We start from the raw sequence: 57,465 nt of genomic DNA, 5'->3' as shown, positions 1-57,465 counted from the left end.
ACCATCGTTAAACTTTTCAACTAAGCATGAAGGATTTCCCTTACTCAGACTCTAAAGATACGCGCTCCGGCTTCGGGGCTGGCCTACTGGAACTTGGCCGCACCAACCCCAACGTAGTGGCGCTGTGCGCAGATTTGATTGGCTCTTTAAAGATGGGCGATTTCCAGAAGGAGTTTCCGGAGCGTTTCTTCCAGGTGGGCATCGCTGAGGCCAACATGATTGGCCTGGCGGCGGGCATGACCATTGGCGGAAAGATTCCGTTTACGGGCACGTTCGCCAACTTCTCCACGGGCCGTGTGTATGACCAAATACGGCAATCAGTGGCGTATTCTGGTAAGAACGTGAAAATCTGTGCCTCGCACGCCGGTTTGACCTTGGGCGAAGACGGGGCCACGCACCAGATTCTGGAAGATGTGGGCATGATGAAAATGCTTCCGCACATGACCGTTATCAACCCCTGCGACTACAACCAGACCAAAGCCGCCACCATCGCCATTGCCGCGCATGAAGGCCCAGTGTATCTGCGCTTCGGTCGGCCGGTAGTGCCTAACTTCACCCCTGCTGATCAGGAATTTGTCATCGGCAAAGCCGTCATGCTAAACGAAGGAAAAGACGTAACTATTCTGGCCACCGGTCACCTGGTTTGGAAAGCCATTCTGGCCGGTAAACTCTTAGCCGAACAAGGCATTGACGCCGAAATCATCAACATTCACACCATAAAGCCGCTAGACACCGAAGCCATCTTAGCCTCAGTTCGCAAGACCGGTTGCGTAGTGACTGCAGAAGAACATCAATTGAACGGTGGCCTTGGCGAATCTGTGGCACGTTTGCTAGCGCAGGAACTACCTTCGCCGCTGGAATTAGTGGGCGTAGATGATTCCTTCGGGGAAAGCGGCACACCGGAGCAGTTAATGGAGAAATACGGCCTCAACGAGCAAAGCATTGTGGAAGCTACGAAGAAAGTTATTGGGCGGAAGAATAAGTAGTTGCTGGTCATTAGTTGTTAGTTATCAGTTACAGGAAATAAACAGCAATTAGATATCGCTTACCAAATTGAATAGGCCCTGGCTTCAGCCAGGGTTTCCAAGATAAATTTAATCGGCTTTAGCCAAATTCATTTTTTGGCTAAAGCCGATTTGTTATTCCCGTCCTACCCCTGGCTAAAGCCAGGGTCTATTGATATATTGGGTGGGTTTCTTTAAATTCAATATCTTAGACAAGTATGAGATTATTTCCTGCTCGCGTGTATTCTGTTGAATTAGAGAATGATTGCGCTAGTGCTTTGGAAGATTTAAGAATTCATACCAAAATTTCTTCTTCCTTGGTTTCAGTACCAACAGATAAAGCATTTATAGGAATGGTGGACGAGACTACGTTTAAGGTAATAATGCCTAAAATCGGTTCAGGTGGTTTCTGCGTCCTTACAGGTGAGTTTCAAGGCAAAGAAGGTATTATACAGATTAAGATTCATACTGTATTCAAAATACTTACTTCAATCCTAATGATACTACCCTTTATATCTGTTGGATTAACTCTTTTAAGAAAAGACTTAGAAAATTCAATTGGGCTTATTCCACCAATACTTATGAGCTTACTATTCATAAGATTTGTGTTTTTAGGTTTAAGTTTCCAAATCAGTGCAAAAAAAAGCCTAAACCTGTTATCTCAAATACTAAGAGTAAATTCACTTCACAGAATTTCATAATAATATTTCTGTTTTCGGGCTCGTTTCTGGAAATGAGCCCGAAAACGGAAACCTTCACCAACTTCCCCGCTACCAACTAATCACGAATAACCAAACACTAACAACTACATTTCCCGGCGTTGGAAGACAAAGAGATTCTAGAGAAATTCCAGAACCCGCAGTCCCGGAACCTGGCCTTTAACCAGCTGGTGCGCAAGTATCAGCAGAAGGTGTACTGGCACGTCCGGAAAATGGTCATCAGCCATGATGACGCCGACGACCTCACGCAGGAAGTGTTCGTGAAAGTGTGGTCCAACCTGGAGAACTTCCGGAAAGACGCCCAACTCTACACTTGGATTTACCGCATCGCCACCAACGAGTGCCTCAACTTCCTGAGCGCCAAGAAAAAACGCTTCTTTTTGCCCATTCATGACGTGGCCGCTGAGCTGTCAGAAAAGCTGGAAACGTCAGACGGTTTCTCCGGCGACGAGATTCAGTTGAAACTGCAGAAGGCTTTGTTGCGTCTGCCAGACAAGCAGCGCCTAGTCTTCAACATGAAATATTTTGACGAGATGAAGTACGAGGAGATGTCTGAGATTCTGGGCACCAGCGTGGGCGCATTAAAGGCCAGTTACCACATTGCCGCCAAAAAAATTGAAGAGTTTTTGAAAAGCCATTAAACCCTGCGGCCCCATTTGCATCTAACCAGCTGAGTAGTATGGAAAACAACGAGTACAATATCAATAGCTTACCAAAGGAAACCGGTTTCCAAGTGCCGGAGCGTTACTTTGAGGCCCTGCCCAGCCGCGTGATGCAACGCACGGCACAAAGTGGTCCCATTGGCGCCACGGCTCCCTTTGCCTGGTTGGGCCGGTTTAAAATGCTGGCAGCCGGCGTGAGCATGGCGCTGGTGTTCGTGATCTCGTTTTTTACGGTGCAAACCCTGGATCGCACTGGCCATGGGCAGTCGGCCTCGTTGGGTCAGATACCGCAAGATGAGATTGCGCAGTACCTCCTGACCCGCGTGGAGCTGGAAACCGCCGATGTGGCCGAGGTAACCGCCAGCCGCGCCCCGCAAGCGTTGGAGTTTCTGCAGGTGTCACATGAAGACGTGAATGTAGAGGCGGCCCTAGAGATTTTACAGGATGAATCACACTCAATTGATTATAATGAAGACTAAGAACTGCCTTATTTTGATGATGATGCTCCTGTGGGGCATGGTGGCGCAGGCGCAGAGTAAGAAAGAAACCCCTGAGGAGAAGAAAGCCCGCATGGAGCGGATTGAGAACGCCAAAATCGCCTTCATCACAGAGAAACTGAGCATGAACCAAGACCAGGCACAGCGCTTCTGGCCGGTGTACAATGAGCATGAGGCCAAGCGCCAGGAATTACGCCAGCGCATGCGCCCCTACAAAGAAGAGAACATTTCTGCCCTTTCTGAGGAAAAAGTACTGGCTGGACTTGAGGCCCGCATGGCCATCAGGCAGAGAGAGCTGGACCTGGAGAAAGAGTACATGGACCGTTACCTGCGCGTGATCTCAGCCAAACAGCTGGCTTTGCTTTACCGCTCAGAGCGTGAATTCACCAAGCTGCTGCTGGAACGCCTGCAGACAGCTAAAAAGTAACATTTGGTTTGTTAATTTGAATGGAAGGGAGGCACTAGCCTCCCTTTCGTTTTTGGCTCCGTTTCCAAAAATGAGCCCGAAAACGGAAAACGCACCTCCCTTTCCCCTGAGAAACCACCGCGGGCATTCCGGGCTTTGTGCGTATCTTCACGGCAGCTAATTCTTGTCTCGCCATGCTTTCAGCCCGTCAGTTATTTCTGCAACACCAGGCCCAAACCACAGATTTCCCGCTTTTGCTGGAGATTGAACGCGCCGAGGGCGTGTACATGTACGGCCCCAACGGTGAGAAATACCTGGACATGATCTCGGGGATTGGCGTGAGCAACGTGGGCCATCGGCACCCCAAAGTCTTAAAGGCCATCACAGACCAGCTTGACAAATACCTGCATTTAATGGTGTACGGCGAACTGGTGCAAGCCCCGCCCGCCCAACTGGCCCATGCCCTGGCGCAAACCTTACCGGCCGGTCTGGACAATGTGTATTTTGTATCGTCGGGGAGTGAGGCCGTTGAGGGCGCGTGCAAGCTGGCCAAGCGGTTCACGGGCCGTACAGAGTTGGTGGCGTTTGACAAGGCATACCATGGCTCCACACAGGGCGCGTTGTCGTTAAATGGTTCTGAGTCGTTTAAGCAGTCGTTCAGGCCATTGTTGCCAGACGTGCGGCACATACGGCACAACCATGAGCAGGAGTTAGCTCAGATCACCACCAGAACCGCCGCCGTCATTCTGGAAACCGTGCAGGGCGAAGCCGGCGTGCGCGTTCCTAGCAAAACCTATCTTCAGAAGCTGCGCGCGCGCTGCACTGAAGTGGGTGCTTTGCTGGTGCTGGACGAAATTCAATGCGGCTTCGGGCGGACGGGCACGTTCTGGGCGTTTGAGCAGTTTGGCGTGGTGCCCGACATTCTCACCTGTGCCAAAGGCATGGGCGGCGGTATGCCTATTGGGGCGTTCATCTCGCGGCAGGAGATCATGCATTCGTTTAAAAACGATCCCATGCTGGGCCACATCACTACCTTTGGCGGGCACCCGGTTTCCTGTGCGGCATCTTTGGCTACCTTGCAGATTCTCCAGGAAGAAAATTTAATAGAACAGGTGGCGGCCAAGGCGGCGCGGTTCAAAGAAAAACTAGTGCACCCGGCCATAAAAGAAATAAGGAACTGCGGGCTGATGATGGCCGTGGAGTTTGACTCTTTTGCGGTGCTGAAGGCCGTGATTGACACTGCCATCTTGAAAGGCGTGCTCACTGACTGGTTCCTGTTCTGTGACCAGTCCATGCGCATTGCCCCGCCCCTCACCATCACAGAGGCTGAGATTGACCATGCCTGCGCCGTTGTGCTGGAGGCCATTGAGGAGAATATCCGTTTTTAGGCTCATTTCTGAAAATGAGCCCGAAAACGGCCGGCCAAACATCAACCTTTTACACCTGCTGCCAGTAAAACACACATTGCATTTTCTAGTAGCCTGCGTACCTTGCCGGCCTTGTATTCTAACAATAGAGAACCCCTGACCTAACGTTGCGCACCCCTTATGGAGATTGCCCTTGTCCTGTTTTTACTGCTGGCCGCCATTGCGCTGTTTGCTTCTGAGAAAATATCAGTAGACGTCATCACGCTTATTCTGCTGATCATTCTCACCGGCTTCAAAATCATCTCCCCAGAAGAGGCCTTTGCCGGGTTCAGCAGTGATTTCATTATCATTCTGGCCTCCATCTTCGTGCTCAGCGCCGCCCTGGAAGACACCGGCGTGCTGGACTTTCTGGTCAACTGGCTCATGCGAAGGAGTACGCCCAAACCCATGACCTTCCTGCTTTTTGTGATGGTGGTGCCGGGCCTGGTCTCCGCGTTTATGAACAACACCACCGTGACGGCCTTGTTTGTGACTCCCGTGGTGGGCATTGCCAAAAAAATGCAGAGCAGCAGTTCCAAATTCCTGATGCCGCTGGCCTATGCCTCCATTCTGGGCGGCACATGCACGCTCATTGGCACTTCCACCAACGTGGCGGTGAGCGGCTACATGACAAAGGCGGGGTTTGAGCCCTTCGGGTTCTTTGAGTTCACCGGTATTGGCTTGGTGATTTTTGGGGTGGGTGTGATGTACATGATGACCATTGGCCACAAAATGCTTCCAGAAGGAACCAGCCAGGGCCTGACCACTAAATACAACATCAAAACCTACCTCACCGAAATCATTGTGCTGGAAGATTCGCCCTTGATTGGCCAGATTGCGTTTGCCTCAGACCTTTCCAAAATGAGCTTCCGCATTCTCAACATCATTAGGGCCAAAGATAATTTTTTGCCAGATTACCGCACCCGCATACGCGCGCATGACGTGCTTTTGGTGGAAGGCGAAATGGATGACCTGATACGGGTGAAAGAAACCAAAGGCATTCAAATCATGGCTGACGTGATTGTGGAAGATGACCTGGTGGGCGGTGATATACGCCTGGCCGAGATTCTGATCACCGGGAAATCTGATTTGCTCAAGCGCAGCATTAGAGAGATTGAGTTTCTGCGCCGCTTTGGTTTGGTGGTGTTGGCTATTTCCCGCCAGGGCGAAACCATCAGGACCAAAATTGGCGACGTGCAGCTCCAGTTGGGTGATTTGCTTCTGGTGCAGGGTTCCGCAGAACGTCTGGAATACCTCAAAATGAACCAGCATCTGGCCGTGTTAGATGAGTTCAAGCCCATCTTGTTCAAGGAACGCAAAGGCCTGCTTACCCTGGGGTTTTTCATTGTGAGCATTATTGTGGGCAGCACTGGGCTCCTACCCTTGTCGGTGTCTTTTCTGTGTGCGGCGGTGCTGAGCGTGCTGTTTAAATGCATTTCCACGGACCGGGCCTACCAGGTGATTGACTGGCGTTTACTGATTCTTATTGGCGGGATGACGGCCTTTGGCATGGCCATGCAGAACACGGGCGCCGACAAGTTCCTGGCCGGCTGGATTGTGCAACTGCTGGAGCCGTTCGGGTTGACGGTGATTCTGGCGGGCTTTATTCTACTCACGGTCTTTCTCACCCAGCCTATGTCTAATGCCGCGGCTGCGCTGGTGGTCTTGCCCGTGGCGCTGCAGACCGCGGCCCAACTAGACGCCAACCCGCGCACGTTTGCCATCGCCATCATGCTCTCCGCGTCGGTTTCCTTGGTAACGCCGTTTGAGCCTAGCTGTATTCTGGTGTATGGCCCGGGCAAGTACAAGTTTATGGACTTCCTCAAAATTGGGTCTGGCCTCACGTTGGTCCTAATCACCATTATTCTGTTTGTGGTGCCCTTGTTTTGGCCCATGGATGTCTGATTTCGGGCTCATTTCCAGAAATGAGCCCGAAAACGGAATATCTATCAACCTCGGTTTGGCAAGGCCTTAATTATCTGTAAACAGTGTTTTGTATGAAAAACTGGAGTTGGGTACTGCTTTGTCTAGTAATGGGTTGCGGCGCGAAAGAAACGCAGGAAATGCAGAAAGATGGCGCGTCCTACAATGACAGTGCGGTTCTGGAACAAACCGTTGACTCAGTTTCTTCTACCAGAATTGACGGTACAGAAACTTCGCCAAAATTGCCAGCAGATACCACTTCACAAATTCTGGAAACGAACTAAGTCTACTTTAGACTGATTGGGGGTTTCCTCTGGTTCCTGGTGACCAATAGGGCAGAATTTCAGAAGGATCGAAAAGTGCCTTTATTATAACATAAGTGCCCATTTCAAGAAACCTGGGGAAAGTATTTCAGTGGGCATGGAGCATGACACGGCCACCTTTGTGTGGGGCAAAAATCGGCTTCAAAAAATACGAAATGGGTAATGGCGATTACTGAATTTCTAAGAAGCTCAACGCCTCTGTTTTTATTTCTTCGCGGCTGAGGCCGTCTTTTACGCCGGTGGTTATTTTCTTCACTAACACGCCCACTACTGCTTTTCTGAAACCCATCTTGGTGGCAATGTCCAGGCAGAAATCCATCTCGCTGTCGTCCACAATGCCATCGGCTAGCATCATCTCCACCAGGTCATAGACTTGGTCAAAGCGGTCCAAGTCATTGCTGGGCATGGTCAGTTTTATGTTCTGGCAGTCGGCTAAAAGAGAGCGGATGTCCTGGGGGCGCATGCCTTTCCGTTCGCCAATGGAAATGATATGGTCCATCTCCGCGGAGTCCAGGTGGCCGTCAATCTTGGCCAGGGCGCCCAGGTTGATGATGTGGCTTTTGAGCCGTTTTGTTTCTTCGCTCTCAAATAAGGAAAACATGTGCGTTGGGTTAGGGTGGAGGATTGAGCGGATAAAGACTGCGCAATTTTTGCACAGCCTCCTTCCTTTATCGCTTGCTTCTGTAATTTACGATTTTTGCAAAATATTGCTTCGTTTTAAATACCATTCTGCCATTTTTATCACACATTTTCTTCTCAATGCATTTTTAAAAATCAGAGAAGTGGTTCTGGCGGTTGGCAGGGCCAATTGCCGACGCGCCCATTGGCTCGCTTTAATTAAAAAGCTTGAACTTTCTTACGTAAAACCTTACTTTGGGGCTACGTTTTTGTAGAGTATGAAAAAGATAGGTGTATTTACGTCTGGGGGCGATGCCCCGGGCATGAACGCGTGCATTAGGGCAGTGGTCCGCACGGCGGTTTACCATAAATTAGAAGTATACGGCATTGGCCGCGGGTTCAACGGCATGATTCAGGGGGAGATTTACCGTCTTTTCTCGCATTCGGTGAGCAATATCATTCAAAAAGGCGGCACCATCCTGAAATCGGCCAGGTCTCCTGAGTTCATGACCGCCGAGGGCCGCAAGAAGGCCTTTGACCAGATCTCCAAGTTCGGGATTGAGGGCATTGTGGCCATTGGCGGTAACGGTACGTTTACCGGCGCCAAGTTATTTTACGAGGAATACGGCATTCCTATTATTGGCGCGCCCGGCACCATAGACAATGACCTGTACGGCACAGACTACACCATTGGCTACGACTCTGCCGTGAACACCGCCCTTGACGCCATTGACAAGATACGCGACACCGCCGACAGCCATGAGCGCGTGTTTTTTGTGGAAGTGATGGGCCGTGACTCGGGCTACATTGCCATGCCCTGCGCCATTGGCGGCGGTGCCGAGATGGTTTTGATCCCAGAGACCATTACCTCTATGCCCGAGGTGATTGAAACCCTGCAGCAAGGCTGGCGCCGCTCCAAAACCTCTTTCATCATTATTGTGGCCGAAGGCGACGATGAAGGTGGCGCCACCGAGATTGCCGCTAAAGTGAAAGAAGCACTGCCTCAGATGGACGCCAAAGTAACCATTATTGGCCACGTGCAGCGCGGCGGTTCACCCACTGCGGCAGACCGTTTGTTGAGCAGCCAAATGGGCATGGCCGCCGTGGAAGGCTTAATTGACGGCCGCAAAAATGAAATGGTGGGCGTGATCAACGGTGAAATTGTGTACACTCCTTTCCATGACACTATCACCAAAAAGAAACCCATTAGTGAGAGCTTCCTGAAACTGGTGGAAGTCTTGAGCGTGTAAATCTTATTTCCGTTTTTGGGTTCATTTCTGGAAATGAGCCCAAAAACGGAAATTTTCAGATCCTTTTATGTCTGCAGCCAGTAATTAGTTTAAGGTTCTAAACTTGCCTTAAATTCTTGTTTAGGATTTTTGAAGTTCGATGTAAATTTCCATCATCAGCACTAAATGGATTTTCCGTTTTGGGGCTCATTTCCGAAAATGAGCCCCAAAACGGAAAATTTACGTTATTGACCTGACGGTTCGGCTTTCATCTTGGTCTTCAGGAATTCCATAATTTCCTGGGCCTGGTCTGGGTGAAACCATGTAATCTCAGGGTCTCTGTTAAACCAGGTCAGTTGTCTTTTGGCGTAGCGCCGGCTGTTGCGCTTGAGTAACCGAACGGCCTCCTCCCAATCATACATTCTTTCCAAAAAGTTGAATAATTCTGTATAGCCCACAGTCTGCAAGGCCTGGTGCGCACGGTAAGGATACACCAGTTTCACTTCGTCCAGCAAACCTTGCTCCAGCATAAGGTCCATGCGGCGGTTGATGCGGTCATAAAGGTCCGCTCGGTCGCGGTTCAAACCGATTTTGATAATAATAAAATCACGTTGTCTGGCGTTTTCCTGTTTTCTGAAGGAAGAATACGGTTTTCCGGCACTTAGCCAAACTTCCAAAGCCCTTATGACGCGTTGCGGGTTCTGCAGATCTACCTGGTCGGCATAAACTGGGTCTGCTTCCTGCAATTGCGCTGCCAGGGCAGGCAAACCTTCCTGGTCCAACTGCTGCGTTAATTCTTCGCGTATACCGGGCAAGATGTCAGGCATTTCATCCAAGCCTTCGCAGAGCGCCCGCACATAAAGCCCCGAACCTCCGGTGGCTACCACCACTTCTTTTTCCTGGAACAAAGTATTCAGCACCGCAAGCGCATCCTGCTCAAAGGCGCCGGCATTGTACTCTTCCAGAATGGAGTGGGAATCAATGAAATGGTGGCGCACGCCGGCCTGTTCTGCCAGGCTTGGTTTGGCAGTGCCAATGCTCAATTCTTTATAAAACTGCCGGGAATCCATGGAAATCACCTCGGTTTCAAAGCGTTTGGCCAGCTGCACGCAGAAATCGGTTTTGCCTACGGCCGTGGGGCCCACCACCACTATCAGGAATCTGGGTTTGTTCATGGTATTTATTGATACAGCATCACCAAATGCGTACCCTCCTGTTCCCAATTCCATTCCTGGGCCGCCAACAGGCAATTCTGCTGCAGCCGTTGGTAGGTTTCATGGTCATGGAGCAAGGTGAGCATGGCTTGACGAACTTCCATTACGTTGGTGGAAGCCAACAAAGCCACTTCATGCTGGGTGTTCAGTAATTGGTACTCCGGAAACGGCACGCACACCTGCGGAATGCCTGCCTGCACATAGTCAAAGAATTTATTGGCCAAAGAATAGTAATAACTAAGGCCCCGGTTTTCAAGCAGCATAATACCCGCCCAGGCATTTTTGGTCAGTTCAGCCAATTGTGGCGGCGGAACGTTTCCTTTGAATACTACCTTCTCCCCCACTCCAAGCTTGGTGGCTAACTCCTGCAATTTAGGTTTCAAAGGACCCTCGCCGCAAATCACAAGGGTGGCAGGTATATTTTGCATGGCCTCCAACGTACATTCCAGGCCCCGGCCTTCGTTGAGCGCGCCCTGGTAAATAAAATACGGCACTGGTTTGGTTGGAATAATCTGTTCTTGCCTGAAGGGCACATTCCGGATCAGGTGCACCGGCACCTGGTAGGTTTCCTGGAAATACTGGACCAAAGAGGCACTAACGGTGTACCTCAAACTAGCCCGCTTGAAGGCCCATTTCTCCAGCGCGGCCCATACTTTCCTTACTAATGGCCGGTGCACCACTTCTGGCATTTCTGGGAACAACTCGTGGGCGTCATAGACCATCGGGATTTTCTGCCACCAGGAAGCTACAATGCCCGCTATGGCGGTGTCAGCGTCTATGGTTCCCAGAATATCATGCCTGTGCCCTAAAAGCCAGAACAACAGCCTTATAGTATATTCAAGGTAGAAAAGTGGTCCTTTGTGGAAGTGGCAGGTGATTCTGTGTTGTTGGAAATCTTGTTTTGTCAGCGGGGTAGAATTAGGTAAGCTTCGCCCCACCAACGTCACCTTAAAACCAGCCTTGGCCAGGGTGCCCGCAATGCGCTGCATGCGTTGGTCCTGGGTTAAGTCTGTGGTGACGGTGAAAACAATGGATTTACCCATAAACAGGCAAGGCGCCGGTACCCTGGCCAGGGGCGATTTCTATTAAAGAGGAACTTCCAGAAAATAACCAGTTTCAGGCTATTTTTGCTAAATTAGGCTTTTTCTGGGCAAGTACCACCAATCCGGCAAAAAGGCACTTTTCTATAAGGATATAGCTACACAATGACAGCACAAACGGCCATAGAGAACCAAGCGCAGATAGCGGCGGCAGAGCAGTTGATAAACCTGGCAGAACACGTAAGCGGGAGCCGAAAATTGATGTTTGTTTGCACCCTCTCCGGCCTGCTGCTGTCGGTGAACCGGCAGGCGCGCGACTTCTTTTTTAGAGGGCAGCCATTTCCTGAAAATTTGAACATCAAAGACCTGCTGGATAACCGGTACCTGTCCAAATTTGATAGACATATACGGCTGCTGCGCCACAGGAAAAACATAAGCGGGTTCATTCAGCCCAAAGACAACATCCTAGACACTAATCTGTTGTATTTCAAGTCTAGCCTGGTGCAACAGGGTGGCCATGAGTTGCTTTACATTGCGGTGCGGTCTGCGTCTGCTGAGGTGATGCCCGTGGGCGACATGTATGCCTCTGAGTCAAGTTACCGAAGCCTGTTTGAAGACAGCAATGAGCCTTTGTTCATCTTAGACAAAAAAGGCGGCTTCATAGACATCAACCGCGAAGCCCTGGCCCTGGTGCAGTTTGAGAAGCAGGACCTGATGGGCAGAAACGTCTTTGAGGCCTTTGACCTGAACCCCTCAGAGAAAATAGCCTTCAAGAAAAGAATTCAACAAGCCTGTGCCGGCAAGACCCAACGGTTTGACTGGTGGTTTAAAAACAAAGAAGAAACGCTGTATCCGGTGTTGCTATCCTTTAGGTGCGGCCGGTATTTTGGGCAGGAAGTGGTGCTGGGCACCGCCAAACCCATTGAAGACACGGGTATGCACCTGGAAGCTGGCCGGCAGCGCAATGACCAGCAGGAGTTCATGAACAAGCTGATCCCCTCCCTGTCTACTCTCAAAACAGCAGATGATATCCTGGCAGTGGCGCTGGAGTCTCTTTTAAAAAGGCCCAACATCACCGGTGGCGGGGTGTATGTATACCAGCCGGCCACGCGCATGGTGCAACTGGTCAAAAGTCGCGGTAAAGAAGCCACGCTTTTGCAGGATCACAGTGTTCTGGCCTTAAAACCCGAGTTTCTCTCCCAGTTGGAGAATAAATCCAAAAACCGGTCAATCTTAAGCATCTCGCGGAATTTCCAGCACTTGTTCCAAAAGCGGGAAGTGGTGGCCATGCCCATCTGCACCGAGAAACAGTATTTGGCGGTTGTGGTTTTGGTGGTAGATGACGCCTCGCACATTACCAGTTCCCTTACAGAATTCATTAACAACATAGGATTTGAACTGAATTCGTTCTTGTCAAAGTTTGAGTTACGGCAGGAACTGCATTACTCAGAAGGGAAATATAAAACCCTGTTTGAGTCCAGCAATGACGCCATTTTCCTGCTCAACAACACCCAGATAGCCGACTGTAATTTCCAGGCCACCATGTTGCTGGACTGTGACAAGCAGGACATTATTGGCAAACGGGTGGCTGACTTCTCCCCTGGCTTGCAGGCCGACGGCAGTTCTTCGGTGGAGAAATCACTGCAGATGATTGAAGCCGCCGTGCTGGACGGTCACCCGCAGACGCTGGAGTGGCGCATTGAGAAAATGGACGGGCGCGTCATTGACAGTGAAATAAGTTTCAGTGCCATTCAGTTGGAGGGCGTGGCTTTTGTGCAATGCATCATCAGAGACATCACCTCAAGAAAGGAAGCCCAGGCATTAATCAGGCGGCAGGAAGTATTGCGGGAATCCATGCAGCAGTTCAGGTCTTTTCTGAGCCAGGTAAACCTGGCTTACGTGAGCCTAGACCTGGAGCTGCGCATTGTGTACGTGAATGATTATTTCCTGCAGTACACGGGATATAAGCGCGAGGAGGTTATTGGGCAGAACTACTATGAATTGCTGGTACCGGAGCGGGAAAGAAACGCGCGTATTCATGAGATTCAGAAAGCCTTGCAGAACCAAACGCTGCGCAGTTACTATGAATGGGACCTGGTGACCAAGTCCCAATCGGTGAAGATTCTGCGCTGGAACATCATGTTTGAGATGGACGCTGAAGGCAGCGTGGTGGGTATTACGGCGGTGGGGAAAGACATGACCGACAAGCGGATTGCCATGGAAGCCTTAAAAGACAACAAAATCCGGCTCCAGGATCTGTTTGACAACGCCCATGACTTAATTCAGAACATCTCCACTGATAATAAATTCATCTTCGTAAACCGCGCCTGGAAAGAGAAGCTTGGCTACAATGATTTTGACATTGAGACCTTAACGCTCAATGACATTGTGCACCCCTACTACAAAGCCAAACTGATTTACCAGCTGCGTAATCTCTACAAAGGCGAAGACGTGAACAAGATTGAGACCGTTTTCCTTACCAAGAGCGGCAAGCCTATTCACTTGATTGGTAGTATCAACTGCAGTTGGCAAGATGGTAAACCTATTGCCACACGTGCCATTCTCCATGACATCACAGACCGCATAAAGGCAGAACGCCTACAGAAAGTCTATTACAGTATTGCCAACCTGGCCATCAGTTCCAAAGATTTACCATCGCTCTACAGTGCCATTCACCGTGAGTTGAGCAAAATCATTGAAACGCACAACTTCTACATTGCGCTGCTAGATGAACACCAGAGCAACATCAACTTTGTCTATTATGTAGACCAATTGTCAGACACACCCGGCACTTCACTGTCCCGGCCTTTCTCCAATGGCATGACGGAGTACATCATCAAAACCGGTAAACCGCTGTACACCACCAAACAGGACTTTATGGCTTTGGTGGACGAAGGCAAGATTGAGGTGAACGGGGTGGTACCAGAAGTGATGCTCTGCTCCCCCCTTTCTATTGGCGAACGAATTATTGGCGTCATAGCGGTGCGGGATTACAAAAACCCCGAAGCCTACGTGCAGTCTGACATTGAAATTCTGCACTTCATCTCCAACCAGGTGGCCCTGGCCATTGAACGGAAACGCAACGAGGAGCAAATCACCATCCAGAATGCCCGGCTCAAGGCAATTTTTGAAAGCGGTGACCATTTAATGTGGTCCATTAACCGGCAGTACGGCTTAACCTCCTTCAACCAGAATTTCGCCAATGAGATGGTATCCTGGTCCAACCAGCAGCCTGTATTGGGCATGGCCCTGGGAGGATTGGTGGAATCTTTTGTGACGCCACTTTACTATTCTTTGATGAAGGAGGCCTACCAAAAAGCCTTTGAGGGCGAACCACAGCAATTTGAGATTGAACTGGAAAAGGCAGACGGAGTTTCTGAGTGGCGTGAAGTGTTGCTTAACCCCATCTACCTGGAGAATGGCACGTTTGATGATGTCTCGGCAATTGCGCTTGATATCACAGAAAAGAAAATTTCACAGTTAGCCCTGGCAGAAAACGAAGAGAAATTCCGGCAGATCTTTGAGTCTTTCCAGGACATGTATTATAAAACTAATATTGAGGGAGACTTTCAATTGGTCAGCCCCTCTGTAGAAGACATGCTGGGCTACAGTCAGCATGAGGCTATGCACATGAGCGCCCAGGAACTGTATGTACACCCTGAAGACAGGGAGCAATTGTTGGAAACCCTCTTTCACCAGAGAAGTGTGCACAACTTTGAGACATCGCTGCGCACCAAAGGCCAGGACGAGAAACAAGTGCTCATCAACTCGCGGCTTATCATGTCTGCAGAAGGCGAAGCCATAGCCATTGAGGGAGTATGCCGTGACATCACGGAACTAAAAAACACCCAGAATGAACTCATACGGGCTAAAGAACTGGCAGAAAACTCTTTACAGGCAAAAACGCAGTTCTTGGCCAATATGAGCCATGAGTTAAGAACGCCCATGAACGGTATTATAGGTATGATTGACCTGCTGCACCATTCTGCCAACAATGAGGAGCAGATGGATTATATAGACACTCTTAGAAAATCCTCTGACGCCTTGTTAGATATCTTGAATGACATTCTGGACTTGTCTAAAATTCAGGCAGGCAAATTACAACTCAATGAGTCTGGCATTGACCTGAACTATTCCTTAGATAAAATTCATTCGCTGTTTGCCAACCGGGCCACGCAAAAAGACCTACGGTTTCTGTATACCATGGCCCCTGGCACGCCCAGGTACATCATCACAGATGAAACTCGTTTGCTGCAGATACTTTCTAATCTCACATCCAACGCCATTAAGTTCACCAATGAAGGCGAGGTGAAGGTGCAGGTGCAGAGTTTGCAGTCTGAAGGGGGCGTGCATTTGCTTGAATTCAGGGTGAAAGACTCGGGCATAGGCATTAGTGAAGAAGACATTCAGCGCCTTTTCACCAATTTCACCCAATTAGACAATTCCTCTTCCAAAACATTTGGCGGCACCGGCCTGGGCTTGGCTATCTCCAAACAGCTAAGCGAATTGCTGGGCGGTGAGATTGGCGTTGAGTCACAGGCGGGTCAGGGAAGCACCTTCTGGTTCACCATTACCTGTCGTGAGGCGGAGAATGTGTCCCAAATCAATGAACAGCTCTTGTCTTCCAAAGAACTGGATACCATTGGCAAATTCTCGCCGGCGCCTAAAATCCTGTTGGTTGATGACAACCAGATTAACCAGAAAGTAGCCATTAAACTGCTGGAGCGCATGGACTGCTTTCCAGATGTGGCCTCAGATGGGTTTGAGGCCATTGCCAAAGCCACCAGCAAAGACTATGAGATTATTTTCATGGACATTCAGATGCCCGAGATGGACGGCGTGACGGCCACCAAGGAATTAAAGGCCCGCCTGAAAACAAAATGTCCGCCCATTATTGCCATGACTGCTTACTCCATGAAAGATGATGCGGAGAAATTCATAAGTGAAGGCCTGGACGACTACATCTCAAAACCGGTGAAGATCACAGATCTATATGACCGCATTTCCCGGTGGTATGGGCATGGCATAGAGGCGTCAGTTACTTCAAGTAAACCAGAAGGCGACCAGGAGACAATAGGGACCCATGATAATTTCTTGGAGATGGAGATTGTGGAGCAACTGAGAAGCATTGGCGGCAATGATTTTGCCCTGCAGCTGTACGTTGATTTTGAGGAGGAAACCACAGAATTGCTGCAAGCCGTTAAAAACGACGTGGCGGCACAACAATATGATAACTTATTAAGTACACTGCATCAAATAAAAGGTACTGCCTCTACCCTGGGCCTCACCACCGTTTCTACGTTGGCCAAAGACCTGGAACACGATATCTTAAAAGGGTCAGTTGCGTATGTACCCCAGACATTTGCAGAATTAGAAGCAAGTTTTGCTAACTTTAAAGCCCACTACAGACAAAAAATTTTATCAAACTAACCATGGCCGAGTCTAAAACCATTCTTATTGCAGAGGATAGCTCTGTGATTCTCAACCTTACCAAGAAAATACTGGAACTGCAGAACTACAAAGTGCTATCGGCTAAAAATGGCGGGGAAGTGCTTAAGAAAGTGCAAGACCAGAAAATAGATGCTATTCTCATGGACCTGAACATTCCAGTGAAGAATGGGATGGAGTGCACCAAAGAAATCAGGGCAAATGAAAACCCAGAGATCGCCAAAATTCCAATCATTGCGGTGACCGGGAATGCCAACAACTACACCTTGGAGCAATTCAAGGAGGCTGGCATCAATGCGTATCTGCCCAAGCCGCTTGACTTTGACATGCTGGTGCAGACCGTGAAAGAATACGTGCAGTAAGTCTGGAGAAAGTAGTTTACGCGTATGCAGATTAAGTACACCCGGCCTTTCCTTACCCGGTTAGAAGATATTTTTGCGGAGTCTGAGTACATGCTGCGCTATGAGAAAGGCTCCTTTAAGTCTGGTTTCTGCGTCTTGAAAGAAACCAAAGTAGCCGTAGTGAATAAGTATTTCCCGCTGGAGGGAAAAATAAACTGCTTGGTGGAGATCCTGAAAGCTATTGACCTATCTGTTGAATCGCTACGGAAGGAAAGCCAGGAATTATACCTCGCCATTAAAAACCAAACGCTGACTACTGCGTGAAAGTAACATTTTTAGGGACCGGCACTTCGCAAGGCGTACCCGTTATTGGGTGTGAATGTGAGGTGTGCCGGTCACTTGACTTTAGAGACAAACGGTTGCGGGTGTCTGTGCATTTGGAAGTGAACGGCACCAGCCTGATCATTGACGCGGGACCAGATTTCAGGCAGCAGATGCTGCGCGAGCGCATTAAACGGGTAGACGCGGTTCTCTTTACCCATGAGCACAAAGACCATACGGCGGGCTTAGATGACATTAGGGCGTTCAACTTCATGCAGCACATTGACATGCCGCTGTATGCCGCCCCCAGGGTTTTAGAGCAGCTGCAGCAGGAATTCAGTTACATCTTCGCGAATTCAAATTACCCGGGAGTTCCAAGAGTAGAGCTTCACCCCATCAGCCTAGACCCATTTGATGCCCAAGGCGTACCTGTGACGCCTATTGCGGTCATGCACCACAAATTACCCGTGTTTGGCTTCCGAATCCAGGATTTCACGTACATCACAGACGCAAATTTTATTTCTGAGGCAGAGAAAGACAAGATTAGAGGTTCTAAGGTGGTGGTGGTCAACGCCCTGCGCAAAGAGCCGCACATCTCGCATTTCTCATTGCCAGAGGCCTTGGCTTTGATGGAAGACCTGGCACCTGAACAAGCCTATTTCACTCATATAAGCCACCTGCTGGGCCAACACCGGCTCATTGAAGCAGAACTGCCTGCCCATGTGCGGCTGGCCTATGACGGGCTTTCTTTTACCCTTTAACCGTGCACCAGAACTATTATTTCCTTCGGCAACTGGCTCAAAGGCTCCAGATAATTTTAGTGGGCGCTACAGTCCAGGAAGCCTTCAGTCAGGAAAAGGATGAATTGATGCTGGCGTTTGGAACTGCACAGGGCCCGTTTTACCTGAAAGCCATTCAAACGCCAACTTTCTCCAGCCTACAATTTCCAGAGACGTTTAACCGCGCCCGACAGAACTCGGTTGACCTGTTCCAGCCCCTGTTGGGCGAAGAAGTGGAAGAGGTCAGAGTGCACCAGCAGGAAAGAAGCTTTTATATATCCTTCACTGGCCAGAAAGTACTGCTTTTCAAACTGTTCGGAAACCGGTCAAATGTGATTCTTTTCCAGGAGGACCAAGCCACGGAACTCTTCCACCGGAAACTTACCAAAGACCTGGCGCTTGACTACCGTGCCATGGACCAGAACTGGCATCTTCAGCAGGAGTCCTTTCTAGCTTCATCCCTGCCATTGCAGAAACAACTGCCCACGCTGGGAGAGATTCCCCTGCTCTATTTAAAGGAAAAAGGGTATGACCAGGCACCTCCAGAGCAGCAGTGGGGACTGGTGCAGCACATGTTGCAACTTCTGGACAAGCCTACGTTTTACCTAACGTACATTACCCTAACCCCACGGCTGTCACTGCTGCCAATTGGCGAGGTCTCAGAGAGTTTTACAGACCCCTTAAAGGCGCTCAATGCTTTTGTCCCCAGATACAGGGCAGAGGAGTATTACAGCAGGAATTACGCGGTTGCTTTAAAGACCCTGGAACGGCAACTAGAGGTTGCTCAGAAAATCTGGTACCAGATTCAGGAAAAACTGGAGACGTGGCACCACGGTACCCCCTACGCCCAAACCGCCGATGTCATCATGGCGAACCTCACCACTATTCCGCTAGGTGCCCAACAAGTGGAGTTGTTTGACTTTTACCAGGAGAAAAACCGGCTCATAAAACTGCACACCACAGAAACCCCTCAGAAAACAGCAGAAAGACTCTACAAAAAAGCCAAAAACCAAAAAATTGAACTTACCCTGCTGCAGGAACGCGCCGCTAAAAAAGAAGCCCAGGTAGAAACCCTGACGCTAGCCTTGGAACGCCTGAAGGAAACAAAAACCGCCAGTCAGCTCAGGGCTTTTCTGAAGGAGCACACCCTTGCTGCCCCCGCAGCCGCACCCGCAGATACGCCCTATTACCAGTTTGAGGAAGCAGGCTTCAAAATATTGGTAGGCAAAAACGCCAAGGCCAATGACAAGCTCACCCTCAAGCACACACACAAAGATGACCTGTGGCTACATGCCAAAGACGTGCCTGGGTCCCATGTGGTGGTAAAGTTGCAGCCTGGTAAGCCGTTCCCAAGCCAGGTCATTGAAAAAGCGGCGCAATTGGCGGCCTTTTACTCCAAACGGAAATCTGACTCTTTGTGCCCGGTTCTCTACACGCCAAAGAAATACGTTAGAAAGCCGAAAGGTGCCGCGCCTGGCTCAGTGGTGGTGGAACGTGAGAAAGTGATGCTGGTAAAGCCTGGCAACCCCTTCAAGCAGACATTTGAGTAATGTTTACCAGGAGTATGGACCTGTAATTGCCAAGACCTGAATATAATGTACGGGATGCGTTTTCGGGCTCATTTCTGGAAATGAGCCCGAAAACGCATCCCGTTACCCCTGAATAAAAAAAGCGGCATCCCCTAAAAAGGTATGCCGCTTTTTTGTTTGTCCTTGTGCGCGCGGGGAGATTCGAACTCCCACACCCGTAGGGCACCACCCCCTCAAGATGGCGTGTCTACCAGTTTCACCACGTGCGCCTGACTAGCGAACCAAGACTTTCTACCCTGATTCTTCTGCAAATCTATTGTTTCTCTTTCTCTCTTGCAAGCCTCATCCAAAACTTTCCTTATGCCGTATCAAAGTGCCTTACCTGCAATGGAACAAGTAAAATAAATAATTGAATGTTGATTAGTGGCTACCACATAGGTATTATCAACATATCCCTCTAACCGAAATCAAATATATGGAGGAAGTAGAATTCATAGAAAAATCAATCCGTTATTAAATGACATTAACCTTAAAACCCAATTATTATTTTACAAAAAGCAAGCACCTGAACAACTAGGATATTATTCCAAAATTTAAATACTTATTTTTAAATACTTAAAATCAATACCCAAACAAGCCAGATAGATTTACATTAGATATATTTAATTACATTTATCAACTTACACACTCTCCTAAATTATAGTACTTATTACCTAGTAATTTATTTATCAAAAAAAGCACTTATTGCTATTTATATACTTAATTTTAAAACTTAATATCTAATTATTTTAATTTAACTTCTAGGCATTCCTTTAATTCTTTTTAGGTTTAAATAAATTATCATATTAATATTTACATCTTTTCATTTATTAACTTTTAATTACAACCAACTACTTTCTTATAAATTTAATTAAAGGTGATTAAAAATCCACTAATAGAATACACATAGCATCATAAGCTAAGTTAAAATAACTTTGAATACAGTTATCCGTAAAATTTAAGACATAAGGAGATAGAGGCTCAACTCTACCACTATGCCTTCAAACTACTTCTTGCTTTGGCTTAGTATTTCATTATGCAAATCGCTGGTATCTACAGGTGCCGCACTTACCTGGCAAACGCAAGGAAAAATTCAGATAATATTTCATTACACTTTGTTAATCAAGTAGTAATAATACCCTACCAACAACTATACTTTAATGCCTACTTTTATGCATTTTGCCATTTTCCATAACTGATGAGGCACAAATCTGAAGGTGCCTCCTTTTAATGCTAACTATTTTGTCATTTTGACTTGTATAAAAAATCGCTTCAATTGGTTTATTTATCATTTATAATTAATTTTTACTAAATTAAAATATAATTAATTTTAAATATCAACCATTTAACCTACCAAAACCAGATTTACGCAATAACTAATTTTTATATGAACCAACGAGAGAAAGGCTGGATTGAAACATTTGCAAAGTTTGGGCACGCAGCCAAAGGTATTGTTTATTTCTTAATGGGCGCTCTTACTGCTATGACCGCTGTTGGTATTGGTGGCGAAAAGGCTTCTAACTCAGACGCGCTAAAAGAAGTAAATTCCTGGCCGGGCGGAGATTTCTTGTTGGCTCTGTTAGGCTTGGGTTTGGTGGGGTATAGTGTATGGCGATTCATTCAAGCAATTAAAGACACAGAAGATAAAGGAAATGAGGCAAAAGGACTCGTACAACGGGTGGCTTTTGCTGTAAGTGGGGTGTTGCATGGAGCACTGGCATTTCTGGCTTTTAAAATAGCTATTGGTAGCCAAAATTCTTCGTCGGGCGGATCAAGGGAAAAAGAAATAGCTTCTGAATTACTGAGCAGCTCTTGGGGCAAATATGCAGCTATAGCGCTGGGATTAATTATTGTGGCCAACGGAGTCTATCAAATAATAAAAGCCTATAAAGGATCCTTCATGAAGGAAGTGGAAGGGCTGCCATCGGGCCAGTACACAACGTTAAAAAAAGCCGGCAAGGCAGGGTTCACGGCCCGGGGCATTGTCTTCGCTATCATTGGGTTTCTCTTTTTAAGGGCAGTTTGGAGCAATAACCCCAATCGGGCCGAGGGGACCGAAGGCGCCTTCACCTTTTTGCAAACATCCCCATTTGGGAGTTACCTATTGGGGGTGGTGGCCCTTGGGCTTATGTGCTACGGCGTGTTCATGCTGGTGCAGGCCAGGTACAGTACCATTCAGTTAACATAGCGGCAACAACAAAATCTCTCTGTAGTGGCTTAAGAGTTATGTCCTGAAAAGGATAGGTATTACCTTCAGGCCATGCAAACAATTCCCTTTTACATAGTTGACGTTTTCGCAGATGCGCCGTTCAAAGGCAACCAATTAGCGGTTTTCCAGCAGGCGCAGCACCTAACCACCGAGCAGATGCTCCAGATTGCACAGGAAATAGGCTTCGCGGAATCTACCTTTCTCATGGCCGACCAACCCACCGAACAAGGGTTTCCGGTACGCATCTTTACAGTGGAATATGAGGTCCCGTTTGCGGGGCACCCCACCTTGGGCACAGCCTTTGTGCTGCAACAGTTTATCTTGAAGCAGGAAGTCCCGCAGCTGTCCCTCCACGTGGCCGTAGGCGAAATTCCCGTTGAAATCATGTACCAAGGCAACCGACCGCATTTTCTGTCTATGCGCCAAATCAACCCAACGTTTGGCCCTCCCCTGCCCACGCAGGAATTCGCGGAAGCGTTAGGCTTGCCAGAGGCGGCGTTTAATTTTCAGTTTCCTATTCAGGAAGTTTCCACGGGGCTTCCGTTCCTCATCATTCCGCTGAAGACGCTAGCCGATATTCAAAACGTGTGCATAGACCCGAAACCGATGCAGGCCTACCTTGAAAAACATGAACTCTACAAAACGCAACGTCCCGACGGCCTCACGGTAGCGCTTTATTTTTTCTGCCCCCAAACCTACCACCCAACGCACCAAATCAACGCGCGCATGCTTGCCCTGGAAAACGGCCATATAATTGAAGACGCCGCCACGGGCAGTGCCAACGGCTGTCTTTTAGGCTATCTGCTGCACCATGATTATTACCCAAATGAGGAGTTGAACCTATTGGTGGAGCAGGGCTATGAAATCAAAAGGAACGCCACCATCAAACTGCAAGGCAAGAAACACGCACCAGGCCAATATGAAATCAACGTGGGCGGCCAGGTACAGTTGATCGCCAAGGGCGAATGGTTTGTGTCGTAACTCAGAAACCGTCAGCGTTGTTAAACCGACTGATCATTATAATTTATTTTTTTGCGCAAAGCCGTTTTCGGGCTCATTTCCAGAAATGAGCCCGAAAACGAGATATTGACTCCTTCATCGCCAAAAATAAATACTCCAGCAGGATAAACTTTTACGCATGCCTGCTTATCACTTGCCTACCAAAGGCAATTCCCGTAGCTTTCTACTTTGTATGACAAGACCTCAACCTACGCTATGATTTCTGCCAACGACCCTTCGCTCCACTCCTGGATTGAGATTAACCCCCAGAGTGATTTCCAGATTCAGAACCTCCCCTTCGGGATTTTTCAGGCGCAGGACCGTGACCCGCGGGTGGGCGTAGCCATTGGCGACTATGTACTGGACGTGTACGTGCTCACCCAGCACCGGCTCTTTGACATGCTGGATCTGGAAGACCCCACCGTTTTCCATCAGCCCACGCTCAACGCCTTCATGGCGCTGGGTAAACCCATCTGGCGGCAGGTGCGCGGCCGCATCTCAGAACTCCTCCGCAACGACAACCCTGAGATACGCGACAACCGCACTTTAATGGCCGAATGCCTTCTCAAACAGAAAGACGTGCAGATGCTCATGCCCGTACACGTGCCCAACTACACAGATTTCTACTCCAGCATTGACCACGCCACCAACGTGGGCACCATGTTCCGGGACCCGGCCAACGCGCTTTTGCCCAACTGGAAACACTTACCGGTGGGCTACCATGGTCGTGCCTCGTCAATTGTGCCGTCTGGCGTGCCCATCAGAAGACCAAAGGGCCAAACCAAACCCGCCGATGCTGATGCTCCTGTTCTTGGGCCTACCAAGCAGCTTGATTTTGAATTGGAGGTAGCGTTTATCACTGGTCAGCCAACGGCGCTGGGCACTTCGCTCACCACTCAGGAGGCCGAGGAATACATTTTTGGGCTGGTGTTGTTCAATGACTGGTCGGCCAGAGACATTCAGGCCTGGGAATACGTGCCGTTGGGTCCGTTTCTGGCCAAGAACTTCGGGTCTTCCATTTCGCCGTGGGTAGTGACCTTAGATGCCCTGGAACCGTTCAGGGTGGAAGGGCAAGCGCAGGAACCCAAGGTTTTGCCTTATCTGGAATTCTCTGGAAACAAGAACATAGACATCAACCTGGAAGTCACCCTGCAAGCCCCCGGCCTGGACCAGGAAGCCCTCCTTTGTCGCTCCAACTACAAGCATCTGTACTGGAACATGAACCAGCAGTTGGCGCACCACACGGTCAACGGCTGTAACCTTGAAGTGGGCGACATGTACGCCTCTGGCACCATTTCCGGGCCTACGCCAGATTCCTTCGGGTCTATGCTGGAACTCACCTGGCGTGGCACCAAACCGCTCACCCTACCAGATGGTTCCGAAAGAAAATTCATCAACGACGGCGATGTGGTCACCCTACGCGGCTACGCCGAAAAAAATGGCGTGCGCGTTGGTTTTGGCGAAGTGCGCACTGAGATTTTGCCCGCTCTTTAAATCTGGAAAACTTGAAAACCTTCAACCCCAAAGATATACCCACCGGCGAGTTCCACAGTCTTATGCTGGGGGCTATTGCGCCGCGGCCTATTGCGTTTGCCAGCACAGTTGACAATGAAGGCAATGTGAACCTGAGTCCTTTTAGTTTTTTCAACTGTTTTGGGTCTAATCCGCCGGTGCTTATCTTCTCGCCTGCCCGCCGCGTGCGCGACAACACCGGCAAACATACGCTGGAGAATGTGCTGGAAACCGGGGAGGTGGTCATCAACATCGGCAATTACGCCATGGTAGAGCAGATGTCACTGGCCAGCACCGAGTATGACAAAGGCGTGAACGAATTCATAAAAGCCGGCCTCACTCCTGCGCCCTCTACCTTGATCAAACCGCCCCGTGTGGCCGAGGCGCCCGCCGCTTTTGAATGCAAGGTGTTGGAAGTGAAACCCATTGGTGACAAAGGCGGCGCGGCCAACCTGGTCATCTGTGAGGCTTTGTTGCTGCACGTGAAAGATGAAGTTTTCGGCGAAGACGGCAAGACCATTGACCCGTTCAAACTGGACGCCGTGGCGCGCCTGGGCGGCGACTGGTACTTGCGCGCGCAAGGTGACTGCTTGTTTGAATTGCCCAAGCCGCTCCGTAACAAGGGCATGGGCATTGACCAATTGCCGAACCACATCAAGACCAGTTCGGTGCTTACCGGCAACCACCTGGCCCGTTTAGGGAACACCGAAAGCTTTCCGACTACAGATGAAATTAGTGCTTTCGCCAGTGAACCCATGTACCGGTACTTAATGCAAACCCACCAGCAAAACCCCGCTGAGTTGGCGCGCCAAATCCATCTGTTAGCCAAAAAATTGCTGGAGGAAGGCCGCGTCACAGATGCCTGGAAAGCATTGCTGTCACTTCAGAATTAAAAGCGTTTCCGTTTTGGGGCTCATTTCTGGAAATGGAGCCGAAAACGGAAAGTAGAATTTACGGGTTCCATAAATGAGTTGGGCTAACGCAATCCCATTGTTTTGCCCTCCTGAAAGGATCTTGGTGGCAAGCTGTGGAACCTTTAAATTTTAACACCGATAGCTTTACAAGTTGCCAGGTAGAGGGATTTAAGAAAATTATCTGTCATTCTTGAATAAGCCACACCTATACATCAAATTAACCCCACAAAAAATCCTTCCGTTTTCGGGCTCATTTCTGGAAATGAGCCCGAAAACGGAAGGATTTGTCTTTATTGGCTGTCTAAATTTTAATTCCGCACCGCAATCATCAAACTCAACTCTTTATACCGCATGTTGAATTTCTTGGCGATGGCGGCGTTGGTAAGACTGCCTTTGTAGATGTAGACGCCGCTGCGGTAATGCTCATGGGTGAAAAGCGCTTCGTTCACGCCCCCGTATTTAGAAATCTCCAGAAACATGGGTGTGAAGATGTTGCTGAGGGCCCGGGTGGCGGTACGAGGCACGCGCGACGGAATGTTGGGCACGCAGTAATGAATCACGTCATACTTGCGGTACACGGGCCGTTTGTGGGTGGTCATCTCAGAGGTTTCAAAACAGCCGCCTTCGTCAATGCTCACGTCAATAATCACTGAGCCGGGGTTCATGCGGGAAACCACTTCCTCGGGGATCATGCAGGGCACCTGGCCTTCATCGGCGGTGACAGCCCCAATGACCACGTCGGCGTCCTGAATCTCTTTGTGCAGCACGGTGTGGTCCAGCGTAGAGGTGAACAATTGCGCACCCACGTTCTGCTTCAACCTCCGGAGTTTATAAAGATGGTCATCGAAAACCTTCACTTCGGCGCCAAGGCCCAAGGCGGCGCGGGTGGCGTATTCGGCCACGGTTCCGGCGCCAATGATCACTACTTTAGACGGCGGAACGCCCGTAATACCGCCCAGAATCACACCTTTGCCTTCATTGCTGCTGCTCAGGTATTCGGCGGCAATCAGCATGACGGTACTGCCCGCAATCTCACTCATAGCACGCACCACCGGCTTAGAGCCCGATTTATCTTTGAGCAACTCAAACGAGATGGCGTTTACTTTTTTCTTAGAAAGGGCGGTAATGTATTCTGAGGTGAGGCTGCCAATCTGCAAAGCAGAAATCAAGGTCTGGCCCGGCCGCAGATAATCCATTTCCTCTAGCGTGGGCGGGGCTATCTTGAGCAACACATCGGCTTCATAGACTTCTTTGGTGGAGTAAACAATCACGCCGCCGGCCTCTGAGAACTCATGGTCTGAGTACTTAGACGGCGCGCCGGCCCCCGCCTCAACCCAGACTTCATGGCCGTGGTTGGTGAGCTGTTTCACCGCCTCTGGGGTAAGGCCAATGCGGTTCTCCTGCAACGACGACTCCTTGGGAATGCCGATGAACAGAGACCGCTTGCGGGTCTCTACCGCCAGCATTGACTCCTTGGGCATCAGGCTGCGGGCCGTGGCTTTGGTCAGGGCCTCAAACCCGGTGGTCTTCTCCGTCATGTCCTCCATTTGCGCTTATGCTTATGATTCGTGCTTCGTCTGTTTCCCCGGTCTCCAGGGTCACTTCCACTACCTCATCCGGCAAGATACCGGCCACTTTTGAGGGCCATTCCACCAGACACAGATTCCCGGAGCTAAAGTACTCCAGGGCGCCCATGTCCAGGGCTTCGGCCTCACTGTCAATTCTGTAAAAATCAAAATGATACACCAATTCCCCGTGGGTGGTGGCATACTCATTTACCAGGGCAAAGGTAGGGCTACTCACCGATTCCTTCACGCCCAGACGTTCACAGATGGCTTTGATGAAGGTGGTTTTTCCGGCCGCCATCTCGCCTTCAAACAAAATTACCTTTTTTTGCCCGATAAATGCTAACAATTCATCAGCGGCCCGGGGCAATTCTGCTTTAGACGAAATCCTGATTATTTTTTCCAGCACTGGCTTCTCAGGCATTTTTAGACGAAAGCGTGATAAACGGGATAATGGTTTCCTCCAGAGAGACGCCGCCGTGCTGGAACGTGTCTTTGTAGTGGTTCACGTAGTAGTTATAGTTGTTGGGGTAGGCAAAGAAGTCATCATTCATGGCGAAGACGTAGGCCGTGCTCACGTTGCTCTTGGGCAAATGGAAACGCTCGGGCTTGCGGCACACCAGCACATCTTTCTCCGTGAAGCCCAGGTTTTTGCCGTGCTTGTAGCGCAGGTTGGTGTTGGTGTTGCGGTCACCTATGATCTTGAACGGTTTTTTCACGCGCACGGTGCCGTGGTCTGTGGTAATAATCAGGCGGCCTTTTTTTTCAGCGATGGCTTTGAGCGTGTCAAACAGCGGCGAATGCAGAAACCAGGAACGCGTGAGTGACCGGTAAGCAGCTTCATCGGCGGCCAGTTCGCGTATCATCTGCATGTCAGTGCGCGCATGAGAGAGCATGTCCACGAAGTTGTAGACGATCACGTTGAGCTTGTTGTTCTCCAGGTTGTTGAACTTGGCCAGCAACTCTTTCCCGGCGGTGTTGTTGGTGATTTTATGATAGCTGAACTTCTCTTTGACGTTGTTGTTCTGCAGCTGAATCTCCAGGAAATCTTCTTCGTGCATGTTTTTGCCTTCCTCCTCGTCGTCACTCACCCACAGGTTGGGGTATTTCTTGGCGATGTCGGCGGGGAGCATGCCGGAGAAGATGGCGTTGCGGGCGTAGGCCGTGGTGGTGGGCAAGATGGAATAGTACATCTCCTCATGGTCCACGTTGAAATAGTCTGTGATGATGGGTTCCAGCACCTTCCACTGGTCATAGCGCAGGTTGTCAATCAAGATGAAATACACCGGCGTGTCGTTTTCTTTCATCATGGGGAACACGCGGTCTTTGAAGAGTTTGTGCGACATCAACGGAATCTCATCGGTCTCGTCGTTCACCCATTCCTCGTAATTGTCCATGATGAACCGGGCGAAGTTGGTGTTGGCCTCATCTTTCTGCATGTTGATCACGTCGGCCATGCTTTTGCCTTCGGTTTCGGCAATCTCCAGTTCCCAGTACACCAGTTTCTTGTAGACATCGGCCCATTCCTGGTAACTCAACCGTTCGCCGAAGGCCATGCCCAAGGTTCTGAAATCGCGTTGGTAAGAACTGTTGGTTTTCTCCTCCACCAGACGGCGGTTATCTAAGATGCGCTTGGCCGAAAGCAGGATTTGGTTGGGGTTGATGGGCTTAATGAGGTAGTCGGCTATTTTAGAACCAATGGCCTCTTCCATGATATGCTCTTCCTCGCTTTTGGTGATCATGACCACCGGAATGGTTGGTCTGATGGCTTTGATTTCGCTGAGCGTCTCCAGACCGGAGATGCCGGGCATGTTTTCGTCCAGGAACACCAGGTCATAGGTTTGTTCCTGCACCTTCTCCACGGCATCGGCGCCGCTGTTCACCGGGGTGATGTCATAGCCTCTCTCTTCTAAGAACAGAATATGGGGCTTGAGAAGGTCAATCTCGTCGTCGGCCCACAAAATAGTATATCTTTGCATGGCATTAAATTATTTTCATAGTTTAGGTTGTGGCGGTGTGCTTGCCCGTTAAAACAATTCTTTTGCTTAGAAGTTGTGCCAACAGAGCAGATACGCACGTCTTGTCAATAACCGCCAACGCACACCAGAGAACTTAGTTATCTTGAATAAGAAAAAAATCTTCAATGACCCGGTGTATGGTTTCATCACTGTGCCCTCAGAACTGCTTTTTGACATCATCCAGCACCCGTACTTCCAGCGGCTGCGCCGGATAAAGCAGTTAGGTCTGACCGAGTTTGTGTACCCGGGCGCGCTGCATACGCGGTTTCACCACGCGCTGGGGGCCATGCACCTCATGAACATTGCCATCCAGAGCCTGAGCAGCAAAGATAATCGCATTTCTGAAAAAGAATGTGAGGCCTCCATGGCCGCCATTCTGCTGCATGATGTGGGCCACGGCCCGTTTTCGCACGCGCTGGAGCACGCCATTTTTGACCAGGTGCCGCATGAGCAGGTGTCTTTGCACATCATGGAGCTGCTCAATCAACAGTTTGGCGGACGGCTACAGCTGGCCATGGACATTTTCACCGACAGCTACGAGCGCCGCTTTTTCCACCAACTGGTGAGCAGCCAACTGGACGTGGACCGCCTGGATTACCTCAACCGCGACAGCTTTTACACCGGCGTGTCGGAGGGCAAGATTGGCGCTGACCGCTTGCTGAAAATGCTGAACGTGCATGATGACCAGCTGGTAGTGGAGGAAAAAGGCATCTATTCCATTGAGAGTTTTCTGGTGAGCCGCCGCCTCATGTACTGGCAGGTGTACATGCACAAAACCGTGACCTCTGCCGAGCAAATGGTGCTTAAAATCATGCAACGCGCCCGGCAACTCACGCAAGAGAACGTGGACGTGCCCGCCAGCCCCAACCTGCAGTTTTTCCTGCGCGAAAACCTCTCCATGCTGGATTTTGAGCGCGACCCCAGCATTATGAAACGCTTTGTCTCCCTGGATGACTACGATGTCTGGAGCGCCATTAAACTGTGGGCCGAACACCCGGATAAAATCCTGAGTTACCTTTCTTCCAGCCTGCTGGAGCGCCGCTTGTTTAAGATTCAGCTCTCGCCTACCCCGTTTGAATTGGAGTTTTTGGAAGGCGTGCGTGAGTTGGCCATGGACCATTTCCAAATTTCCCAAGACGAAGTACATTATCTGGTGATGGAAGGCAAAATCAGTAACAACGCCTATGAATCCGGGGGCGAGAACATTAACGTACTTACCAAGGAAAGCCGGGTGATTGACGTGGCCCATGCCTCAGACTTACCCAACATTCAGGCCCTGAGCAAGAAGGTGGAGAAGTACTATGTGTGCTACCCCAAAGACATCGCCAACTTGGCCTTGTAACCAATTATCGTTTTCCGTTTTGGGGCTCATTTCCAGAAATGAGCCCCAAAACGGAAATAAACAGCCACTTGACCCGTTCTTTAAACAGACCCTAGCCCACCCTTTTATGATCATCTACCACAGCGGCATCTTGACCCTTGACTATGACCCGGCCACTGACATTGTGTTTGTGGAATGGCCCGACATACAGGAAGTGGTAATTCCAGAAGTGCGGCAAGCGTTGCTGGTGCTCATTGAGAACATCAAGAATTATGACATCAAACGGCTCTTGATTGACTCCTCCAAAACCAAGCTGGACCTGCAGGGCGATGAATACAAGGAAATCCTGAAGGAGTTCGGGAAGAACCTCATGACCACCCGCCTGCAGAAAGTGGCGCGCGTGCTCACCAAAGACCGCGCCCGCGAACAGCAGGTAGAACAAGCCCGCCAGGAAGTAAACCTCTCTGTGGAACTCAGAACCTTTCTAGACCGCGCCGAAGCCGAAACCTGGCTCAAGGCCGCCGTGAAAACCGAAGTATAGAAAACATTTCCGTTTTGGGGCTCATTTCTGAAAATGAGCCCCAAAACGGAAAAGAACAGCGCCTTGGTTTGGCTTAGCGGGCCTACTTACTTCCAAGTAGTTTCTGGGAGGCAACCGCCCACCCGTGCGCTTAAACCATGATTCCCGCCTAACTGAGATACCGCCCCAAACACCGTATCAATAGTTTCTTTACCTTTGTTCTATGGAATTCACCGTTCAACAGATTGCTGATTTACTGCAGGGTCAGGTACAGGGAGATGGAAATGCCAAAGTGAACCGGCTTGCCAAAATAGAGGAAGGAACCCCCGGTGCCCTGTCTTTCCTGTCCAATTCTAAATATGAACCGTTTCTATATACCACCGGCGCCTCAGCGGTGATTGTCTCCAACACGCTGGAAATCAAACAACCGGTGTCTGCGGCTTTGATCAAGGTAGAAGATCCGTATTCTGCCTTTACCACCCTCCTGGATATTTACCAGAAAGCCGTGGCTGCTTCCCGCGAAGGTGTGGAGGAACCTTGTTTCATGGGGCAGAACTCCACCATCGGGCCACGCCATTACCGCGGCGCGTTTTCCTACATAGGTAAGAACTGCACCATTGGCGAGGGCGTGCACATTTACCCGCACGCGTACATAGGCGACAACGTGACCATTGGGGACAACACCATTATTCAGGCCGGAGCCAAGATTTACGCAGATTCAGTTATTGGCAGTCATTGCATGCTGCACGCCGGCTGTGTGATTGGCTCAGACGGGTTTGGGTTTGCGCCGCAGAAAGACGGCACGTATATAGCCATTCCGCAGACGGGCAATGTGGTGCTGGAAGACCACGTGCGCATTGGCGCCAACACCACCGTTGACTGCGCCACCATGGGTTCCACCATCATCAGAACCGGTTCTAAAATAGACAATTTGGTGCAGGTGGCGCATAACGTGGAAATTGGTAGACACACGGTGGTGGCCGCGCAGACAGCGTTTGCGGGTTCGTCTAAAGTGGGCAATTACTGCACCATTGCCGGGCAGGTGGGCGTGGTAGGCCACATCAGCATTGCCGATAAAACCATTGTGGGCGCAAAATCAGGAATTTCTAAAAATATTAAAGAAGAAGGCACTTTTGTGCAGGGCGCCCCGGCGTTTGACTACAAACAGAACCTGCGGGCCATGGCTATCTTCAGAAAACTACCCGAGTTGCAGAAACAGGTAGATGAACTGAGAGAAAAGCTTTAACTTTGGCCTCTCTTTACCTATAAAGTGCTTCATGAACGATAAACAGCATACCATAAAGGCGCCGGTGACGGTATCCGGTATTGGATTGCATACGGGGGTGGTGTCTAATATGACGTTTATGCCGGCCCCCATCAACCACGGGTATAAATTCCAACGCATAGATTTGCCAGACCAGCCTATTGTAGATGCTGACGTAGACAACGTAGTTGACTTGAGCCGCGGCACCACCATTGAGCAGAACGGCGCCCGCATCAACACCGTGGAGCACGTATTGGCCGCCTTGGTGGGCCTGGAGATTGACAACGTACTCATTCAGATTGACGGACCGGAGCCTCCTATCATGGACGGTTCCTCTATTTTGTTTGTGCAGCCTTTGCTGGAGGTAGGGTTTCAGGAGCAGAACGCGCTGCGCAACTTCTTTGAGGTGCCCGAGGAAATCAGGTTCAGAGACGGGTCCCGCGAAACCGAGATCGCCATTCTTCCCTTAGATGATTACCGCGTAACCGTGATGGTGGACTACCACAGCCCCGTTTTGGGCAGCCAACACGCCTCTCTCACAGACCTCAGCCAATTCAAAGACGAGATTGCCTCTTGCCGCACCTTCTGCTTTCTGCATGAGCTGGAAATGCTCTACAAGCAGAACCTGATCAAAGGAGGTGACCTCAGTAACGCCATTGTGGTGGTAGACCGCGTGGTGGAGGAAAATGAACTGGACTACCTTTCTGACCTGCTCAAAAAACCGAAGGTTGCCGTTAAGAAAGAAGGAATTCTCAACAACGTAGACCTACGGTATAAAAACGAACCTGCCCGCCACAAACTCCTGGATTTGATTGGGGATTTGGCCTTGGTGGGTAGACCGCTGAAAGGACAGATTCTGGCGGCCAGACCCGGCCACGCAGCCAATGTCTCCTTCGCGAAGAAAATCAAGAAATACATCACAGAAACGGCGGTGAAAAACGTGCCGGTGTATGATCCCAAAAAGACCCCGGTCATGGACATCACCCGCATCATGCAGACCTTGCCGCACCGCTACCCGTTTGTGTTGATTGACAAGATCATCCATCTGGACGAGACCACTGTGACCGGCGTGAAGAACGTGACCATGAACGAGTCTTTCTTTCAGGGCCACTTCCCCGGCAACCCGGTTATGCCCGGCGTGATCTTGATTGAGGCCATGGCGCAGACCGGCGGTATTTACGTACTGAGCACCGTGCCAGACCCAGAGAATTACTGGACCTATTTTATGGGCGTGGACAAGTGCCGCTTCCGCCGCAAAGTAGTGCCCGGTGATACCATAGTATTTAAATGCGAACTCTTGGCCCCCATTAAACGGGGCATTGCCAGAATGCACGGCCACGCCTATGTGGCGGGTCAGCTGGTGATGGAGGCCGAAATGTTGGCAAGCATTGTAAGAAAAGACGCATGAACCAGCCCTTAGCCTACATTCACCCCGAAGCCAAGATTGCCACCAACGTGGTAGTAGAACCCTTCACCACCATCTCCAAGAACGTGGAGATTGGCGAAGGTACCTGGATAGGTCCCAACGTGACCATCATGGAAGGTGCCCGCATTGGCAAAAACTGCCAGATCTATCCCGGCGCTGTGATTTCGGCCCCGCCGCAGGATTTAAAGTACAAAGGCGAGGCCAGCACCGTGCAGATTGGCGACAACACCATCATACGGGAATGCGTGACCTTGAACCGCGGCACCGCCCTGGACAAAAACACCACCTCCATTGGCTCTAACTGCCTGATTATGGCCTATGTACACGTGGCGCATGACTGCATTATTGGCAACAACGTGATTGTGGCCAATGGCGTGCAGCTGGCCGGGCATATCATGATCCATGACCACGTGTTCATTGGCGGGACCTCTGCGGTGCATCAGTTTGTGAGCATAGGCGCCCATGCCATGGTGTCTGGGGGATCTTTGGTGCGCAAAGACGTGCCGCCGTTCATCAAGGCCGCCCGTGAGCCCCTTTCCTACGCCGGCGTGAATTCCATTGGCTTGCGCCGAAGAGGGTTCAACAACGAGCAGATCAACGACATCCAGCAGATTTACCGCATCTTGTTTATGAGCGGGCTGAACACTGCCACGGCCGTGGAAAAAATAGAAATTGACCTGCCCCCTAGCCCGGAGCGTGATGAGATTGTGAACTTTGTGCGGAATTCTGGCCGGGGCATCATTAAAGGCTATCAGCGGGATGCAGATTAAGCTAACGGCTGTTGGCAAACGCTTTAATTACGAGTGGATTTTCCGGAATCTGACCTTTGAATTTGTCTCTGGCAAGGCCTATGCCGTGCTGGGGCACAATGGTTCCGGAAAATCCACTTTGCTTTCTATTTTGAGTGGTTTTCAGATGCTGTCTGAGGGAACCGTCTCTTATTCGCTTCAGAACAAGGATGTGCCGGTGGAACAGCTGTACCGCCATCTGGCCCTGGCGGCACCTTACCAGGATCTGCTGGAGGAATTCACCCTGGACGAAATGATTCAGTTCCACACGCGGTTCAAAGGCCTCCGGAACATCTCCCCTTCTCAACTCCCAGATATTCTGCAACTGCAGGCCGCGCGCCACAAACACATCCGCAACTTCTCCTCGGGCATGAAACAGCGCCTGAAACTGGGCCTGGCCTTGTATTCAGATACGCCGCTGTTGTTACTGGACGAACCCACCACCAACATGGACCAAGCCGGCGTGAACTGGTACCTGGAACACCTGGAGCAGAACCGCCAAAACCGCTTGGTGATTATTGGGTCCAACGTGCCCCATGAATACAGCTTCTGCGACGAGCAACTGCCCATCAACCAATTCCATTACCAAGCCCCTTCCCGAAAGTCAAATCTATAACAGGCGGTTTCCGTTTTGGGGCTCATTTCTGGAAATGAGCCCCAAAACGCATTCATAGAAAGAAGCGTCGTTTCACCGGACCGACGTTTTTCTATGGAACAACCACATCTCCATGAACCATAGCTTTTACACCAAGGCAGTATTTGTTGAAAAGACGCTTCCCCTAATTTTGATCATAACTGCTAAGTAGGTCCACGTCCTTCCAGGATAACGGCGCTACATTTCCGTTTTCGGGCTCATTTTGGGAAATGAGCCCGAAAACGGAAAGTGGTTTGTTCCTCGTTCGCTTCTAATTATTTCTCAGCCACAAACGCCAACACATTGCCTTTGGGGCTCACGGCCAGGCGGGTGATGTTTCTGATGCCCTGTGCACCAAAATCAGCGATTTCTTTCCATCTGGGATCTGTGCCTGGTTTATAGATGTAAAGCTTGGAGCCTCTGGCCATGAGCACGTGCCCCGATGGGCTCCAAGCGAAATCCTGGCTGCCGGGCAAGGCCTGGATGACCGTTGTTTTCTCACCGGTTTTCAGGTTCCATTTCTGGATGTGGGCCACAGAATCTGAGACCGGGACCAAATAACTGATGGCCCGCTGCCCGGGGATTTTATGGAGGCTTCGGCCTACGGTCTCCTCCACTTTTATGGCGGCTTTTGACAAGGCGTTGACGCTGTACAAGGCCATTGGTGGTTGCTGCGGAAAGGCGGCTACAAAAAACTCCTCGGGGGTGGACCACACGTGGTAACCAATCAACTGCTTCATTTCCAACAGAGACTTTCCGGCGCCAGCCGTGGGCTGTAACGGGAACTGCCACAAATGCTGCTCCTTGCCCCTGATCACCGTGAAATGCTTTCCATCTGGCGTAACCAAAGCCGAATATTCTGCCTCTGGCGTGTTGGTCAGTTGGCTGGTTTTCCTGGAACTAAGCTGGAATTCAAAAATGTCGGTTTGGCGGCCAGGGTGCTGCGCCGTGAAAAGCACCGATTTGCCCTTGGGCGTGAAGCTGGGCTGGTTGTCATAGCCGGGGCGCTGGGTGATGTTGCGGGGCTGCCCTACTTTTAGGCTTTTGCCTTTCAGAGAAAGGTCTACCAAAAAGATATCGGTGTCGGGTACAGCCTGGGCAGAAGTTTCTCCTACTACAGAGCAAAAACCAAGCATGGCCAGACCGAAGACTACGGGGCACTTTCTAAAAGACATTATACTATTTAACATATATTTTTCACTAGTGGAATTTTAGCCTGGCCCTTGCGTGAGGCTGTGGTGTAAATTAGTTTAACCCGGTGAATTTACCCATCTTTGAGTACCTAATATTTGGCATGCCGCGCGTTTCAGTCATCATTCCTGCCTTTAATGAAGCCCTTTCTATTCAGAACGTGGTGCGTGACATCCCGAAGGAATTGGTGCAGGAAATTATTGTGGTGGACAACAACTCCACCGATGGCACCGGTCAGGTAGCCGCGCAGGCTGGCGCCACTGTTCTAAGCGAACCGCGCCAAGGCTACGGGCAGGCATGCCTCACAGGAATAGCCTATGCCACCGCCCAGGTTCCGGCCCCAGACATTTTGGTTTTCATGGACGCCGATTATTCTGATTATCCGGGCGAGATTGCCTTGCTGTTGGCTCCCATTCTACATTATGACGCTGATCTGGTGATTGGCTCAAGGGCTTTGGGGCACAGGGAACCGGGCTCCATGACCGTTCCGCAGTTGGCGGGCAATTGGCTGGCTACCAATTTATTAAGAATCCTGTATGGCGCACAGTTCACCGATTTAGGTCCATTCAGAGCCATTAAAACCCAGAAATTGCTGCAACTGAACATGCAAGACCCAACCTACGGCTGGACGGTGGAGATGCAGTTGAAGGCCACGTTGCACAAAATGCGCAGCGTAGAAGTGCCCGTGACCTACCGGAAACGGATTGGCGTCTCCAAAATATCTGGCACGGTGAAAGGAGTGGTGTTGGCCGGTCACAAGATTCTCTGGACCATCGCTAAATATTCATTCAAACGGCGGTAGGTATGGGCGAAGGGTTGGACATGCTCCTGTTAGCGCTGTATGGCGGAAGCCTGGTTTTTCTGTTCCTCTACAGCCTGGTGCAATTTCAGCTCACGTTGCTGTATCTCTTCAAAAAACAACATTCTAAATGCACGGCAGCGCTTTCTACGTTCCCAACCGTCACGGTGCAATTGCCCCTATACAACGAGAAGTATGTGGTGGAGCGGTTACTGACTGCCGTGGGCGCGTTGAAATACCCCAAAGAAAAACTGCAAATTCTGGTCCTAGACGATTCCACTGATGAAACGGTAAACTTGGTGGCTACCAACGTAAAAGCGTTGGAGGAAGCTGGCCTCACCATTGAACACGTTCGGCGGCAAACCCGCCAAGGCTACAAAGCAGGGGCCTTGCAAGATGCACTTTCCAAATCCACGGGGGAATTCATCTGTATTTTTGACGCAGATTTTGTCCCGAATTCAGATTTTCTACAAAAGGCCCTCCCCTATTTCGCCCACAAAGATATTGGCGTGGTACAGACCCGCTGGGGCCACTTGAACAAGGACTATTCGTGGCTCACGCGCCTGCAGGCCTTTGGGTTAGACGCGCATTTTACGGTGGAGCAAGGGGCTAGAAACAGCGGCGGACACTTCATCAATTTCAACGGAACGGCCGGCATCTGGCGCAAGGAAACCATTTTAAGCGCTGGTGGTTGGCACCATGACACACTCACCGAAGACCTGGATCTCAGTTACCGCGCCCAGCTGAAAGGTTGGCAGTTTGTCTACGTGGAAAACCTGGCCGTGCCCGCCGAACTGCCCGTGACCATGCCCGCCCTCAAATCACAGCAATACCGCTGGACCAAAGGAGCCGCCGAAACCGCCCGCAAGCATTTAAAGAACGTGCTGGCTTCCTCTAAATCCTGGTCCACCAAATGGCTGGCCACGTTCCATTTGTTGAACAGCAGCGTCTTTTTGGCGGTGCTGCTGGCGGCGCTGCTGAGCGTGCCCGTTATGGTCATTCGGGAAGATTACCCGGGGTTGCAGGCTTGGTTTGCGGCGTCTTCGGTGTTTAAGGCCAGCTTGCTTATTTTAGGGCTTTTCTACTTTACTGCGGAGCGGAAATTGTACGCCCAAAGCAAGAACATTTTCACGTTCCCTCTTCGGTTCCTGCTTTTTCTGACCATGTCGCTGGGTTTGTCTTTGCACAATTCGGTGGCCGTGCTGGAAGGGCTCTCAGGTCGAAAAACGCCATTCGTCCGGACACCGAAATTCAACCTTGATACCACCACTACCTCTAGCTGGCGGCAGCGCCACTACCAACTTTCCCGGTTGTCTTGGGTCACGTGGGCCGAAGGCGTGCTCTGCCTTTATTTTGCAGGCGCGGTGGTCATGGCGTTTTGGTCAGGTGATTTCGGTTTTCTGGCGTACCATGTCCTCTTGTGCCTGGGTTTTGGGTTGGTGTTTGGGTATAGTCTTCGGCACCACAGATGAAACCCGCATTCCCCATTTCCAATTCTCTCCCTATCTGGGTTTTATCGGCTAGCGTGGCGGTTTCTGCGGTGGCTTTCTACCAGTTGGGGTACAATACATCTCGTTCGGCGTTTGGGGAATTGCTGTTTTGGTTTGGGCTGGCGTTTTTGGCCTTTGTTTTCCAAATAAGGGCAAAACCATCGCTCAGGACCGGACTGCTGCTGGCCCTTGGGTTCCGGCTGATTTTTCTGGTGGTGGTGCCGGCTCTGTCTGATGACTATTTCCGGTTTCTCTGGGATGGCCATTTGCTCATCAATGGCCATAACCCCTACCTGAGTTTGCCCACTGACTGGATGCAAGCCGGCCAAACACTTCCGCCAGGATTGAGCCCAGCGCTTTTCTCTGGCTTGAATTCCCCAAACTATTACTCCGTGTACCCGCCCGTGTGCCAATGGGTTTTTGGGTTAAGCGCCTGGGCGGGCACGTCTAGTATGGCAAGTCTGGTGACAATGCGGCTTTGCTTGGTAGCCGCGGAGGTGGGTACTTTGCTGTTGCTGCCTAAATTGTTACAAAAACTATCGGTGCCGCCCCGGCAGGCGCTTTGGTACGCATTTAATCCGCTGGTAATTGTAGAACTCACGGGCAACCTGCATTTTGAAGCCTTCCTGATTTTCTTTCTGGTGAGTGCGCTGTATTTGCTGTCCTGCGGTAATTGGTGGGCATCTGCTATAGCTTTGGGGTGCGCGGTAGCCAGTAAGTTACTGCCTTTGCTGCTGCTGCCCTTGCTGGTGCGTGTGTTGGGGTGGCCCCGGGCTTTGGCGTACAGCGTAATAGTGGTGGCCACCGTGATGCTGTTTTTCCTGCCCTTCCTGAGCCAGGATTTACTTGCCCACATTGGTAGCAGTTTGACCTTATATTTCCAGAAATTTGAGTTCAACGCCAGTATATACTACCTGCTGCGGGGGCTGGGATTTTGGCTGACGGGATTCAACATCATTTCGGTGCTGGGCTTGGCGCTTTCTCTGGTGACCTTGGGTTTTGCCTTATGGTTGGGGTTGAAAAAACAAACAAAACATGAAGATGTACAATGGCTGGTACACGCCGCTTTGGCCTTGCTGACGGTCTATTTTCTGTTGGCCACCATTGTGCACCCATGGTACATTACCTCGTTAGTGGCGCTGGCGGCAGGCACCAGATATAGGTTTGCGATGGTGTGGTCTGCCATGGCGGTGTTGTCTTATGCGGCGTACAGAAGTCCTAGCTACCAGGAAAACCTGTGGCTGGTGACCCTGGAATACACGGTAGTGTTTGGCTGGCTCTTCTGGGAAAACAGACATCGCGTTTTCGGGCTTGTTTCTGGAAATGAGCCCGAAAACGGAAAGTAGCTTCACCTTATTTTGAAAAAAAAAGCCGCTGGCTCCTCCATGGAACCAGCGGCTTTTTTTATTAAGACCAAAAGATTTCAGTGCCTTTATGCCTCCACGCTTTTCAGTTCTTTCATAGGTCTTAGGAAGAAATCATTAATCGGTTTCACGGCTTTCATGGCACCCAGCACCTCGTCATAGAGCTTTTCACTTGTCACCACGGCGTCTGGCAAGGCATAGGTGGCGTTCCAGCTTTTATGCCGAAGCAGGTCAATAGCGGGGTTCTCGGCGTCATATCCTTTGGGTGTGGTCTTCAGTTTATCGCCCTGCAGGTGCTTGAAGTATTTCTGAAAGTCTGGCTTGCCCAACAAATTATTCAGCTCGTCCAGGTTATAGTCAATCTCCTGCCGAATGGCTTTCAACTCCGGGGCCGGGGGCATCCAGACGCCGCCCGCCAGAAACGACTGGTTGTCTGGGCTGATGTGCAGGTAAAAACCGGGATTGATGGTCTTGCGGCCACCATCAGCTAGATAGGCGCAGATGTGGTCTTTGTAAGGCCGCTTGTCATTGGAGAAACGCACGTCTCGGTAAATCCGGAACATGAGGTCTTTGGGTTGCTGGCCTTCCAGGGCGGGCTCAAAAGCGGCGGCGCCCTCCAGCAGCGTGGTCAGGAACTGAATGAAATCCTGGCGGGCATCTTCATAGCGTTGGCGGTTCTGCTCAAACCATTCGCGCTGGTTGTTTAAACGCAGGTCCCGCACAAAATCTAAGGTGGCTTGTTCTAAGTGTTTCTTCATGTTGAGAGATTAATTTGCAGCGATGCCGTTTTTGGCTCCGTTTCCAGAAATGAGCCCAAAAACGGGTTTCAAGGCAGTAGTACATTTCCATTTTGAGAAAAAACATCTGCCCAAATTCGCTCCCAAAACAACACACCTGGCCTCAACTAAGTTCTTATAAATGGGCTGGAAAATGGTGTTTTGAGTTCCTAAAAAAAATGGTTTTAGACCGAAATTCGCCCCGGTTTTGAAAGGCAGGTCAAGATATGAATCTCTTGTAAATCTGCTGAAGCTTTTGCTGCGGCGCGCCCAAAAAATAAAAGAGCATGACCAACCCATAGGCCATCTGCAGTTTCACGTTGCCCACCTGCGCGTATTTCCTGGCCGAGACCAGCACGGTCTGGGGCAACACGGTAAATCGTCCTTGCCCCGACAAACGTTTGATGAGGTCATACTCTTCCATGAGCAGCAGCCGCTCGTCATAGCCTTGCACCTGCCAGAACAGCTGCTTTTCCACGAACAAGGTCTGCCCGCCACCTCTGAACACTAAACCCTTAAAGCGCGTGAAATAAGAATTAAGTAGCAGGAAACGGTTGGTGGTGAGAAACTTGCTCCGGAAACAGCCGCATTTGTAGCCCGCTTTTACGGCATTCACTACCTCGGCAGCATAGCCAGCAGGCGGCCAGGAATCGGCATGAATGAAATGGAGAATGTCATGATGGGCGGCCCTGGCCCCGGCGTTCATTTGTTTGGCACGGCTGGCCCCGGCGCAGCGCACAATTCGGGCACCTGCTTGCTGGGCCATGGTCACCGTTTGGTCCTGGCTGCCGCCGTCGGCTACAATCACTTCCTGCACCAACCCGGCAGAAACGGTCAAGAGATGCCGCACCAAAGGACCAATCAACGCCTCCTCGTTCAGGGTAGGAATCACGATGGAAATTTTCATCTCACCAGCCTTCAATGCAATAAATGGGGCCAGGCCTGCAAATCTGCTTCTTCGTCAATATCAGAAAGTTCGGGTAAGAGCGCTACTGAGAGCCCTAAGCGTTTGGCATCTGCCAGAGTTTCTGCCAACACGTTAGCCGTACTCCAGGGCTTGTTTAGGAACAGTTCGGGCACCAGAAACCTGAGGCCTAATAAGTAATATCCGCCGTCTTGGGCCGGGCCAAGCACCAGGTCATGGGTTTCCAAAGCATGAAAGGCTTCTTGAAGTATGTCTGGGGTTAGGCCCGGGCAGTCACTCCCGATGATGATGATAGGCCCGTATCCTTCCACCAGACCCAGCGAGAAAAAGTGGGCCATGCGGGCGCCTAAATCCTCAAAGGCAGGCTGTAGTTTCGGCTCAAATCCACCGGACTTGGACCAGAGATCAGATTCCTGGGGAATGGCATCAGCATAGCAGACCCATTTGGTTACCGCCAGGTCTTTGACCACCGTATGGGTATGCTGCAGAAGATTCTGGTACACGTGCAAGGCTTTTTCAGGACCCATGGTTTTGGCCAGGCGGGTTTTTACCTTGCCTAACTCCGGTTGGCGCACAAACAAAAGCAGTAAGGGTTTAGTCATAGACTTTTTCGCCTTTGGTTAGCCAAATGCCCCAGGTTTTGGAATAGGCGTGCACTTTGGCGGTGGGACCTTTTTCATTAACCACGGGTAGCCCTTCGTTCACCCACTGGAATAAGCCGCCGTAGAGATTGACCACGTTTTTGTAGCCCAGCGCCAGAAGTTTTTCGCCCAGCCGCTCACTTCTATAACCCACGCTGCAGTACACCACCATGGTTTTGTCTTTGGGAAGTGCCTTGAGTTGTTTGTCACTCACCTTGTTGTAATGCAGAAACCTGGCCCCGGTAAGATGGCTCACCTGATATTCTTTTGGAGTTCTGACATCTAAGAGCACGAAGTTTTGCGGATTGGTTTTCAACTGGGCGGCCAATTGGCTGGGTTGTATGACTGGAACCGAGTTTTTATAGAGGCCTCTGAGCATGAGCGCGTACCCTTGGCTGGCTTGCCGAGCAGTGCTGAGGTGCGCCCAACAAAACATGGGCAGAAGGAAAAGCCAGCGTAAATTCATGATCAAGATGCTATTTCACCGCCGCAACTAGACCCGGCCCCGGCCGTGCACCCGTAGCAGTGCTGGTTCAAGATAATGTTTCTTTCTTTTAACGCCTCGGCGCTGAATTCTTTGATATGGCGCGGGGCGCGGGACTCCACCGGCAATTCCAGCATTTGGTTAAAGTCGCAGTCATAGAGCGTGCCTTCCCAACCCACCGATACCGTGTTCCGGCACATGACATTGGCCGCCGCCACTGGGTTAAACGCGGTCACCAGTTTTTCCATGTAGGCGTCATAGTTTCCGGCCGAAATCAGGTAATCCAGAAACCGGCTGATGGGCACATTAGTAATGGCGAACAATTGGTTGAAGGTAATGCCGTACGTTTGCAGAAGCCGTTGCTTGAATTCTTTCTCAAGGGACTTTTGGCTGCCGGGCAGAAAAGCGCCTGCCGGGTTGTACACCAGATCCAGTTCCAAACCGGTTCCCTCCTGCCCATAACCAACGGCGTTCAGCATTTGCAGGGCTTTGATGGATTTCTCAAATACGCCATCTCCGCGCTGGGTGTCTGTGCGCGAAGCCGTGAAATATGGCAACGAAGACACCACATGCACCCGGTGCTTTTTGAAGAACTCCGGCAGGTCATGGTACTTTTTGTTGGCCAGAATAATGGTGAGGTTGCAGCGCACCAGCACCTGACGCCCCAGCAACGACAATTCCTCCACAAACCACCTGAAGTCAGGATTCATTTCAGGGGCGCCGCCGGTGAGGTCAATGGTGGTGATTTCTGGCGTGGCTGCCACTGCTTGCAGAATATAACCCATGGTGGCGCGGGTCATGATTTCTTTTCTATCTGGGCCGGCGTCTACGTGGCAATGCTTACAAACCTGGTTGCACATCTTGCCCACGTTCACCTGCAGAATGGAAATGCCCGTAGGCTTCAGCGGAAAAAGCCCGTGTTCCTTCAACCGTTGCCCAAACCCTTTGAACCGTTGGCCCAACGCCGTGGGCTGCGACAAGACCTCCAACTGAAAGCCGGTGTCTGCTAATGGGTTCTGGCTGGCGAGGAGGGATTTCATTTTTTATAATTTGAATATGTGGGAATTTGAAGATGTGGAAATTGAAGATTTGGAAATTTGAAGATGTGGGTATTTGAAGGTTATTCTTTTGGACAGTGATGGTACGTTTGGTTTCATGCAAGCCTTCGCCCTTGTTGGTGTTCTCACTTACCAAAAATCTAGGCCTGGTTGCTAGTTTGTTGGTCAGAACACCAACAAAGGCGGCTTCTATCTTTTCCTAACTTCCTTCAACTACCTTCTTCGGCAGATCTTTTACCAGCCATCTGCTTTCCGAAATTCACCCATTTGCAAATTTACAAATCTCCAAATTTTCAAATCATTACATCATCACCTCTTTCACTTTGTTCATCATTTGCACGCCATGGACCAGGGCGGCACCGCCTTTAATGGCGGCGGCTACGTGAATGGCTTCCATCATCTGGGCTTCATCGGCGCCTTTCTCCAGGGAACCGGTAGTGTAGGCGTCTATGCAGTACGGGCATTGTACGGCGTGGGCCACTGCCAGGGCTATGAGGGCTTTCTCGCGTTCAGAAAGGGCGCCTTCTTTGAAGACCTCGCCGTAGTAATCAAAAAATTTGGCGGCCAGTTGCGGTTGGTATTCGGCAATGTTCCCAAATTTGGCCAGGTCTGCGGGGTTGTAGTATGTTTTTTCCATGGAAATTGAGGTAAAGGTTGGTGCTAGTAGGAAAGTTAGTAATTGTAAATTCCGTTTTTGGGCTCATTTCTGAAAATGAGCCCAAAAACGGAAAATAAAACGGAGAGGGTTGTTTACTTAAATACTGCCCATGACCTGCATGGCCGCAAGGGTTGGGTTCTGGCTGCCGCCCGTAGGTTCCAACGTCACCGCGAAGGCCTGGGCCTGGTCTATGATCTTCATTTTGTGCAGGGGCTTGCTCACCATGCCAACCACGCCGGCGTCAATGGGTTTGCCGTCGGCCAGGGCCCAGAGTTGGTATTGCTTTCCGGCGGGGGCGGCGGGTAATCTGCTGGCATCAAAAAACACTTCTTTGGTATCATTATTCCAGAAAACGGTGCCTTGGGCCTGCGTGCCGGTAGCTACGCTTTTGAGTTGCACAATCCTGGTCTGTGGGTCCCGCACTATGGCCAACAGGTTTTCGGTTTGCACATTCTGCACTTCCAGTTGACTGGCTTGCAAGGCATACTGGCGGGTGGAGGCTTGCGCCACCAACAGTTCATCCTGTGAATCTCGCCAGCTGCTGTAGAGGTAAATGTTGGTGGCTATGCTCACCAGCAGGGCGACTGCGGCAGCTACTTTAAAAGAACTGAACGGCGAGGATTGACCAGGCGCGCGCATAGGAACAACTCTGGCTTCTGGGTTGGTGGCGCCTGGTATTTCTGCCGCTGGCTGCTGCAGGCTAGCTATTTTGTTTAAGATAATGTCTTCCAGTTCTGGGCGGGGAACCTGCGCATGGGTGAGGGCGTACGCCTCCATTGCCTGCTGGGCCTGGGCCAAAGCCTCTTTCACCGCAGGGTGCTGCCCGGCCATCTGCTCCACCTCTGCGCTTTCAGCCTCTGAGAGACCGCCCGCCACATACAGTTCCAGCACGCCAGAATCTATGTATTCCTGTGTATTCAAGGCTATTTGATTAGTTTGCCCAAAAATTTAATGGCCATTCTGGCCCTGGTTTTCACAGTGCCCAAGGGTATGTTGAGCTCCTCTGCTACCTCGGTCTGGGTGAAACCGTTAAAATACATCAAATCAATGATAATTTTTTGGTCCGGGTTCAGCCGATCGGTCATTTCCTGTATCCCAATATGGTCAGGCTTAATGCCGTCTGGGCTCACCAAGTTGTAGGTCACCGCATCTTCCATGGGTTTGGTCTTGGCACCTACGCGATATTGCTTGGACCGGATTTTATCAATGGCCAGATTTCTGGCAATGTTGAGCATCCAGGTGAAAAGGCGTCCTTTCTGGGGGTCATATGAGGCAAAGGCAGACCAAATCTTCACGAAGGTCTCCTGCAGCACATCCTCGGCCACTTCTTCCTGCTTGACCACGCGCAGAATCACCCCGTACAGGGCGGCAGAGTAGTTTCTGTACAGCAAAGAGATGGCACGCTGGTCCTGGGCTCTCAGCTGCGCCACCAACTCTTCTTCAGAGGAAATATTTTCAATTGTGTTCACCAAAACAAAATGTTTAGCCACTTCTCTATTCTGTTGCGGCAGTGGAGACTGTAGAATGAGGAATAAACGCCCCTGCGGTACGCAGAATTGGAAACCCCTTTCTCTGGAAATTGTTTAAAAAATTTGCGGGAAACTCTTACTAATGGCATTTATACGGATTCCCCGTAATAAGATTGTCCTTCTGCCCATTATTAATTCAAAGGCCGAATTCTTTTCTGACGGTGCCTGTAACAGACAGGATTGGTTTAGGCATACCCTAGCAGTTTATAGGTGACAAACCCCAACCACTCATGCAGAATCTTGCTCCAGTTTTTAAGGGCATCTACGTTGGGAATGAGCACGTCATCTAGGGTATAGCGCCTGTCCTGGGTCTGGAAATCTGCCGGAAAGGCGTCAAACGCGACATTAGCCTTGGTAAAACAGCCTTGCGCGCGTCGCATGTGAAAAGCAGAGGTGATGAGCAGCAGTTTTTTCAACTCTGGGTGGGCTTGCAGGAGTTCTTTGGTAAACTGGGCGTTCTCGCGGGTGTTTCGGCTTTTCTCCTCCAGTAGAATATCTGCCGTGGGCACGCCCGCATACAAGGCCGTCTGCCGCAAATCCTGCGCCTCTGTGTTGGCCACGGACACCAAGGAACCCGACCCGCCGGTGATGATGATTTTCTTGATCTTGCCCAGTTTGTAGAGTTGAATGGCGTCTAAGATGCGTTCTGAGCCTTCGCTGTAGTGGGTACGGTCATGGGGGCTTTTCTCATGGCGGGTTACACCGGTCAAAACAATGGCGGCGTCATAAAGCGCCACATCTTTCATGAGCACGGGTTTGGGTTCCCAAGCCAGCCAGACTTCATTACTGATGAGCGTGTTAGAGAAAAATAGCAGCAGCCCGGTGGCCATTAAAAAGGCTTTCCTGCTTTTGGCCTTGTTTCTAGAAATGAGCCCGAAAACGAGCAGTGCCAGCACCCACAACAGCGGCATGACCAGGTATTGCAAAAGTTTGGAGAGCACAAAAAACATAGGCTATTGGGTACATCTGCCGCCAGCAGTATGAACGGCAGCGGGCGGACGGTAGAAAAAATAAACTACCCAAAGAAACGCCTAATCAGCCAAAGCACCAAACTCAGCAGCACGCTCACCAGGAGCATGGTAGTGAAGGGCGCGAATAGCTTAAACCCAGGCTTTTCCACCCGCAAATCGCCGGGCAAGCTCCCAAACCAGTCTAACTTTGGACCAAGCAGCCACAGCACCAGCCCAATCACCACAATGGCCAGACCGAGGAAGACTATGTATTTGCCGATGGGTTGCATGGTAGAATGTTGGTCTGAGGTGAAGTATAAACGCTAATTTATACGATTGCCTCCCACATAGTTATCATTCTAAAATGAGTTTTTGTTGGCGAAGTGATATTGCTTGGAACCACCATATTTGTAGCTGGCCCACTAGATTTTTCCAAGACGGCAATTCTGTTAGAAATTAGCTCTTTCTGTTTTCGGGCTCATTTTGGGAAATGAGCCCGAAAACAGAAAGAGCCTTGGCTGGTTTTGTAGAGACGCAATACCTTGCGTCTTCTCTCTATGGAACGATGGTGCACGCCAAACGCAAAGTAGTACGTCTCTAAAGGTGCCTAATCAAACAAATACACCACCTTAAACTCTTCATTCAACTTCAACGCCGCGTCAAACTTATTACCGGTTTTGGGCGAAGTGAAGCCTTTGAGTTTAGCGGTTTTGCCTTTCAACATCAGCGCATTCAGTTGTGCCTCTGGAATGGTTTTGCCATGCACTTCAAACGGCACCACAAACTGGCAACCTTCCCTGAAACGGCTGCACCCGAAAGCGGCTTTGCCTTTCAGCATTTGGCCTTGGCTGCATTTGGGGCAGATAATCACGGTGGGCTTTTTCTCTTTTACTTCCGCTTTAATGGCCTGTAGTTCCTGGTTTGGCCCCAGCACGAAATGGCCGTCAAAGGTTTCGCCGGAGCCCGCGCCTTCAAAGCCTTTCACCAGCCCGCTTTTGCCTTTTTTCAGGAGCGTTTGAACCAGTTTCTCGGTAAGTGGTTGACCACCATAGGTCAGAGGCAACCTAAACGTACAACCTTCCCGGAACCGTTTGCAGCCGTAGGCGGTGCTGCCTTTCAAGACCACGCCAGCTTTGCAGACCGGGCAAAGTCCCAGGCCCTCCCCTGGCGCCGACGCGGTAGCCGGGGCGTTTTCCTTTTTAGCTTTGGTGGCTTTTTTGGCAGGCTCTTCCTTGGCGGCAGGTTTGGCGGTTTCAGCAGGCTGAATGGTAACCGTTTGCCGGTCCTGCTTCACTTCCTGCACCATTTCAAAGACCAGCTGCTGCAATTCGCGCATGAATTCCTCGGGCGCGAACTCGCCGCCTTCAATCATCCGAAGCTTTTTCTCCCACTGCCCCGTCATCTCCGCCGATTTGAGCGTTGGGTTCCTAATAACCTGAATCAAGTCAATCCCCATCTGGGTAGGAATGATTTTCTTTTTTTCTTTTCTGATGTAGTTGCGTTTGAACAGGGTCTCAATAATAGCCGCCCGCGTAGACGGCCGACCGATGCCATTTTCCTTGAGCGCCTCTTTCAATTCCTCGTCATCTACTTGCTTGCCGGCGGTTTCCATGGAGCGCAACAGCGTGGCCTCGGTGTAATCTTTGGGCGGACTGGTGGACTTTCGTTCTAATAAAGGTGTGTGCGGGCCGCGCTCACCGGCGTCAAAATGCGGAAGCACGGCCAATTCCTCTTCCTTCTCCTCGGCGCCATCTGCGTTTGTTTTTGGTACGCTGGGCTTGGCGGGGTTGGCGGGTTCTTCCTGGGCATAGACCACGCGCCAGCCCGGCTCCAGAATCTGCTTGCCTTTGGCCCGGAACGCGTGCTTGGCCGCTTCGCCGTTCACCACAGTGTTGCTTACAATACAGTCTGGGTAAAACGCGGCAATAAACCGGCGGGCAATCAAATCGAAGACCTTCGCCTCAGTGCCGTACAGTCCGCCAGCGTTGGCGCCGGTGGGAATAATGGCGTGGTGGTCCGTGACTTTGTTGTTGTTGAAAACTTTGGCTGATTTCCTGATTTTCTGGCCCAACAGCGGCTGCGTGAACTGGCTGTACTGGTGCAACCCGCTCAGAATGTTGGGGATTTTGGGGTAGATATCATCTGGCAGGTACGTGGTATCAACCCGCGGGTACGACACTACTTTCTTTTCATAGAGACTCTGCACCGTCTTGAGCGTTTCATCGGCAGACAGCCCAAATTTATTATTGCACTCCACCTGCAAAGAAGTCAAGTCAAAAAGGCGCGGCGAACTCTCGATTCCTTTCTTGGTCTCTACATCTTTGATCTCGAACTCAGAAGGTTTGATTTGCTCCAGCACTTCTAGCGCCTTGGCCTCGTCTTTGAAACGGCCAGAGGTGCTACTGAAATTAACGTCTCTATACACGGTTTTCAGTTCCCAGAATGGCTCAGATTTGAAGTTCATAATCTCCAGGTGGCGCTGCACAATCATGGCCAGTGTGGGCGTCTGCACGCGGCCCAAGGAAAGCAACTGCCGCCCCTGCGCGTATTTCAAGGTAAACAAACGCGTGGCGTTAATGCCCAACAACCAATCGCCAATGGCACGGCTTTTACCGGCGTAGTATAGCTGGTCAAACTCCTTTCCGTCACGCAGCTGCGCAAAGCCCTGACGTATAGCTTCTTCGGTCAAAGATGAAATCCAGAGACGTTTGAATGGTTTTCTATAACGAGCCTGGTGCAACACCCAACGCTGAATCACCTCGCCCTCCTGCCCGGCATCCCCGCAGTTGATGACTTCCTCGGCGGCATCCAGCAATTTTTTGATGACCTTGAACTGTTGCTCTACTCCTTTGTTGCTGATCAGTTTGATGTCGAAGCGCTCCGGCAGCAAAGGTAAATCCGGTAAATGCCAGCGTTTCCAGCCGGGGTTATAGTCGTCGGGTTCGCAGAGTTGGCAGAAGTGCCCGAAGGTCCAGGTGACTTGGTAGCCGTTGCCCTCAAAGTAGCCGTCTTTCTTGGTCTTGGCCCCCAACACATGGGCAATCTCACGGGCGACACTGGGTTTTTCGGCGATGCAGAGTTTCAAGGCTGTTTGGGAAATGGAGGTCAAAAACGGAACGCAAAGGTACGCAATCCCGCGGCCAAACGCCAACGCCCCGCCTTCGGACCAAACATATAACAATGCCTATATTTTAACATTTTTTCAATCATCTCCCGCTTTTGCCTACCAAGTAAAAATCAATTAGTTAGCAGGCGTTTAAAATTACACTACCCATTACAAAACTTGCATAATTTTAAAGTAAGGCCTGAACCCGCAGGTAGTGGTCTCGTATATTAAAAGCCGATGTCTAAGCGGCATCACCTTACATCATTCACCTTAAACCAAAACAACTATGAGAAATCATGAGAATTCTGGTCACGATACCTTCAACACGTATCGTTCAGGACACGAAAACACCGGCAGAAACCAGTGGGGTAGTATGGGAAATAGAACGGAAGGACAAGGTACCTCATCAGAACATCAATCATACGGCAGCAGCCAAAACCGAGGCAACTCTGGTAATGACCGCTCAGAAAGCCACTATAGCAGCCAAGGCAACAACTACGGCGGCAACCAATACCGCAGCGGCAACAGTGACGCCAACTCCGGCATGAGCCGCGGTGGCCAGTATGGCAGCAGCAGCGGCTGGAGCGGCCACTCCATGCAAAACAACAATATGGGCAACTCTTCTATGGGGAGCCAGAACAGCATGAACTCCGGTGGCTACGGCGCCTATGGCTCCGGCTCCTCTAACCAGGGAGGTTCTTCTAACCGCAACAGCGGCACCACAGATTACAGCATGAGCCATTCTGGCAACTACGGCGGGCCAAGCAGCTATGACAGACCTTCCAATAGCTACGGCCAGAGCGGTTCCTCCAACTCTGGGGGCTCATCCAGAGAAATAGGAACATACGGCGGCGCACGTTCAGGCTATGCCGGTTCTTCTTCCGGAAACTCCATGGGCGGTGCCATGGACCGTGGCAATGCTTACAGCAACTATGGCGGTTCTAATGACTACCGTGGTTCTAACTCAGGCTACGGCTCTTCTGGCAGCATGGGCTCTTCCAATAACTACGGAAGCAACTCTAACTACGGCAGCAGCAACCGCTCAAGCCAAGGCTCCGGTTCTTCTAACCAGGGCAGCTCATTTGGGCACAGTGGTTCTTCTTATGGCTCTGGCGCTGGCTCCAACTACGGGCAGTCTTCCAGAAGCATGGGCAACAGCGGCTACGGCTCCGGCAACATGGGCAGCAGCAACCGCCAAAGCGGAAATTCCAGCTGGATGAATGACCAAGACAACGACCACGCCCAGTACAGCCACGGCAACGCTAGCCAGAACCGCTACTCAGACAACTACGGCAGCTCCCAGAACATGGGCAGCATGAACCGCGGCGGTAACCAGTATGACCAGGACCGTTACATGCAAAACCGTGACAACCGCAGCCACGGTGGCCAGGATGAGGAAGGATTCTTTGAGCGCATTGGCCACGGAATCAGAGACGCCTGGAACAGCGTAGTTGGTGATGATGACTATAACAACAATGACAGAGGCTCTAGCCGCAGTGGTTCTGCCGGCAGCCCTCCCTATAACTACGGTTCAGGTTCTAACAACGCTGGTTGGTAAGAATCCACTGCAGAACCTTTTAAAAAGAAAGCCCCGCCATTTTTTGGCGGGGCTTTCTTTTTGTCAATTCAAACTAAAAAACTTTTTCACTCTTGAAACAACTTTCTGTTTTGGGGCTCATTCCTGGAAATGAGCCCCAAAACAGAAAAGTAGAGGCAGCAATTATTGCATGCCGTAGATGCGGTCGTATTGTTTGATGTGGTCAGTCTGTACGTTCAGATCCTTGAGAATACCTTCGCGCAGGTCATACACCAGACCGTGCAGCTGCGGCGGGTCTTCTCTTCTCAAGGCGTTCTGAATAATGGAGGTCTTGGACAGGTTGATCACCTGCTCTACCACGTTCAATTCCACCAAGCGACGGAAACGGGCTTCCTCATCTTCAATGCTGTGGAATTCCTCTTCATGCAGCCTGATCACGTCTTTAATGTTGGTGAGCCAATTGTCAATCAGACCAAATTGTTTGTCGCTCATGGCGGCAGCTACGCCTCCGCAACCGTAGTGGCCTACCACTATCACGTGTTTTACTTTCAGCACTTCAATGGCATACTGCAGCACAGACAACAGGTTCACGTCTGTGTGTACTACCATGTTGGCGATGTTGCGGTGTACAAACATTTCACCGGGTTCCCGGCCAGAAATTTCATTGGCAGGAATTCTGCTGTCTGAGCAGCCAATGTACAAGTATTTAGGCGACTGGCCCTTGGCGCGACGCTCAAAGAACTCAGGGTCTTCCAGGCGTTTTCTTTCTACCCATTGCTTGTTGCCTTCAAAGATAAGCTCCATGTCTGGGTGGCGTTTTTCCATATTGTCCATATAGGTATTTAGCGTTAGTGTACGTTCATGGTGGTGACAGAGGGAATGTCTTTCAGGGTTAGCCTGATGTCTTTTTCCCGTGCCACGGTTTTAAAGTTCTCAATGGCTTCCAGCACGTCATAATCAATAAACGTAGACTGGGAACCGTCAATAATCACATCGCTTTTGGCGGGCAGATGATCCAGGGTAAGGGCCAGGCTGGCCTTGTTCAGGAAGGTCACGTTCTCGCTTAACTTAAGATGTATGCGCTCATGCCCCTCGTGTTCTTTCTCGCGGTTGTAGAAATAAGGCGTCTTGTAGTTGGCTTTCAATATATAGAACACGCCCACTACCAGACCAATGCTTATACCTTTGAGCAAGTCAGTGAACAAGATTGCCAGAATGGTGATGATAAACGGCAGGAACTGTTCTGAACCCAGGCGCCACTGGGCCTTGTAAAGTGCTGGTTTGGTAAGCTTAAACCCAACGTGCAACAGCACCGCCGCCAAAGCTGCCAACGGAATATTTTTCAGGAATGTGGTCAGGAACAGAATGCTCAGCAACAGGAACACACCGTGGAAGAAACTGGCCATTTTAGACTCAGCGCCGGCGTTCACGTTGGCGGAGCTTCTTACAATTACGGCTGTCAAGGGAATACCGCCAATCAAACCACTCAACAGGTTACCCACGCCCTGGGCTTTCAGTTCGCGGTTATTGGGGCTTCGGCGCTTGTAAGGGTCCAACTTGTCAACGGCCTCCAAACTCAGCAAACTTTCTAAAGACGCCACAATGGCCAGGGTTGCCGCCAAAACATACACCGCCGGGTTCGTCAGGGCAGACCAGTCAGGGAACCGAAGTTCGCCTAAAAGAGAGGCCGGGCCGGAAATCTCAGGCAACTGCACCAGGTGAGAATCTGCAATTGTCAGTCCTGGGTAAGTGCTTTTGAACAGCAAGTGCAGCACAATAGCCACCACCACCGCAATGAGCGCGCCAGGCACCAGCTTCAGGTATTTTACGCTTTTCACCAGCTTAGATTCCCAGAAAATCAAGATAAACAAGGAAACCACGCCTACTATGAGGGAGCCTACCTGAATCTGACCCAGGGCATAAGTGATCTCGGTGAAGGTGTTGCGGCCATCGCTCTGCAAAAAGTTGAAATCACCGAAGAAGTCTTCATCTGCCCCTAAAAAGTGAGGAATCTGCTTCAGGATTAGGATAAGGCCAATGGCGGCCAGCATTCCTTTGATCACCGAAGAAGGGAAGTACAAACCAATAATGCCCGCTTTGAGGTAGCCCAACACAATCTGCATCACCCCGGCCAGCACTACCGCCGTTAAAAAGGCCTCAAACGTGTTCATCTCTGTAATGCCGTTGAGAACAATCACGGTCAAGCCGGCGGCCGGGCCACTCACACTCAACTGCGACCCACTAAGCCAAGACACCACCAAACCACCAATCACGCCGGCAATTAAGCCCGCAAACAACGGTGCGCCAGAGGCAAGGCTCACGCCCAAACAAAGCGGCAGGGCCACCAAAAACACTACCAAGCCTGCAGAAAGGTCTTTGCCAATAGTACTGAATATTCCTTTTTCCCTCATAAATGTTGCATCAAGTGTCAAAGCAGTGTAACCGGTTTAAACACGTAAGGTTATTTTATGGAGCAAAGGTGCGGCGCGTACATTAAGGCCGAATTAAAACGAGATTAAAATTCGATTAAAATTGAAGGAAAGGATAAAAAACCGGGCAAGGCTGCCTTCCGTTTTCGGGCTCATTTCTGGAAATGAGCCCGAAAACAGGAAATTAAAACCGGCTACAGCTTGATAGTGCTGTACAGTTTTGGCAACGAAATGCAGACCTTGGTGCCTTTGTTCAGCATGGACTCTATCTGAATGGTACCGCGGTGCAGTTGAATTATTTTCTCTGCCAGGGGCAGGCCAATGCCGTGCCCAGAAATGTCCCGCACATTTTCTGCCCTGAAAAATGGCACAAAGACTTTCTTCACGTCATCTGGCGACATGCCTATGCCTTTGTCCTGCACGCAAAACACCACTCTTTTGTCACTTACCTCAATAGAAGCGGTAATGGTGGGGTTTGGACCAGAAAATTTGGCGGCATTCTCCAGCACGTTCACCGTGGCAATGAGCAGGAGCGCCTCATTGCCGTTGATCATGAGTTCGTTTTCATCATCTGGCAAATTCACGAAGGACACATCCAGGTTCAGGGCGGGTTGCCGTTTGCGGGCTTCGGCGCAGGCTTGCCAGATGAGTTCATCCAGCTGCAGGTGCGTCATGGGTATTTTAGAATAATCTGTACTGGCCTGCACCATCTGCAGCAATCCGTTGGAGAGCTGCGTCAGCAAATGGGCATCATCTAAGATAGAAGCCAGCACGCGTTCGTATTCCTCTGGGCTGCGCTTACTCATAAGCGCCACCTGCAGCTCACCAATCATGGCGGTGAGCGGGGTGCGCAATTCATGCGAAGCGCTGTACACAAACGTGCGCTGCGACTCAAACGCCGTTTCCAGGCGGTCCAGCAAATTGTTGAACGTCTGGGCCAAATACGCCACCTCGTCGGTGCCATCAGCGCGGGAAAGCCGGCGATGCAGCGCTGAGGCTTTAATGGTCTTCACCTCAGACACCACTTTCAGGAACGGCGCCAACGCGGCCCTGGAGAAAGCAATACCCGACAAGACCACGATGACCACCGACAGAAAAAAACCAATGATGAGCAACGTGCGCAGGTGGTGGAGTTTGGTCAGGTTGTACATATCCACAGACGAAGCCACCACAAAATATTCCTGGCCCTGGTGCCGCCGCTTTATGCCCACCATCTGCCGGTCCTCGTGTAAGTCCTGGGCCTGGCCCTGATCCTTTATTTGGCTGAAAAAATCACGGGATAACAGGAGATTTCCCTCCCCTTCCGCAAACAGCAATTTTTGATTTGCGTCATACACGTGCACCACTTCCTTGGGCAACACCTGGTAATATTGGCGCAGTTGCGCTGCCTTGGTGGCGGCGCTGGCCGTGTCTGCGCCCAGCACGTAGTTGGCCGTGATAATGGCCCGGTTGGTGATGCGCGCGTAAAAGTCATTCTGCCTGAACTCAGAACTGAAATAATACACCGCCAGACAGAAGACCAACAGAATACCCGTGAAAATAGCCGCGAACTGCAGCGTCAGTCTGGTTTTTATTTTCATTTGCTCTCCGTGAGTTCTTTGATCACATACCCCATGCCCACCAGCGTGTGAATTAACTTGGGGCTGAAATCTTTGTCTATTTTCTTTCTGAGGAAGTTGATGTACACATCTATCACGTTGCTCCCGGTGTCAAAAGACGTTTCCCAGACCTGCTCAATAATGTCTACCCTGGAAACCACGCGTTCTTTGTTGCGCAACAGGTAATGCAGCAGGGCAAACTCGCGGGCGGTGAGGGAAATGGGGACGCCGTGCCGGTGCACCGTCTTCCGCTGCACATCCAGTTCCAGGTCGGCTAATTTCAACACCTCCGTCCCGACAGCTTCCTGAGTTCTGCGGGTGAGCGCTCTAATGCGCGCCAGCAATTCCTGAAACTCGAAAGGTTTGACCAGATAATCATCGGCGCCGGAGTCAAGGCCCAGAATTTTGTCTTCGGTGCTGCCCAGCGCAGTGAGCATGAGAATGGGCACGGCCACATTTTGCTGCCTGATGGTCTTGCACACTTCCACCCCGTTCATGCGCGGCAGGATCACGTCAAGAATGACCAGGTCATACTCCTGCTCCAGAGCCAGCTTGGCCCCGTAAAAACCATCATAGGCGGCATCTACCTCAAAGGTCTGCTCTTCCAGGCCCTTTTTAATGAAAGCGCTTACCTTGGGTTCATCTTCAATCAGGAGAATTTTCATGGGTTGTGGGTTGACGCCTAAAGATACGCCAGAAACCCTTAAAACCACAGGGCAGGAAAAGGCAAAGCCCGGTTTCCGTTTTGGGGCTCATTTCCAGAAATGAGCCTCAAAACGGAAAGTTAATTGGTAAAATAAGTTTTTCAATTTTGGTTTTTAGAGATTTTCCAGATGAACCCGTCCACCACGTAATGCGTGATTTGCGGCAAGGCCAACAGCGGAACCAAGAGGGAAAGCAGCAAATTGTCCTTAATTTGGTTTATACCGCTGAACAATGGAAAAACCTGCGCATGCTCCCGCCATACCAAAGAATCCCAGAGGCCTTCCTCCACATACGCCAGCACCATCACCAAACCCAGAAAAGAACCGAGCGCCGCCCACCCTAAGGTTTTCTTCTTTTCTGCGGAGGGCGTGTTGGTTTCCTTCGTTTTCCGGCTGTAAATCCAAACCAGGGCCAAATACGGCACTCCGTGGGATATCACGTTAAAACTGGTGAAAATCAAATCGCCGTTGTAGAACACAATACCCACGTACCACGCCAAAAAAGTACCGACCATTATTAGATTTAGGGGCAGGTTGATTTTTCTGGTTTGGGTGAAAGACCAAATTTCCTTGCCCACATACCCTAGAAACAAGCCAAGGTTTAGCAGAGAAACCATAGAAGCCAGCCTTGGGAATGGCAAGCCAATGAAATCATTGTCAATAAACCAATTGAATTGTCTATTGCCTTCTAAGTGCCAGTACAGAATGGGTAACAGGGTGAAGGCATAAATGGCGACGGTATCTAGTTGCTGCTCCCAGGCTGGCTTTTGCTCTTTGCGTGCGTACAGGCGCATGAAACCGTACTGCTGCCGCACAAAATGAAACACCGCCAGATACGCCAGAATCCGCCAGAAGACATTACCTCCAAGGCTGTATAAAAGAACGCCTACTACCCAGGCGCCCCCCGGTGCCCACAAAAGAAATTGTCTGTGCTTCTGAAAGGTCTCTTTTTCAAAATAGGTCCTGAACAGCGTGCTGTACACGTGGCCCACATCTATCAAGAGAATGAGCAATACCCAGGCCGTGACCGGAATGGTGCTGACATGCTGCTGAAAAAAGGCAGGAAACAGTAGAATGGCCAACAAACAGAGAAACGGCGGAGACAAGATAAACACCCCATCTAACCACGCAGAATGTAGCCAGGGTTGCCTAAGCCGTTTCATTCCCATTCTGTTTCAAAAGTTGCTTCGCTGCTTTAATGCCTTGGTAAAAAGCTTCTTCAAATATGGAAATTCCGCTCAAATCTGAATGGGCAAAGGAGATTTTCCCCTGGATAGGTTCCCCGGCAAGCGCCCGCTCCTGCCCCCATAGAAACCCCGGTGTTGGTTTGATCATGCCATGGCCCCACACCCATACGTCAACCCTTTCAATCACCGCCCTTATACCTGGGTGCGCCTTTTCCAGCTCAGCAATGGCCTGTTCAGCCCAATCTGTATGCGTTTTACGGTACGCTTCTTGCCTGGCAGCGGGCGATGCGTCTGGCAATGGTTGGTAATAGGTAATTACCTGCTTCTCTGGAAAACCTTCTACAGACTGGTGGTTGGCATATACATACCCC

The 57,465-nt window shown here is 50.5% G+C and carries 53 protein-coding genes and 1 tRNA gene (2 of these 54 cut by a window edge); 29 read left to right on the top strand and 25 right to left on the bottom strand.

From position 1 onward, the window contains the following. The 9 genes from IMY23_RS02125 to IMY23_RS02085 form a co-directional block, all read left to right on the top strand. Positions 1–24, top strand: the final stretch of a protein-coding gene (locus IMY23_RS02125) for a VWA domain-containing protein (protein WP_192820514.1). 1,371 nt of this gene lie to the left of the window's left edge; only the last 24 of its 1,395 coding nucleotides appear in the window; its start codon lies beyond the left edge, outside the window; it ends in the stop codon at positions 22–24. 2 nt (positions 25–26) lie between these two features. Further along, positions 27–986: a transketolase family protein gene (locus IMY23_RS02120; RefSeq protein WP_192820513.1), complete on the top strand. Its 960-nt coding sequence runs from the start codon at positions 27–29 to the stop codon at positions 984–986. Between the two features lie 236 nt (positions 987–1,222). Further along, complete coding sequence (locus IMY23_RS02115; protein ID WP_192820512.1) at positions 1,223–1,705, top strand: hypothetical protein; 483 nt, start codon at positions 1,223–1,225, stop codon at positions 1,703–1,705. Positions 1,706–1,824: 119 nt separating this feature from the next. Next, entirely contained in the window at positions 1,825–2,364 is a 540-nt protein-coding gene (locus IMY23_RS02110; protein ID WP_192820511.1) for an RNA polymerase sigma factor, read from the top strand. A 38-nt stretch (positions 2,365–2,402) separates the two neighbouring features. After that, positions 2,403–2,864 (top strand): hypothetical protein, encoded by a 462-nt coding sequence (locus IMY23_RS02105; protein ID WP_192820510.1) that lies wholly within the window; start codon positions 2,403–2,405, stop codon positions 2,862–2,864. Beyond that, positions 2,854–3,309 carry a hypothetical protein gene (locus IMY23_RS02100; RefSeq protein ID WP_225986382.1) on the top strand — a complete coding sequence of 152 codons (456 nt, stop codon included), beginning with the start codon at positions 2,854–2,856 and terminating at the stop codon, positions 3,307–3,309. Before IMY23_RS02105 ends, IMY23_RS02100 begins: the two co-directional genes overlap by 11 nt. Positions 3,310–3,482: 173 nt before the next feature. Further along, positions 3,483–4,676 (top strand): aspartate aminotransferase family protein, encoded by a 1,194-nt coding sequence (locus IMY23_RS02095; protein WP_192820509.1) that lies wholly within the window; start codon positions 3,483–3,485, stop codon positions 4,674–4,676. A gap of 159 nt (positions 4,677–4,835) precedes the next feature. Beyond that, positions 4,836–6,599 carry an SLC13 family permease gene (locus IMY23_RS02090; RefSeq protein ID WP_192820508.1) on the top strand — a complete coding sequence of 588 codons (1,764 nt, stop codon included), beginning with the start codon at positions 4,836–4,838 and terminating at the stop codon, positions 6,597–6,599. A 92-nt stretch (positions 6,600–6,691) separates the two neighbouring features. Continuing rightward, positions 6,692–6,901, top strand: coding sequence for a hypothetical protein (locus IMY23_RS02085; RefSeq protein WP_192820507.1), 210 nt, complete (start codon positions 6,692–6,694; stop codon positions 6,899–6,901). 208 nt (positions 6,902–7,109) lie between these two features. Here the strand turns inward: IMY23_RS02085 and IMY23_RS02080 are convergent, their stop codons facing one another. Then, complete coding sequence (locus IMY23_RS02080) at positions 7,110–7,541, bottom strand: TerB family tellurite resistance protein (protein ID WP_192820506.1); 432 nt, start codon at positions 7,539–7,541, stop codon at positions 7,110–7,112. A 295-nt stretch (positions 7,542–7,836) separates the two neighbouring features. Here IMY23_RS02080 and pfkA point away from each other — a divergent pair, with 295 nt between their 5' ends. Then, positions 7,837–8,808, top strand: coding sequence for a 6-phosphofructokinase (gene pfkA, locus IMY23_RS02075; RefSeq protein ID WP_192820505.1), 972 nt, complete (start codon positions 7,837–7,839; stop codon positions 8,806–8,808). A 224-nt stretch (positions 8,809–9,032) separates the two neighbouring features. Here the strand turns inward: pfkA and miaA are convergent, their stop codons facing one another. Together miaA and IMY23_RS02065 are read right to left on the bottom strand one after the other, a co-directional pair. Further along, positions 9,033–9,962, bottom strand: a complete 930-nt coding sequence (gene miaA, locus IMY23_RS02070; protein ID WP_192820504.1) for a tRNA (adenosine(37)-N6)-dimethylallyltransferase MiaA — start codon at positions 9,960–9,962, stop codon at positions 9,033–9,035. Between the two features lie 5 nt (positions 9,963–9,967). Continuing rightward, the gene (locus IMY23_RS02065) at positions 9,968–11,044 is read right to left on the bottom strand and encodes a glycosyltransferase (protein WP_192820503.1); all 1,077 of its coding nucleotides are present in this window, start codon (positions 11,042–11,044) and stop codon (positions 9,968–9,970) included. Between the two features lie 162 nt (positions 11,045–11,206). On the opposite strand from IMY23_RS02065, the gene IMY23_RS02060 reads away from it, so the two are divergent. The 5 genes from IMY23_RS02060 to IMY23_RS02040 are packed head-to-tail and all read left to right on the top strand — an operon-like array spanning position 11,207 to position 19,480. Then, positions 11,207–16,471 carry a PAS domain S-box protein gene (locus tag IMY23_RS02060; protein WP_192820502.1) on the top strand — a complete coding sequence of 1,755 codons (5,265 nt, stop codon included), beginning with the start codon at positions 11,207–11,209 and terminating at the stop codon, positions 16,469–16,471. A gap of 2 nt (positions 16,472–16,473) precedes the next feature. Continuing rightward, the gene (locus tag IMY23_RS02055) at positions 16,474–16,851 is read left to right on the top strand and encodes a response regulator (RefSeq protein ID WP_192820501.1); all 378 of its coding nucleotides are present in this window, start codon (positions 16,474–16,476) and stop codon (positions 16,849–16,851) included. 24 nt (positions 16,852–16,875) lie between these two features. After that, positions 16,876–17,154 (top strand): hypothetical protein, encoded by a 279-nt coding sequence (locus IMY23_RS02050; protein ID WP_192820500.1) that lies wholly within the window; start codon positions 16,876–16,878, stop codon positions 17,152–17,154. Then, entirely contained in the window at positions 17,151–17,912 is a 762-nt protein-coding gene (locus IMY23_RS02045; protein WP_192820499.1) for an MBL fold metallo-hydrolase, read from the top strand. The genes IMY23_RS02050 and IMY23_RS02045 overlap by 4 nt, the downstream gene beginning before the upstream one ends. 2 nt (positions 17,913–17,914) lie before the next feature. Beyond that, a complete protein-coding gene (locus tag IMY23_RS02040; protein WP_192820498.1) occupies positions 17,915–19,480 on the top strand; it encodes an NFACT RNA binding domain-containing protein in 1,566 nt (521 codons plus the stop codon). A 165-nt stretch (positions 19,481–19,645) separates the two neighbouring features. Here the strand turns inward: IMY23_RS02040 and IMY23_RS02035 are convergent. Then, positions 19,646–19,728 (bottom strand) — tRNA-Leu (locus tag IMY23_RS02035). Between the two features lie 1,157 nt (positions 19,729–20,885). Here IMY23_RS02035 and IMY23_RS02030 point away from each other — a divergent pair. From IMY23_RS02030 to IMY23_RS02015, 4 genes are all read left to right on the top strand, one after another. Continuing rightward, the gene (locus tag IMY23_RS02030) at positions 20,886–21,686 is read left to right on the top strand and encodes a DUF1206 domain-containing protein (RefSeq protein ID WP_192820497.1); all 801 of its coding nucleotides are present in this window, start codon (positions 20,886–20,888) and stop codon (positions 21,684–21,686) included. 72 nt (positions 21,687–21,758) lie between these two features. Further along, positions 21,759–22,688, top strand: a complete 930-nt coding sequence (locus IMY23_RS02025; RefSeq protein ID WP_192820496.1) for a PhzF family phenazine biosynthesis protein — start codon at positions 21,759–21,761, stop codon at positions 22,686–22,688. Positions 22,689–22,922: 234 nt separating this feature from the next. Continuing rightward, a complete protein-coding gene (fahA, locus tag IMY23_RS02020) occupies positions 22,923–24,200 on the top strand; it encodes a fumarylacetoacetase (protein WP_192820495.1) in 1,278 nt (425 codons plus the stop codon). 11 nt (positions 24,201–24,211) lie between these two features. Continuing rightward, positions 24,212–25,111, top strand: coding sequence for a flavin reductase family protein (locus tag IMY23_RS02015; protein ID WP_225986381.1), 900 nt, complete (start codon positions 24,212–24,214; stop codon positions 25,109–25,111). 329 nt (positions 25,112–25,440) lie between these two features. Here IMY23_RS02015 and IMY23_RS02010 read toward each other — a convergent pair whose 3' ends face one another. The 3 genes from IMY23_RS02010 to IMY23_RS02000 are packed head-to-tail and all read right to left on the bottom strand — an operon-like array spanning position 25,441 to position 28,676. Beyond that, positions 25,441–26,670 carry an alanine dehydrogenase gene (locus tag IMY23_RS02010; protein ID WP_192823652.1) on the bottom strand — a complete coding sequence of 410 codons (1,230 nt, stop codon included), beginning with the start codon at positions 26,668–26,670 and terminating at the stop codon, positions 25,441–25,443. After that, the gene (gene tsaE / locus IMY23_RS02005; protein WP_192820494.1) at positions 26,645–27,121 is read right to left on the bottom strand and encodes a tRNA (adenosine(37)-N6)-threonylcarbamoyltransferase complex ATPase subunit type 1 TsaE; all 477 of its coding nucleotides are present in this window, start codon (positions 27,119–27,121) and stop codon (positions 26,645–26,647) included. Before tsaE ends, IMY23_RS02010 begins: the two co-directional genes overlap by 26 nt. Next, positions 27,114–28,676 carry a bifunctional response regulator/alkaline phosphatase family protein gene (locus IMY23_RS02000; protein ID WP_192820493.1) on the bottom strand — a complete coding sequence of 521 codons (1,563 nt, stop codon included), beginning with the start codon at positions 28,674–28,676 and terminating at the stop codon, positions 27,114–27,116. The genes tsaE and IMY23_RS02000 overlap by 8 nt, the downstream gene beginning before the upstream one ends. 142 nt (positions 28,677–28,818) lie before the next feature. Here IMY23_RS02000 and IMY23_RS01995 point away from each other — a divergent pair, with 142 nt between their 5' ends. The 6 genes from IMY23_RS01995 to IMY23_RS01970 all read left to right on the top strand — a co-directional run bounded on the left by IMY23_RS01995 (position 28,819) and on the right by IMY23_RS01970 (position 34,650). Next, positions 28,819–30,057: an HD domain-containing protein gene (locus tag IMY23_RS01995; RefSeq protein WP_192820492.1), complete on the top strand. Its 1,239-nt coding sequence runs from the start codon at positions 28,819–28,821 to the stop codon at positions 30,055–30,057. 106 nt (positions 30,058–30,163) lie between these two features. Then, positions 30,164–30,577: a hypothetical protein gene (locus tag IMY23_RS01990; protein WP_192820491.1), complete on the top strand. Its 414-nt coding sequence runs from the start codon at positions 30,164–30,166 to the stop codon at positions 30,575–30,577. A gap of 202 nt (positions 30,578–30,779) precedes the next feature. Next, positions 30,780–31,802, top strand: a complete 1,023-nt coding sequence (gene lpxD, locus IMY23_RS01985) for a UDP-3-O-(3-hydroxymyristoyl)glucosamine N-acyltransferase (RefSeq protein ID WP_192820490.1) — start codon at positions 30,780–30,782, stop codon at positions 31,800–31,802. 31 nt (positions 31,803–31,833) lie between these two features. Continuing rightward, positions 31,834–33,228, top strand: a complete 1,395-nt coding sequence (locus IMY23_RS01980) for a bifunctional UDP-3-O-[3-hydroxymyristoyl] N-acetylglucosamine deacetylase/3-hydroxyacyl-ACP dehydratase (protein WP_192820489.1) — start codon at positions 31,834–31,836, stop codon at positions 33,226–33,228. Beyond that, positions 33,225–34,016 (top strand): acyl-ACP--UDP-N-acetylglucosamine O-acyltransferase, encoded by a 792-nt coding sequence (gene lpxA / locus IMY23_RS01975; protein ID WP_192820488.1) that lies wholly within the window; start codon positions 33,225–33,227, stop codon positions 34,014–34,016. Before IMY23_RS01980 ends, lpxA begins: the two co-directional genes overlap by 4 nt. Beyond that, positions 34,006–34,650, top strand: coding sequence for an ATP-binding cassette domain-containing protein (locus tag IMY23_RS01970; RefSeq protein WP_192820487.1), 645 nt, complete (start codon positions 34,006–34,008; stop codon positions 34,648–34,650). Before lpxA ends, IMY23_RS01970 begins: the two co-directional genes overlap by 11 nt. 293 nt (positions 34,651–34,943) lie before the next feature. Here the strand turns inward: IMY23_RS01970 and IMY23_RS01965 are convergent, their stop codons facing one another. Further along, a complete protein-coding gene (locus IMY23_RS01965) occupies positions 34,944–35,858 on the bottom strand; it encodes a PD40 domain-containing protein (protein ID WP_192820486.1) in 915 nt (304 codons plus the stop codon). A gap of 104 nt (positions 35,859–35,962) precedes the next feature. Here IMY23_RS01965 and IMY23_RS01960 point away from each other — a divergent pair, with 104 nt between their 5' ends. From IMY23_RS01960 to IMY23_RS01950, 3 genes are read left to right on the top strand one after another with little or no spacing between them, the layout of a single operon-like run. Then, on the top strand, positions 35,963–36,661 hold the full coding sequence (locus IMY23_RS01960; protein ID WP_192820485.1) for a glycosyltransferase family 2 protein: 699 nt from the start codon (positions 35,963–35,965) through the stop codon (positions 36,659–36,661). A 2-nt stretch (positions 36,662–36,663) separates the two neighbouring features. Then, the gene (locus IMY23_RS01955) at positions 36,664–38,130 is read left to right on the top strand and encodes a cellulose synthase family protein (RefSeq protein ID WP_225986380.1); all 1,467 of its coding nucleotides are present in this window, start codon (positions 36,664–36,666) and stop codon (positions 38,128–38,130) included. Beyond that, positions 38,127–39,494 carry a hypothetical protein gene (locus IMY23_RS01950; RefSeq protein ID WP_192820484.1) on the top strand — a complete coding sequence of 456 codons (1,368 nt, stop codon included), beginning with the start codon at positions 38,127–38,129 and terminating at the stop codon, positions 39,492–39,494. The genes IMY23_RS01955 and IMY23_RS01950 overlap by 4 nt, the downstream gene beginning before the upstream one ends. A gap of 86 nt (positions 39,495–39,580) precedes the next feature. On the opposite strand, the gene IMY23_RS01945 is transcribed toward IMY23_RS01950, so the two are convergent. The 11 genes from IMY23_RS01945 to IMY23_RS01895 all read right to left on the bottom strand — a co-directional run bounded on the left by IMY23_RS01945 (position 39,581) and on the right by IMY23_RS01895 (position 49,618). Next, complete coding sequence (locus tag IMY23_RS01945; RefSeq protein WP_192820483.1) at positions 39,581–40,270, bottom strand: DUF2461 domain-containing protein; 690 nt, start codon at positions 40,268–40,270, stop codon at positions 39,581–39,583. 238 nt (positions 40,271–40,508) lie between these two features. After that, positions 40,509–41,195, bottom strand: a complete 687-nt coding sequence (locus IMY23_RS01940) for a TIGR04283 family arsenosugar biosynthesis glycosyltransferase (RefSeq protein WP_192820482.1) — start codon at positions 41,193–41,195, stop codon at positions 40,509–40,511. 11 nt (positions 41,196–41,206) lie between these two features. Further along, positions 41,207–41,815: a TIGR04282 family arsenosugar biosynthesis glycosyltransferase gene (locus IMY23_RS01935; RefSeq protein ID WP_192820481.1), complete on the bottom strand. Its 609-nt coding sequence runs from the start codon at positions 41,813–41,815 to the stop codon at positions 41,207–41,209. Further along, positions 41,808–42,320: a rhodanese-like domain-containing protein gene (locus IMY23_RS01930; protein ID WP_192820480.1), complete on the bottom strand. Its 513-nt coding sequence runs from the start codon at positions 42,318–42,320 to the stop codon at positions 41,808–41,810. Before IMY23_RS01930 ends, IMY23_RS01935 begins: the two co-directional genes overlap by 8 nt. A gap of 2 nt (positions 42,321–42,322) precedes the next feature. Further along, entirely contained in the window at positions 42,323–43,378 is a 1,056-nt protein-coding gene (arsS, locus tag IMY23_RS01925) for an arsenosugar biosynthesis radical SAM (seleno)protein ArsS (protein WP_192820479.1), read from the bottom strand. A gap of 319 nt (positions 43,379–43,697) precedes the next feature. Continuing rightward, entirely contained in the window at positions 43,698–44,033 is a 336-nt protein-coding gene (locus IMY23_RS01920; protein ID WP_192820478.1) for an arsenosugar biosynthesis-associated peroxidase-like protein, read from the bottom strand. 117 nt (positions 44,034–44,150) lie between these two features. Then, positions 44,151–44,975: an anti-sigma factor domain-containing protein gene (locus tag IMY23_RS01915; RefSeq protein ID WP_192820477.1), complete on the bottom strand. Its 825-nt coding sequence runs from the start codon at positions 44,973–44,975 to the stop codon at positions 44,151–44,153. 2 nt (positions 44,976–44,977) lie between these two features. Next, positions 44,978–45,523 carry an RNA polymerase sigma factor gene (locus IMY23_RS01910; protein WP_370589782.1) on the bottom strand — a complete coding sequence of 182 codons (546 nt, stop codon included), beginning with the start codon at positions 45,521–45,523 and terminating at the stop codon, positions 44,978–44,980. 245 nt (positions 45,524–45,768) lie between these two features. After that, positions 45,769–46,533: a YdcF family protein gene (locus IMY23_RS01905; protein ID WP_192820476.1), complete on the bottom strand. Its 765-nt coding sequence runs from the start codon at positions 46,531–46,533 to the stop codon at positions 45,769–45,771. Positions 46,534–46,598: 65 nt separating this feature from the next. Next, positions 46,599–46,823, bottom strand: a complete 225-nt coding sequence (locus tag IMY23_RS01900) for a DUF2905 domain-containing protein (protein WP_192820475.1) — start codon at positions 46,821–46,823, stop codon at positions 46,599–46,601. Positions 46,824–47,140: 317 nt separating this feature from the next. Beyond that, the gene (locus IMY23_RS01895; RefSeq protein ID WP_192820474.1) at positions 47,141–49,618 is read right to left on the bottom strand and encodes a type IA DNA topoisomerase; all 2,478 of its coding nucleotides are present in this window, start codon (positions 49,616–49,618) and stop codon (positions 47,141–47,143) included. A 394-nt stretch (positions 49,619–50,012) separates the two neighbouring features. Here IMY23_RS01895 and IMY23_RS01890 point away from each other — a divergent pair, with 394 nt between their 5' ends. Then, a complete protein-coding gene (locus IMY23_RS01890) occupies positions 50,013–51,197 on the top strand; it encodes a hypothetical protein (RefSeq protein ID WP_192820473.1) in 1,185 nt (394 codons plus the stop codon). A 162-nt stretch (positions 51,198–51,359) separates the two neighbouring features. Here IMY23_RS01890 and IMY23_RS01885 read toward each other — a convergent pair whose 3' ends face one another. The 6 genes from IMY23_RS01885 to IMY23_RS01860 all read right to left on the bottom strand — a co-directional run. After that, positions 51,360–52,001 (bottom strand): carbonic anhydrase, encoded by a 642-nt coding sequence (locus tag IMY23_RS01885; RefSeq protein ID WP_225986378.1) that lies wholly within the window; start codon positions 51,999–52,001, stop codon positions 51,360–51,362. A 23-nt stretch (positions 52,002–52,024) separates the two neighbouring features. Then, entirely contained in the window at positions 52,025–53,587 is a 1,563-nt protein-coding gene (locus tag IMY23_RS01880; RefSeq protein ID WP_192820472.1) for a SulP family inorganic anion transporter, read from the bottom strand. 212 nt (positions 53,588–53,799) lie between these two features. Beyond that, entirely contained in the window at positions 53,800–55,185 is a 1,386-nt protein-coding gene (locus IMY23_RS01875) for a HAMP domain-containing sensor histidine kinase (RefSeq protein WP_192820471.1), read from the bottom strand. Then, complete coding sequence (locus tag IMY23_RS01870) at positions 55,182–55,868, bottom strand: response regulator transcription factor (protein ID WP_192820470.1); 687 nt, start codon at positions 55,866–55,868, stop codon at positions 55,182–55,184. Before IMY23_RS01870 ends, IMY23_RS01875 begins: the two co-directional genes overlap by 4 nt. 140 nt (positions 55,869–56,008) lie before the next feature. Beyond that, positions 56,009–57,070: a hypothetical protein gene (locus IMY23_RS01865; protein WP_192820469.1), complete on the bottom strand. Its 1,062-nt coding sequence runs from the start codon at positions 57,068–57,070 to the stop codon at positions 56,009–56,011. Further along, positions 57,057–57,465 carry the end of an NAD(P)-binding protein gene (locus tag IMY23_RS01860; protein ID WP_192820468.1) on the bottom strand. 1,238 nt of this gene lie beyond the right edge of the window, so 409 of the gene's 1,647 nt are visible here — the last part of the coding sequence; its start codon lies beyond the right edge, outside the window; its stop codon occupies positions 57,057–57,059. Before IMY23_RS01860 ends, IMY23_RS01865 begins: the two co-directional genes overlap by 14 nt.

Origin of the sequence: Rufibacter sp. LB8 (genome assembly GCF_014876185.1) — a bacterium.
Taxonomy (GTDB): domain Bacteria; phylum Bacteroidota; class Bacteroidia; order Cytophagales; family Hymenobacteraceae; genus Nibribacter.
Note: the sequence above shows the minus strand (reverse complement) of the source record. Positions and strands in the feature narration are given on the sequence as shown.

Excerpts from the sequence above, each read along its gene's own strand:
- IMY23_RS02120 (WP_192820513.1), top strand. The coding sequence starts at position 27 with ATGAAGGATTTCCCTTACTCAGACTCTAAAGATACGCGCTCCGGCTTC.
- IMY23_RS02115 (WP_192820512.1), top strand. The coding sequence starts at position 1,223 with ATGAGATTATTTCCTGCTCGCGTGTATTCTGTTGAATTAGAGAATGAT.
- IMY23_RS02105 (WP_192820510.1), top strand. The coding sequence starts at position 2,403 with ATGGAAAACAACGAGTACAATATCAATAGCTTACCAAAGGAAACCGGT.
- IMY23_RS02100 (WP_225986382.1), top strand. The coding sequence starts at position 2,854 with ATGAAGACTAAGAACTGCCTTATTTTGATGATGATGCTCCTGTGGGGC.
- IMY23_RS02095 (WP_192820509.1), top strand. The coding sequence starts at position 3,483 with ATGCTTTCAGCCCGTCAGTTATTTCTGCAACACCAGGCCCAAACCACA.
- IMY23_RS02090 (WP_192820508.1), top strand. The coding sequence starts at position 4,836 with ATGGAGATTGCCCTTGTCCTGTTTTTACTGCTGGCCGCCATTGCGCTG.
- IMY23_RS02085 (WP_192820507.1), top strand. The coding sequence starts at position 6,692 with ATGAAAAACTGGAGTTGGGTACTGCTTTGTCTAGTAATGGGTTGCGGC.
- IMY23_RS02080 (WP_192820506.1), bottom strand. The coding sequence starts at position 7,541 with ATGTTTTCCTTATTTGAGAGCGAAGAAACAAAACGGCTCAAAAGCCAC.
- pfkA (WP_192820505.1), top strand. The coding sequence starts at position 7,837 with ATGAAAAAGATAGGTGTATTTACGTCTGGGGGCGATGCCCCGGGCATG.
- miaA (WP_192820504.1), bottom strand. The coding sequence starts at position 9,962 with ATGAACAAACCCAGATTCCTGATAGTGGTGGTGGGCCCCACGGCCGTA.
- IMY23_RS02065 (WP_192820503.1), bottom strand. The coding sequence starts at position 11,044 with ATGGGTAAATCCATTGTTTTCACCGTCACCACAGACTTAACCCAGGAC.
- IMY23_RS02060 (WP_192820502.1), top strand. The coding sequence starts at position 11,207 with ATGACAGCACAAACGGCCATAGAGAACCAAGCGCAGATAGCGGCGGCA.
- IMY23_RS02055 (WP_192820501.1), top strand. The coding sequence starts at position 16,474 with ATGGCCGAGTCTAAAACCATTCTTATTGCAGAGGATAGCTCTGTGATT.
- IMY23_RS02050 (WP_192820500.1), top strand. The coding sequence starts at position 16,876 with ATGCAGATTAAGTACACCCGGCCTTTCCTTACCCGGTTAGAAGATATT.
- IMY23_RS02030 (WP_192820497.1), top strand. The coding sequence starts at position 20,886 with ATGAACCAACGAGAGAAAGGCTGGATTGAAACATTTGCAAAGTTTGGG.
- IMY23_RS02025 (WP_192820496.1), top strand. The coding sequence starts at position 21,759 with ATGCAAACAATTCCCTTTTACATAGTTGACGTTTTCGCAGATGCGCCG.
- fahA (WP_192820495.1), top strand. The coding sequence starts at position 22,923 with ATGATTTCTGCCAACGACCCTTCGCTCCACTCCTGGATTGAGATTAAC.
- IMY23_RS02010 (WP_192823652.1), bottom strand. The coding sequence starts at position 26,670 with ATGACGGAGAAGACCACCGGGTTTGAGGCCCTGACCAAAGCCACGGCC.
- tsaE (WP_192820494.1), bottom strand. The coding sequence starts at position 27,121 with ATGCCTGAGAAGCCAGTGCTGGAAAAAATAATCAGGATTTCGTCTAAA.
- IMY23_RS02000 (WP_192820493.1), bottom strand. The coding sequence starts at position 28,676 with ATGCAAAGATATACTATTTTGTGGGCCGACGACGAGATTGACCTTCTC.
- IMY23_RS01990 (WP_192820491.1), top strand. The coding sequence starts at position 30,164 with ATGATCATCTACCACAGCGGCATCTTGACCCTTGACTATGACCCGGCC.
- lpxD (WP_192820490.1), top strand. The coding sequence starts at position 30,780 with ATGGAATTCACCGTTCAACAGATTGCTGATTTACTGCAGGGTCAGGTA.
- IMY23_RS01980 (WP_192820489.1), top strand. The coding sequence starts at position 31,834 with ATGAACGATAAACAGCATACCATAAAGGCGCCGGTGACGGTATCCGGT.
- lpxA (WP_192820488.1), top strand. The coding sequence starts at position 33,225 with ATGAACCAGCCCTTAGCCTACATTCACCCCGAAGCCAAGATTGCCACC.
- IMY23_RS01970 (WP_192820487.1), top strand. The coding sequence starts at position 34,006 with ATGCAGATTAAGCTAACGGCTGTTGGCAAACGCTTTAATTACGAGTGG.
- IMY23_RS01965 (WP_192820486.1), bottom strand. The coding sequence starts at position 35,858 with ATGTTAAATAGTATAATGTCTTTTAGAAAGTGCCCCGTAGTCTTCGGT.
- IMY23_RS01960 (WP_192820485.1), top strand. The coding sequence starts at position 35,963 with ATGCCGCGCGTTTCAGTCATCATTCCTGCCTTTAATGAAGCCCTTTCT.
- IMY23_RS01955 (WP_225986380.1), top strand. The coding sequence starts at position 36,664 with ATGGGCGAAGGGTTGGACATGCTCCTGTTAGCGCTGTATGGCGGAAGC.
- IMY23_RS01950 (WP_192820484.1), top strand. The coding sequence starts at position 38,127 with ATGAAACCCGCATTCCCCATTTCCAATTCTCTCCCTATCTGGGTTTTA.
- IMY23_RS01945 (WP_192820483.1), bottom strand. The coding sequence starts at position 40,270 with ATGAAGAAACACTTAGAACAAGCCACCTTAGATTTTGTGCGGGACCTG.
- IMY23_RS01940 (WP_192820482.1), bottom strand. The coding sequence starts at position 41,195 with ATGAAAATTTCCATCGTGATTCCTACCCTGAACGAGGAGGCGTTGATT.
- IMY23_RS01935 (WP_192820481.1), bottom strand. The coding sequence starts at position 41,815 with ATGACTAAACCCTTACTGCTTTTGTTTGTGCGCCAACCGGAGTTAGGC.
- IMY23_RS01930 (WP_192820480.1), bottom strand. The coding sequence starts at position 42,320 with ATGAATTTACGCTGGCTTTTCCTTCTGCCCATGTTTTGTTGGGCGCAC.
- arsS (WP_192820479.1), bottom strand. The coding sequence starts at position 43,378 with ATGAAATCCCTCCTCGCCAGCCAGAACCCATTAGCAGACACCGGCTTT.
- IMY23_RS01920 (WP_192820478.1), bottom strand. The coding sequence starts at position 44,033 with ATGGAAAAAACATACTACAACCCCGCAGACCTGGCCAAATTTGGGAAC.
- IMY23_RS01905 (WP_192820476.1), bottom strand. The coding sequence starts at position 46,533 with ATGTTTTTTGTGCTCTCCAAACTTTTGCAATACCTGGTCATGCCGCTG.
- IMY23_RS01900 (WP_192820475.1), bottom strand. The coding sequence starts at position 46,823 with ATGCAACCCATCGGCAAATACATAGTCTTCCTCGGTCTGGCCATTGTG.
- IMY23_RS01890 (WP_192820473.1), top strand. The coding sequence starts at position 50,013 with ATGGGAAATAGAACGGAAGGACAAGGTACCTCATCAGAACATCAATCA.
- IMY23_RS01885 (WP_225986378.1), bottom strand. The coding sequence starts at position 52,001 with ATGGAAAAACGCCACCCAGACATGGAGCTTATCTTTGAAGGCAACAAG.
- IMY23_RS01880 (WP_192820472.1), bottom strand. The coding sequence starts at position 53,587 with ATGAGGGAAAAAGGAATATTCAGTACTATTGGCAAAGACCTTTCTGCA.
- IMY23_RS01875 (WP_192820471.1), bottom strand. The coding sequence starts at position 55,185 with ATGAAAATAAAAACCAGACTGACGCTGCAGTTCGCGGCTATTTTCACG.
- IMY23_RS01870 (WP_192820470.1), bottom strand. The coding sequence starts at position 55,868 with ATGAAAATTCTCCTGATTGAAGATGAACCCAAGGTAAGCGCTTTCATT.
- IMY23_RS01865 (WP_192820469.1), bottom strand. The coding sequence starts at position 57,070 with ATGAAACGGCTTAGGCAACCCTGGCTACATTCTGCGTGGTTAGATGGG.